We start from the raw sequence: 57,671 nt of genomic DNA on the forward strand, positions 1-57,671 counted from the left end.
GAGCAACGCCGCAGCACGCTGGTCTGCCTGATCACGGCACTCGGCATCTGGCTGACCTTCATCGGGCTCGACCTGACGCGGCTCGACAATCTCGTCACGATCGGCAGCGGCGACTACACAATCGAGCTCGCCATTGTGCTGAGGCTCGGGACGCTGGCCGTGATCCTGCGTCTGGTCTGGATCGTGCGCCACAACCGCCTGGCGCGTTCCTACCATCACCTCACCATGCTGGCGCTGGCGCTGATCGGCGTGACCTGCGCCTTCATCGCCAACATGTACAAGCTGCGCGGCCTGCCGCAGGCGGACATCGCCCAGCTCGTGATCATCGCCGCCGTGTTCCTGCCGGTCGGATTGACCTTCCTGCAAAGTCTGAGCATCGCCCTGCTGATCGCGGTGTTCACCACGATGCTCGGCTTCGTCATGCTCGAGCCGGCGCAGTTGATCGAGCATGGCCGCCTGTCGATCCTGCTGTTCTTCGCCGTCTTCGTCAGCGCGGTCGGTGCCTGGCTGCGCGAGCGGGCCGAGCGCGACCAGTTCCTGCTGCGCCGCATGCTGCATAACCGGGCGATGTCGGATGCGCTGACCGGTGTCGCCAACCGGCGCGGCTTCGAGGAGCATGTCGCGATGGCCTTGCTGCAGGCACGGCGCGACCGGGCGCCGGTCGTGTTCGCGGTGCTCGATGTCGACCATTTCAAGCGCTACAACGACCGCTACGGCCACCAGGCCGGCGACATCGCGCTGGCCTTGATCGCCCGGGCCATCGACAGCAGGCTGCGCCCGCCGATGGACATGGTCGGGCGGCTCGGCGGCGAAGAGTTCGGCCTGCTGCTCTATGACACCACGCCGGAGAAGGCGCAGGAGCGGCTGGAGCGGGTCGCGCAGGCGATCGCCGAGCTCAGGATCGAGCACGCCGCCTCGCCGACGGCGCAGCACATCACCGTCAGCATGGGGGCGGTCGGCTTCGACGGTCAGGAGACGGCCGCCGATCTCTACCGGCGTGCGGATGCAGCGCTCTATGCCGGCAAGAACTCGGGGCGAAACCGGGTCGAGCTCGGCGAGGGCAGCGAGCGTCTCGCGGGGTAGCCGCGGACGCCATCGGGCTGCTATGCGGCATCGATTGCATCGCTTCGAGAGAATCCCATGTCCGCACCTGTTTCCATCGGCCTGATCGGCGCCGGCATCATGGGAGAGCGCATGCTGCGCGCGATCCTGGCGCAGTCGCCCGAACTCGTGCGTGCCGCCGGCATCTGGGATCCGTCGGGCGAGGCGATGGCGCGGATCGCCTTCGAGTTGCCGCAGGTCACGCAGCTGTCCGATGCGGCGGCGGTGATCGCAGCGAGCGACTGCGTCTACATCGCCTCGCCGCCGGCCTCCCATCTCGGCCATGCCCGCGCCGCGCTCGCGGCCGGCAAGAGCGTATTCTGCGAGAAGCCGCTGGCGATCGACGTTGCCGACTCCAGGGCCTTCGTCGGCGAGGCCGGTGGCCGGGGCGCGGTCAATTTCCCCTTCGCCTCTTCGCCCGCCGTCTTGCAATTGCAGGATTGGGTCGCTGCTGGAGCACTTGGCAGTAATCGGCGGATTGCGATCGAGGTCGCCTTCGCGACCTGGCCGCGTTCCTGGCAGGCCGATGCGGCGGGCTGGCTCGACCGGCGCGAGCAGGGCGGTTTCACCCGCGAGGTCGTCTCGCATTTCCTCTTCCTCAGTCGCCGGCTGGGCGGGCGGCTGCACGGCCTGCAGGCGAGCGCCTCCTTCCCGGAGGCCGGCAAGTCGGAGCGCCGGATCGAGGCTCGCCTGATGGCCGGCGACATTCCGGTGACGCTCACCGGCAGCGTCGGCACGACCGAGAAGGACGATCACAACATCTGGATGCTCGAAGGCGAGGGCGGTGCGGTCCGGCTCTGCGACTGGTCACTGGCCGAGCAGCGCCAGCCGGACGGTTCCTGGCAGCGCGCTCCCGATGCGCTGACCCAGCTCGAGGCGCGGCCGGTCGCGCTGAAGCGGCAGCTCGAAGGCGTAGCGAAGCTGACCCGCGGCGAGCCGCATCAGCTGGCGACGCTGGAGGAAGCGCTGAACGTGCAGGAGATCGTTGAGGCGATTCTTGCCAGCTAGCCGCCTTCATTGAGGCGACATGGCGGGAGGTCTATGATCGGCGGGCTCAGGAGGCCTGCCGATGCGCCATGCCTTCCTCACCGACGCGCAGATCGACGCCCGCGCTCTGGCGCATCGGCGCGGGCTCGGATTCAGCGACGACGAGGCGGTCGAGGTCATGGCGTTGCTCGCCAGCCTCGAGGCGCGCTATCCGGAATTCTCCCATGAGCGCGTACCCGACGGCTCTCTCGGCGAAGCCGAGGCCCAGTGGGATTCACAAGCCAAGCGCCTGCGGATCCCGGAAGGCGTGTTCCAGGCGGCCAATCGCGGCGAGGGCAGGGCCCTGATGACGGTGGCGCACGAGGTTGGCCACGCGCTGCTCGGCCATCAGGGCAATCTGAACCGGGGGCCGGCCGGCGGACGGGCCGAGCGGGCCTCGGCGAAGCTCCGCTCGATGGAATATCAGGCGCGGCGCTATGCTGCCGCCTTCCTGATCCCCGATACGCCGGCGGTGCGGCTGCTCGACGCGACCGCGCTGAGCGAGCGCTACCGGGTCAGCATGAGCGCCGCGATCGTGCGCCATAGCGAGCTGCGATCGGGTGAAAGCGCGCGAGCCCTGCCATTGCGGCAGGCCGAGCTTGACCTCTGAGCGGCTTGCGGTTCGTCCGCCGGCGGGGCATGGCTCGGGCAACGTGACGATCATCGAGGCTGCTATGACCATCGCCGTTCCCGGCCTGCCGCCGACGCCGAAGCCCGCCGCGCGGGCGCAGGGCGTCTCACCCTTCATCGTCATGGACGTGATGAACGCCGCCGAGGCGATCGAGCGGCGCGGCGGCTCGGTCGTGCATATGGAGGTCGGGCAGCCTTCGGCGCCGACGCCGACGAGCATCCGCGCCGCTGCGGCAAGGGCGCTGGAAGACGGTCGCATCGGCTATACCCAGGCGCTCGGCATCGGCTCGCTCCGGGCTCGAATCGCACGGCATTATCGCGACACCTATGGCGTCGATGTGCCTGCCGAGCGGGTCGTGGTGACGACCGGCTCCTCCGGTGGCTTCATCCTGAGCTTCCTCGCCTGCTTCGAGCCGGGCGCGCGCATCGCGATCACCGCGCCGGGGTACCCTGCCTATCGCAACATCCTGACCGCGCTCGGGCTCGAGCCGGTCGCGATCCCGGTGGGGCCGGAGACGCGCTATGCGCTGACACCGGAGCTGATCGCGAAAGCCCATGGCGAGAAGCCGCTCGCCGGCGTGCTGACGATGAGCCCGGCCAACCCGACCGGCGTGGTGATGGCGCCGGAGGCGATCGCGGCGGTGGCGGCCGAGTGCCGGCGGCTCGGGCTCTGGTACATCTCCGACGAGATCTATCACGGCCTGACCTATGAGCGGCCGGCGACGACGGCGCTCGCCGCCGATCCGGACGCGATCATCGTCAACTCCTTCTCCAAATACTATTGCATGACCGGCTGGCGGGTCGGCTGGCTGGTGGTGCCGGAGCGGCTGGTGCGCGTGATCGAGCGGCTGCAGCAGAATTTCTCGATCTCGGTGCCGATGCTGAGTCAGGTTGCGGGCGAAGCCGCCTTCGATGCGATAGAGGAATGCGAGGCGATCAAGGCCGGCTATGCGGCGAACCGGGCGTATCTGCTGAAGGCGCTGCCCGAGATCGGGCTCGGCGACTTCCTGCCTGTCGACGGCGCCTTCTACATCTATCTCGACATCGGTCGATATTCGAATGATTCCATGAGCTTCTGCCGGGATGCTCTCGAAAACGCCGGGGTCGCGATCACGCCCGGGCTCGATTTCGACGAGGGGCGCGGGGCGCGGACGGTGCGGCTGTCGTTCGCCGGCTCGCTGGCGGAATGCGAGGAGGCGGTCGCGCGCCTGGGCCGCTGGCTGAAGGCGCGCTGAGCCGAGTGCTTGCAAAGGTCTGATTGTGGACTCAATCTGATAGGGCTCGGGGACAGGACATGGTCGCAATGCGGAACTGGCTGAGAGCCATGGCGTTGTGCGGGGCGGCGCTGCTGGTTGGCGCTGTCGGAGTCCCGCTGCCGGCCGTGGCGCAGCACGCCAAGACGGACTCGTCGACCGTGTTGACCCTGCGCGGCGATGAGACGCCCGAGGCGGTGCGCAAGCTGGTCGATGCCTTGTCAGCCGGTGGGCGCAAGGTCGAGATCAGGATAGCCGGCAAGGGCGACGCAGCTGCCGCTCCTGCGGCGCCGGCGTCTGCCGCAACTGGTGCAGCACTGCCACCATCGTCGAGCAACGTTCCGGCAGAACATGAAACCCAGGCCGAAGCCTTCTGGGATCATTTCGTCGATGGGGTGTCGCAGGGCCTTGGGGCCGTACCGCGCCTTGCCCAGATACCGGATGCCTGGCGTAGCGCCTGGGCGCAGAACCGCAATGGTTCGGCCGGCTGGTGGCTTGCAGTAGGCCTTGTACTCGCGTTTGCCGTGGCCGGACTGTTCCGGCTCGCGACCAATAGCTGGTTCACACGACGGCTGCGGCCGGAAGGACCGGAGTTCACGCCGCGCCTGATCGCCTCCTCCTGGGGGCTGCTGCAGGACCTGGCGACGCTTGGGCTCTGGCTCGTAGTGCTGCATGCGGTGCGCAGATTCTGGCTGCCGGAGCCCGACCTCGCTCACATGGTGCTGCGCACGATCGCCAACGGTCTCACCATCGGCGCCGGATATCTGATCCTCGGACGTTTCCTGCTCGCTCCCGGCGCCCCGGAACGCCGGGTCATGCCGTTGCCGCGAGCCGAGCGGGCCTTCAAATTCCTGATCTTCTTCGGCATCCTCACGCCCGTCCTGCTGACGGCAACCGTGTCGATCCAGCATGCCGCCGGCCCCGCAGCCGTCGTCGGGCTGTTCGCTCTGGCCGGCATTGTCGCGACCGTGTTCAAGGTCTGGTGGTTCATCGATGCGCGGCACGACCTCTCCGCGTTGATTCTCCATTCAGCGCATGAACCCGGGCCGGCGCGCCGCGCGATCGCGCTGACGACGGGTTGGCTCTACGCCGCACTCGCCGTGCTGATCTGGATGGTCGGCAATGCATCCTCGATGATGGAGGGGGGCGCGCGCTGGGCGGAGGCTGCCGCACTGACGCAGTTCATCATCGTGCTGGCTCCGATCCTGGCCGTCGGCGTCACCAGCCTGATGGCCTGCCGGCAGGCGCATGCAGCAGCAATGGGCGAGGTGGCGCCGCTCTCGCTCGCGGTCGGCCATGCGCTGCGTGCCGCGGCCGGCGGCGCGATCTGGGCCGGTGGGTTCTATCTGCTGGCGCGGCTCTGGGCCGGCTTCCTCTTCGGCGTCAGCTCCGACCAGTTCACCATGCTGATGCGCCAGGCCGGCGGCGTCGCCGTGCTCGCTTTCGGCGGCTGGGTTGCGATCGTCTTCCTGCGTAGCTTCTTCGACGCCTATACGCCGAAGCCTGTGGCGAGCCTGCCGGGCGACGAGGACGCCGTACCGCATGACCATGTGCCGTCGCGGCTGGCGACCGTACTGCCAGTGCTGCGTGGCGTCGTGCTCGCCGCCGTGTTCGGCCTAACCGCGTTGGTGCTGTTGTCGCGGCTCGGCGTCGATATCGGGCCGTTGCTCGCCGGCTTCGGTATTCTCGGCCTCGCTATATCCTTCGGCTCGCAGGCGCTGGTGCGCGACATCGTCTCCGGCTTCTTCTTCATGCTCGAGGACGCGTTCCGTGTCGGCGAGTATGTCGATACAGGCCGGCTGAAAGGCACGGTCGAGAAGATCTCGCTGCGCTCGATGCAGTTGCGCCACCAGAGCGGGCAGGTCCACACCGTCCCGTTCGGTCAGGTGCAGTCATTGACCAATGCCAGCCGCGACTGGGCGACGGTCAAGTTCAACGTCCGCCTCGATCACTCCGCCGACATCGAGAAAGCGCGCAAGACGATCAAGAAGATCGGGCTGGCGCTACTGGAGGACCCGGAGTTCGGGCCGCATTTCATCGCCCAGCTCAAGATGCAGGGCGTCGCCGACATCACCGACGCGGCCATCGTCATCAGGCTGAAGTTCACCGCCAAGCCGAACCATGCCTCGATGCTGCAGCGCGAGGCGCTGAAGCGGGTCTATCGCGGCCTGAACGAGGCCGATGTGCCATTTGCCTCGAACGCGGTCACGGTCAAGGAGGGAGGCAAGAATGCCGCCGCCGCGATCGCAGCTGTGCCGCCGCCGACGCCGCTCGTGCCGGCAGCGGAGTGAACGTCGGCCGCGCCGGGGGCTTCACCCGGGCTGTCGGCCGAACTCCAGCATCAGGAAGAAGCCAAAACCGAGCAGCGCCAGCAGGGCGCCCATGCCGGCGGCGAGCCGGGCAGCCGAGAGCTGCCCCACCCATTCATGGCGCCGGCCGGCGTGCTCGGCCGCGTGCTCGGCCGCGTGCTCGCGGCCATGCTTGTGGAACTGGCTGGCGTAAAGGTCGGGCGTCATCTGCGGGCCGACCGGGAGATTGCCCTCCAGCTCGTAGCGTACCGCGACGAAGAGGGTGAACAGGCCAAGCAGGCCGACACCGAGCCAGCCGAGCGCCTGCTGGGCGAGCCAGGCCAGCCCGATCAGGCCGGCGCAGGCGAACGCCCTCACGAACAGGCTCTCGCGGCTCCTCGGCGGGCGCATCGTCCCTCCCAGTCATGAAAAAGGCCGCCGCGATCGCTCGCGACGGCCTTGATTTTACTTGCGTCCGGCCAGCTTGTTCCACCAGCCGCCGCGCTTCGGCCGATCCGGATCCGGCGGCGTCAGCACGACCGCGACCGGTTCCTCGACCACGCGCAGTGCGGGCGGCGGTTCCTCCGCGACGGGCTCCGGGGCCGGAGCGGCGACAGCTTCGGGCACGACCGGCTCGGGAGCAGCTGCCAGCTCGGCCGGGGCAGCGGCGACGCCGTCCTCGGTGATCGGCACGACCTTCTTGCGCGAACGGCTGCGCTTGGGCTTCTCGGCCGGCTCGGCGGCGACGGTTTCGCTGGCCGTGTCGGCTGCCTTGGCGGCCTCGACCGGCTCGGCTTGCGCTTCCGCCTCGGCCTTCTTGCTGCGGCTGCGCCGCGCGCGCTTCGGCTTGGCATCGGCTTCCGGCTCGGCAGCAGAAGTTTCGCTCACGGTCGCGGCCGGCTCATCGACCAGCGGAGCGGCGGCCGGGGCGGTGTCGTCCGACTCGCCGACAGCGGCATCATCGCCGTCCTCGGCCTCGTCCTGATCGCCGTTTTCGTCGGCTGCGCCTTCGAGGCCCTGGCCCTGACCATCGCGCTCACCACCGCGCCGCCGACGGCGCCGGCGCCGGCGACGACGGCCGTCACGACTCTCCTGGCTTTCGCCTTCCGCAGCGTCGGCACGCGGCGCCGCTGCGGTTTCGCCCTCAGCCTCCTCAACCTCGACCTCTACCTCGACGATGTCCTCGTCCTCGGGCTCGTCGATGATCGCCTCGGCGCGCATGCTCGAGACCGGCACGACGCGGTTCTCGTTGCCGACGAACTCGCCGCGCTCGACCTCGAAATAGCGAGTGCCGAGCAGGGCCGCGTCGGCCGAGACAGTGATCGCGATGTTGAAGCGCTCCTCCAGGTCGCGCAGATGGGCGCGCTTCTGGTTGAGCACGTAGAGCGCGACCTCCGGCCGGGTGCGGACCTCGAGATTATGCGACGCGCTCTTGATCAGCGTCTCTTCGAGCGCCCGCAGGATCTGCAGCGCGATCGAGGGAGTCGAGCGGACGAGGCCGGCGCCGGCGCAATGCGGGCAGGGCACCGAAGAGCTCTCGAGCACGCCGGTGCGGATGCGCTGGCGCGACATCTCGAGCAGGCCGAAGGCCGAGATGCGGCCGACCTGGATGCGGGCCCGGTCGTTCTTCAGGCACTCCTTCAGTTTCTTCTCGACCGCGCGGTTGTTGCGGTTCTCCTCCATGTCGATGAAATCGATCACGATGAGGCCGGCAAGGTCGCGCAGGCGCAACTGGCGCGAGATTTCCTCGGCCGCTTCGAGATTGGTCTTGAGGGCGGTGTCCTCGATGTTGTGCTCGCGGGTCGAGCGCCCGGAGTTGATGTCGATCGCGACCAGCGCCTCGGTCTGGTTGATGACGATGTAGCCGCCGGACTTCAGCGTCACCGTGTTGGAGAACATCGCGTCGAGCTGGCTCTCGACGCCGAAGGCGGCGAAGAGCGGGGTCTGCTCGCGATAGGGCTTCACGCTCTTGGCATGGCTCGGCATGAGCATGCGCATGAAGTCCTTCGCCTCGCGATAGGCGCTCTCGCCGGCGACGTGAACCTCGTCGATGTCCTTGTTGTAGAGATCGCGGATCGAGCGCTTGACGAGGTTACCCTCCTCGTAGACCAGCGCGGGCGCAACCGAGCCGAGCGTCAATTCGCGCACACTCTCCCACATCCGCATCAGATATTCGTAGTCGCGCCTGATCTCCGGCTTGGTGCGCGAGGCGCCGGCGGTGCGCAGGATGATGCCCATCCCCTCCGGCACCTCCAGCTCCTGGGCGATCTCCTTCAGGCGCTTGCGGTCCTCGGCATTGGTGATCTTGCGCGAGATGCCGCCGCCCTTGCCGGTGTTCGGCATCAGCACCGAATAGCGGCCGGCGAGCGAGAGATAGGTGGTGAGGGCGGCGCCCTTGTTGCCGCGCTCTTCCTTGACGACCTGGACCAGGATGATCTGGCGGCGCTTGATCACCTCCTGGATCTTGTACTGGCGGCGCAGATTGCGCGGGCGCTCGGGCATGTCGTCGAGGGCGTCGCCGCCGCCGAGCTGCTCCGGCTCTTCCTGGGCTTCCTCGCCGCCGTTCTCCTCGTCGCCGTTCTCGTCATCCTGCGAGCGGCGGCGCGCTTCGGAGGCCTCCTCGCCATCCTCGGAGGCGGATGCCTCGGTGGTGGTCTCGAAGGTCAGCGGCGCGGAGTTCTCGGCCGCGTCCTCATTGGTGGATTCAGCGATCTGCGGCGCGAAGCTCTCGCCGAAGGCGGGCGCGCCTTCGTTGACCATGGCGGCTTCCTTGCCATTGGTCTCGACCAGGTCTTCGGGCTGGGCGGCGCCGGCCTCGACCTCGGCACTGACGGTCTCGCCGCTCTCGGCGGCGCGCTTGGGACGGTTGTCGCGGTCGCGACGGCCGCGGCGGCCACGACGCTCGCGCTTTTCCTCGTCGCGCTCTTCCTCACGCTCGGCGCGGGCTTCCTCGGCGAGCAGGGCCTGCCGGTCGGCGACCGGAATCTGGTAGTAGTCGGGGTGGATTTCGGAGAAGGCGAGGAAGCCGTGGCGGTTGCCGCCATATTCCACGAAGGCGGCCTGGAGCGACGGCTCCACCCGCGTTACCTTCGCCAGATAGATATTGCCGCGGAGCGGCTTGCGGCTGGCTGATTCGAAATCAAACTCTTCGATACGCGAGCCGCGGGACACCACGACCCGGGTCTCTTCCGGGTGGGTGGCATCGATAAGCATCTTGTTGGCCATGGGACAATTCCATTGGCGCGGCGGCCTTGGCAATCCGCCGGGCTGCGGACGTGAGTCCGCGGCCGCGGGCAGGGGCGCCGCGCGTCAACCGGTTGAAACCGGCATGTTGCAGGGAGAGGAGTTCGATCAAGGAAGGACGACGGAAGCGGGCGGCGGAGCGGGCGGACAGCCCGTCACCACCTGAGAGGTTTCGACGAAACACCGAAAGAGAAAGCGGCGTCGTTTGCCCCGACATCTGACCTTTGACCTGCAGCGCGCCGCGAAGCGCACCGCGTTTGACACGCTCGCGGACAAGAGTACCGGCGCCGATTGCTGCCTGGCGCAGGCCCGTCCGCGGACGATTCCGTTGTTGGTTGCCCCCGCGCCGGCGCGGATCATGTGACAGATCCGGTCGTTCGGCTGTTTCGCAGGGCGCCGGCGGGCTTATGACCCGGCTTGTGCGCTGCGGTAGCCTTCGCGATGCAACCATCTCCATTACAGACAGGCGATGCATTTTTGCAAGCGCGTTAACGGTGGGTGATCGGCAGGGCGCGGTTTCCGGTGCCGACCGGCCGTGGTAACGGGTTGTCAATGACTGGCGACGCTATGGTTAAGTCTTGTTAAGCGTCGAACCAGCGAATCGAGGAGCGTTCTCCTGCTTCACCGGCTTCGCCTGTCGATCACGGGCCTTGCGCACCGCACCGCCACTCCGGCGCTGCGGCTCTTGGTGCTGGCGGCTGCGCTTCTGTCATGGACCTCGCTTGCGACCGCGAATTCTCCCGGCCGTCCCGTCGCTGATCTTCCGGTCGCGACCGATGCGCGGCTGGAGGCTCAGGGCGATACCGTCCGGCTGACCATGGCGCTGTCCCGGCCCGTCGCGGCCAGCGCGACCGTCACGGCGGGGCCCGATCGGGTCATCGTCGACCTGCCGTCGATCAACTTCCAGGTCGAACAGAAGCAGGGCCGCAAGTCGGCAGGTTTCGTCTCCGGCTTCCGCTACGGCCTGTTCATGGCCGACCGGGCCCGCATCATCCTCGATCTTTCCCAGCCGGCCGCGATCGCGAACGTCACCGTCAAGCCGGTGCGCGGCGGCTTCGGCGAGCTTATCGTCGAGCTGAAGCGGACGAGTCGCGAGGAATTCGTCGCGCTCGCTCGCGAGGCGGCCGCGAAGACGCAGCTGCCGAGCATTCCGGTCGAGCGCAAGGCCGAAGGTGATTCGCGCCGCATCGTGGTGATCGACCCCGGCCATGGCGGCATTGATCCTGGCACCCAGGTCGCGGCGATCGCCGAGAAGGCGGTCGTGCTCGCCTTCGGGCTGAAGCTGAAGGAGCAGCTCGAAGCGCAGGGGCGCTACCGGGTGATCATGACCCGCTCCGACGACACCTTCATCTCGTTGAATGATCGCGTGCGCATCGCGCGCGGCGTCGAGGCCAATCTCTTCATCTCGATCCACGCCGATTCGCTGGCGCAAGCGCAGGATGTGCGCGGCGCCACCATCTATACCGGCTCCGAGCGAGCGAGCGACGCCGAGGCCGCGCGCCTGGCGGCCAAGGAGAATCAGGCCGATGCCGTCGCCGGCCTCGATTCGAGCGAGGATGTGCAGGATGTCGCCGGCATCCTGATGGATCTCGCCAAGCGTGAGACGCGCAGTTTCTCGACGATCTTCGCGCGTAACCTGGTCGAGAAGCTCGGCGGCTCGGTCAGGATGCACAAAGTGCCGTTGCGTTCCGCAGGTTTTCGCGTATTGACCGCGCCTGACGTACCGTCGGTGCTGATCGAGCTTGGCTACATGTCGAGCCCGAAGGACGCCGAACTCCTGAATTCCGAGGGCTGGCGCACGCAGGCGGCCGCGGCGGTCCAACAAGCTGTCGACCAGTATTTCGAGCGCCTGCAAACACCGGGCAAAGCTGCGCAAAGCAGGCCTTGACGGCACAACGGTCGAAGATGGCGATTTGTGGTCGCAAAGCCACGGTTCCGCCATGTCCGCCGTGATATAGAGACGAGTTCAAGATAAGCCGGGCACGGTGCGACGCCAAAGGGGGAGGGCGACGCCGCTGCCGCTAGCCGAGGTCAAAATTCTCGATGCGGTTCATATTGCGCCTTTTCGGATGGGCGTTCGCCGCCGGTACGATCCTGTTCGTCATCGGTGTCGCGGGCGCAGCCGGCGTGATCTGGCACTACTCCAAGGACCTGCCCGATTCGGCGCAGCTGCGGAATTACGAGCCGCCGGTGATGAGCCGTGTCCACGCCGGCGACGGTAGCCTGATCGCCGAGTTCGCAAGGGAACGCCGGCTCTATCTGCCGATTCAGGCGGTGCCGAAGCTGATCATCGACGCCTTCCTCTCGGCCGAGGACAAGAACTTCTACAAGCATTTCGGCGTCGACCCCGAGGGCCTCGCCCGCGCCGCGATCTCGAACTTCCGTAATCGTGGCTCCGGCCGCCGCCCGCAGGGCGCCTCGACCATCACCCAGCAGGTGGCGAAGAACTTCCTCGTCGGCTCCGAGCAGAGCATCGAGCGCAAGATCCGCGAGGCGCTGATCGCGCTGCGCATCGAGTCGACCTACTCGAAGGACAAGATTCTCGAGCTCTATCTCAACGAGATCTATCTCGGCGCGCCGGCGCCGGGGCAGGGCAGCTACGGCGTCGCCGCAGCTGCGCTGAACTATTTCGGCAAGTCTGTGCACGAGCTCAACGCGCAGGAGGCGGCCTATCTCGCCGCGCTGCCGAAGGCGCCGACCGACCTGCACCCGTTCCGCAATCGCGAGCGCGCGATCGAGCGTCGCAACTACGTGCTCGATCGCATGACCGAGAACGGCTTCCTCAAGCGGGCCGATGCCGAAGCTGCGAAGAAGCAGCCGCTCGGCGTCAATCCGCGCACGGTCTCGCCGAACCAGATCGCCGCCGGCTATTTCGCCGAGGAGATCCGGCGCGAGCTGCAGGACCGCTATGGCGAGAAAAAGCTGCTCGAAGGCGGCCTCTCGGTCCGCGCCACCGTCGATCCGAAGATGCAGCTGATGGCGCGCAAGGCACTGGTCGACGGCCTCGTGCGCTTCGACGAGGCGCGTGGCTGGCGCGGTGCGATCCAGAAGATCGACGCGGCGAGCCGCGAATGGGGGCTCGCCATGGGTGAGCTGCCGGTGCTCGGCGACGTCAAGCCCTGGCGGCTCGCCGTCGTGCTCGACGTTGCCGGCGACAGCGCCCGCGTCGGGCTGCAGCCGATCCGAGAGGCTTCCGGCCAGCTGCGGCCGGAGCGCGAGACGGCGACGCTCGGGCCGGACGGCATCCGCTGGACCCGGCGCACCCGCGTTTCGCAGGCGGTCTCGCCGGGCGACGTCGTCTATGTCGAGCCGATCGACGGCAAGCCCGGCCAGGTCCGCCTGCGCCAGATGCCGGAGGTCAACGGTGCGATCACCGTGATGGACCCGTTCTCGGGCCGCGTGCTCGCCATGGTCGGCGGCTTCTCGCACGACCAGTCCGAGTTCAACCGGTCCACACAGGCGCTGCGCCAGCCGGGCTCGTCCTTCAAGCCCTTCGTCTACGCGACCGCCCTCGACAACGGCTACACCCCGTCCAGCATCGTGCTCGACGCGCCGATCGAGGTCGACCAGGGTGGCGGCCTCGGCATGTGGACGCCGAGCAACTACGACGGCAAGTTCACCGGCCCGCGCACGCTGCGCTACGGCATCCAGTTCTCGAAGAACCTGATGACGGTGCGCCTCGCCAAGGATGTCGGCATGCCGCTGATCGCGGAATATGCCCGCCGCTTCGGCATCTATGACGACATGCTGCCGGTGCTCTCGATGTCGCTCGGCGCCGGCGAGACCACGGTCATGCGCATGACCGCAGCCTATTCGATGCTGGCGAACGGTGGCAAGCGCATCCGGCCGACGCTGATCGACCGCATCCAGGATCGCTGGGGCGCGACGATCTACAAGCACGACCAGCGCGTCTGCGAGGGCTGCGAGGCGGATAAATGGAGCGGCCAGCGCGAGCCGCGGCTGGTCGACAATCGCGAGCAGGTGCTCGATCCGCTGACCGCCTACCAGATGGTCTCGATGCTCGAAGGCGTCGTCAACGCCGGCACCGCGACGGTGGTGAAGTCGGTCGGCAAGCCGCTTGCCGGCAAGACTGGCACGACCAACGACGCCAAGGACGTCTGGTTCGTTGGCTTCTCGCCCGACCTCGCGGTCGGCGTCTATATGGGCTTCGACAAGCCGAAGTCGCTCGGCAACTCGGCGACCGCCGGCCAGTACGCTGCGCCGATCTTCCGCGACTTCATGACTGTCGCGCTGAAGGACAAGCCGGCGACGCCGTTCCGCGTGCCGCCGGGCATCAAGCTGATCCGCGTCGACCCGCGCTCGGGCATGCGCGCCGGTGGCGAGGGGGGCATCCTCGAAGCCTTCAAGCCGGGCACGGCGCCGCCGGACAGCTATTCGGTGATCGGCGCTTCCGACGGCACTGGTGGCGCGATGAGCGTGGCGCCGGCCGGCGGTCGCTCGGTCGGCTCCGGCACCGGCGGACTCTATTGACGAGAACGGAGGGCGCGGTCGTCATGGCCGCGCCGCTCCAGGCGATCCTCGAGGCCGAACTGGCACGCGGCAACCGGATTCTCGATCGCGGCGCATGGCCGCCGCATTGCGACCTCTTCGTCCTGCTCGCCCGGCCGTTCCGCAAGCGCTACCCGCTCGCCGCGGGGCTCGTCTATGAGGTGATCGGCGATCCGCATTACTGGAAAGCCGAATACCGCCACGGCCGCGAGTGCCTCGCCTGCTCCTTCTGAGGGAGGCGTTGGCGCCAGCACCATTTACACGACTGCGCTTCGTGCCTATGTCAGCGCCCCAGCCAGTCAGCCTCAAGCGACGGACCAAGACGAACGATCATGCGACCCGAGATCCAGACGCAACTCGACAACGCCAAGCAGTCGATCGGACTGCTGAGGAGGCATCTTTGACTGGGATGTCGCACAACGACGCCTGGCGGAGCTGAACGCGCTTTCCGAAGGCCCCGATTTCTGGAACGACGCCGAAGCCGCGCAGAAGCTGATGCGCGAGCGCACCCAGCTCGAGACGCAGATCGACGGCATCACCAAGCTCGAACGCGACGTCGAGGACGCGCTGACGCTGATCGAGCTCGGTGAGATGGAAGAGGATGCGGCGACCATCGCCGAGGGCGAGGCCGCGATCAAGGCGGTCGAGGCCGAGGCCGGCCGGCTGCAGGTCGAATCCTTGCTCTCCGGCGAGGCCGACATGCTCGACACCTATGTCGAGATCCATCCCGGCGCCGGTGGCACAGAGAGCCAGGACTGGGCCGAGATGCTGCTGCGCATGTATCGGCGCTGGGGCGAACGGCGGAAGTTCAAGGTCGAGACGCTGGAATATCAGGACGGCGACCAGGCCGGCATCAAATCGGCGACGCTGCAGTTCAAGGGCCACAACGCCTATGGCTGGCTGAAGACCGAATCGGGCGTGCACCGGCTGGTGCGCATCTCGCCGTTCGATTCGAACGCGCGCCGACAGACCTCTTTTGCCTCGGTCTGGGTCTACCCCGTCGTCGACGACCGCATCGTCATCGACGTCAAGGAATCCGACTGCCGCATCGACACCTACCGGGCCCAGGGCGCCGGCGGACAGCACATCAACACCACCGATTCGGCGGTGCGCATCACTCATATCCCGACCGGGATCGTGGCCGCGTGCCAGCAGGAGCGCTCGCAGCATAAGAACCGGGCCAAGGCCTGGGAGATGCTGCGCGCCCGCCTCTACGAGGTCGAGCTGAAGAAGCGCGAGGAGAAGGCCAACGCCGAGCAGGCTTCCAAGACCGATATCGGCTGGGGCCATCAGATCCGCTCCTATGTGCTGCAGCCCTATCAGCTGGTGAAGGACCTGCGCACCGGCGTCGCTTCGACCGCGCCTTCCGACGTGCTCGACGGCGAACTCGACCCGTTCATGGAGGCGTCGCTGGCCCAGCGCGTCTACGGGACCAGCGTCGAAGTCGAGGACATCGATTGAGCGAGGGAAAGCGCTCCCGCGGCCGCGAGATCCTGATCAATCTCGCGGTCTCGCTCGGCAGCGTCGTCGTCTTCCTGCTGTTCTGCGAGCTGGTGCTGTTCCGCTTCGTGCTGCCGGCGAGCGACGTGCCGCGCAACGCCTTCGTCAACGAGGTCGTGCGCTACCAGCCCGGCCAGAATGGTGTCTGGCGCGTGCGCGACGAGATCGCCGCGCCCTACAAGATCAACGCGCAGGGCTGGAACTCGCCGCTGCCGGACTATCCCGTCGAGCGCAAGCCGGGGACCAGTCGGATCGCCTTCGTGGGCGACAGCTTCGTCGAGGCGCTGCAGGTGCCGTTCGACAAGAGCTTCGCCGAAGTGGCCGGCGCCCGGCTGGCCGGCAAGGGGCCGGTCGAGATCCAGCGCTTCGGCGTCGCCGGCGCGCCGCTCAGCCAGTACCTGCAGATGGTCGAGCGCGAGGTCGAGCAGCGGCGGCCTGACCGGATCGTGGTCATGCTCGTCCATAACGATTTCGACGAGAGCTTCGTTTTCAAGCCCGGCCGCTACACCTCGAGCTTCCTCAAGCTGAAGATCGACGGGGGCAAAGTCGCCGGCGAGGTCGTGCCTGAGCCGTGGCGTGCCGGCTGGTTCGAGTTCCTGCGGCAGAGCGCGACGGCGCGCTTCCTGCTTTATCGCTGGCAGGTCCGGCCGCAGGCGCTGGTCGATGCGATCCTCGGACCTGCCAAGGCTGCGGGCGAGGGCGGCTATGCCGCCAATATCGACGTGGCGAGCGTGTTCGCGCACGAGGCCGACATTCGCGTCGCAACCGACTACCTGTTCGGCCGGCTGAAAGCGCGTGCCGATTCGATCGGATCGAAGCTGCAATTCGTCATGGATGGCGACCGCGCGGCGATCTATGCCGGCCGCAGTGACAGCCCGGCACTGAAGCTCAACCGGATCGCGGCGGAGATGGCGGCCAAGCACGGCATCGCCTTCCTCGACCTGCATCCCGTCTTCGCGGCTGATTGGGCGAAAGCCGGCAAGCGCTTCGAGTTCCAGGCCGATGCGCATTGGAACGAGCATGGCCACCAGGTGGCCGGTGCGGCGATCGCCGAGGTTCTGCAGTAGGAAGAGGCAAAGTTATCGAATCAAAACAGCCTGCTGCAGCGGAATGCTGCAGCAGGCTGTGAAGCTCTGCCTAAGCCGAGATGGCTTCAGAGCTGCCCCGCCAGCTTGTCGCCGGCACGCAGGAAACGATTCGGATCGGCAGGTTCGCCGTCGATGCGGGTCTCGTAGTGCAGGTGAGGCCCGGTGGAGCGGCCGGTGGAGCCGACGCGGCCGACCAGCGTGCCGGCCGTGACCATCTGGCCCTCGCTGACGAGGATCGCCGACATGTGGGCATAGCGGGTGGTGATGCCGCCGGCATGTTCGATCTCGACCATATTGCCGTAGCCGCCGGAATACTCGGCCGTCACGACCTTGCCCGGGCCGGTCGCGCGTATTGGTGAGCCGTGCTCGGCACGCAGGTCCATGCCGGTGTGCAGCGCGGCGCCGCGCGTGAAGGGATCGGCGCGATAGCCATAATTGGAGCTCAGTTCGAGTTCTCCTGCGAGCGGCCGGCGCAGCGGCAGTTGCTCGACGAGGCCGCGTAGGCGGAAGACGGTCGCGATGCGCGGCTGCAGCGAGCTCAGGGTCGCCTCGAACGGCCCGGCCGAGGCATCGAGGTTGACCGGGACCAAGGGGCCGCCGACGCCCTTCGGAAGCGGGGTCGCGACGGCGAGCCTGTCGGTGTCGAGGCGGGTTTCGGCAAGGGCGTTGCGCAGCGTCTTCTGGGTATCGCCGAGATTCCTGTCGATCTCGCGGAGGGCCGCGAGCTGCGTGGCTGAGCTGCGCTCGATGGATTGGTCGAGCTGGATCAGCGCTTCGGCGACACGCTTGGCCGGCGGCACGGGCTCCTCGGCCTCGCCCGATTTCCAGGGCACGGAGCGGTCGTCGGCACCACGCAGCGGCAGGGTTTCCGGTGCCGGCGTCGGCTTGCCGGAGGCGAAGGGCGCGAAGCTGGTGACGCCGGAGGCGCGGATCGGCTCCTCGGGCTTGATCATGCGCTGGCGCAGCGGGTTCTTGGCGGCTTGCGACACGCCGATGCCCGCCGATTGCAGGCTCTCGGCGACGGCGTTGACCAGGGATTGCCGCGATTCGAGTTCGGCCTGGCGCATGGCGATCTCGCCGACGCGAGCTTCGACCCCGTCCTGATCGAGCAGAGCGCGGCTGGCGAGCCGATCGACATCGGCGCGCAGCGCCGCGATTCGGTCCTCATAGGCGTATTGGCGCGAGGTCTCGCGGCTGATCAGCCGTGCGGCGAGATCGTCCTTGCGCAGAATGTACCAGCTCGTGGCGCCGCTCCAAGCGGTGGTCAACGCCAGCAGGCTGAGGCCGAGCAGCGCGGTCGAGCGGCGAACAGTAAAGCTGGAACGGGAGAGCAGGCCGGTCATGGCAAGCTCGCGGCCGGCGGACTGAACGCGGGGATCCGAGGAGGTCATACGCAAAACCGGGAGTGACGCTGCGATGAAGTGATTAGACCTCGTTAGGGTTAATCAATCGCAAATCGCAGCCGGTTTTGCCGCCTTCCGGCAGGAATGGGTCAGAGCTCGCGAGCAGCTGCAAGCACCGCCTCGGCGTGGCCTTTCACCCGGACCTTGGCCCAGACGCGGGCGATGTTTCCGGCCGCATCGATCAGGAAGGTGCTGCGCTCCACGCCCATATAGTGTCGGCCATACATCTGCTTTTCGACCCAGAGGCCGTAGGCTTCGATCGCCGTCCGTTCCTCGTCGGAGACGAGCGTCAGGCGCAGCCCATATTTCTGCCTGAACTTGTCGTGGCGCTTCACCGAATCCGGCGAGATGCCGACGACCGTCGTGCCGGCGGCGGCAAAATCGCCGAGCAACGCGTCGAAGGAGAGCGCTTCGTTGGTGCAGCTTTGCGTGTCGTCCTGCGGGTAGGCGTAGAGCACGACCTTGCGGCCGCGCAGGCTGGACAGCGTAAACGTACCGCCGCCATCTGTCGGCAAGGTGAAGTCGGGGGCGGGAATGCCTTCGTTCAACGCCATCTTCGCCTTCCTTTGGTCTCGATCACATGCAAGGGCCGGGCAAGCCGCGAACGATAAGCCGGCTCAGACACAAATCAGATTCGGCGGGATCGAATCAGCTAGCTTGCCGCTGCTGTACCGCTCCCGGAATCGGGCGCATCATGCGGGTGGCGAGGCGGGCTGGCCTGGCCGCAGATATCGTCGCATCGATCCGCACGATTCGAGCAGCAAGACAAGAAGCGATTTCGTTGACCGACAACAGCAAGATCAACGCGGCCCCCACATCCGCTGCGGCCCCCGCGGCGGAATGTCAGGAGGTGGTCGCCGTAGCCAGGCGTGCCTGGCGCGGCATCGTCACCATCGCGGTCACGGTCTGCGTTGCCGTCGTCACGCTCGGCTTCGCTGCAGCTGCATTGCTGGTCAGCGGTTTCATCCCACTCTCTGGGCTGGAGGGGCGGATCTCGACCGCCATCGAGGAGCGGCTTGGGCCGAACTGGAAGGTCGAAGCCGAGCAAGCCGAGCTCAACCGCGTTGATGGCCGCTCGCGCCTGCGGGTCCGCGAGGTCTCGTTCCGGCATGCTGGCGGGGCTTCGTTCCGAGCGCCGGAGGCCGTGCTCGGCTACGATCCAATGGCGCTGCTGCGCGGTGATTTCCGCCTGGTCTCCCTCGACCTGCGCGGGGTCAATATCCGGCTCGGCGTCAGGCAGGACGGGTCACTACTGCTGGAGCAGGATGCCCAGCCGGAACAGGCTTCGAAGACGCCCGTGGCCGGCGATCCCGTCGATTGGGATGCGTTCGCCGGGGCGATGAATGCGATCGGCGCGCTGGTCTCGAACGACGGCCTGCTCGGTTCGCTCGAAGTCGCCGGCATCGGCGGAGCGCGGGTCACGCTGATCGACCCGGCCGGGCGGCAACGCTCCGGCCTGGAAGACGTCGACATCAGGCTGGAACGCTTCGGCGGCGGGCAGGCGCGGCTGTCGATGAAGGGGCGCATCGGCCCGCGCTGGAAGGAACTTGCGATCGATCTGACAAGTGCGCCTGACGGTACGCGCAGTGCCACGGTCGACATTCAGCGCTTCGAGCCGGCCGAGGCGGTGGCCCTCGCCTTCGGCAACGCCATGGTCGCGCTGGACGGGCTGGCGCTCAGCGGCAAGATTTCCCTGACCCAGACCGGCGGCGGCGAACGCAGGATCGCCGCGGGGCTCTCCGTCGCACCCGGAGTGGTCAAGGTTCACAATGCCGGGCTCGACCCGATCGAGGTCCAGGGCGCCAAGCTCGACTTCACCAGCGACGACGGACTCAAGACGGTCAAGGTTGCGACCGTCCAGCTCCAGGCTGGCGAGACCAGGCTCGCCGGAAGCGGAGAGGCGCGCAACGAGGGGGGCATCTGGCGACTGGCGCTCGACGGTGCAGGGCAGGTGGCCGGTATCGGCAAGGATGCGGCGGTTGTCCTTTCGAGCTTGCGCACGCAGCTCGAGGTCGATCCCGGTGCCGGCGAGGTGCGGATGGGCCAGCTCTCGTTCAAGGGGCCGCTGATCAACGCCGAAGGCACCGGTATGGCGCGCCGGCGCGACGACAAGAATTCGCATCGCTTCCAGATCAGGGCGGTCGATACCGATATGCGGGCGGCGCTCGCGGTCTGGCCGGCTGTGACCTCGCCCGGACTGCATGCGGCCCTGGTCGAGATGGTGAAGAGCGGGCGGGTCGAGGAGATCGACGTCAAGCTGGTGATGTCACCGGAGGCGAACGCCCGGCTGGCGGACGGCAAGGGCATGGACGACGACGCCGTCGCCGTGACGCTGAAAGCCTCGCAGGTCAGCTTCCTGCCCAATCCCGGCCTACCGCTGCTCACCGATGCGCGGGTCGTGGGTTCGACGACAGGTCGTACCGTCGATCTCACCATTTCGCAGGCCTCGGCCGAGGTTGGCGAGGGCCGCAAGCTCGCATTGAGCGAAGGCACCTTCGCCATGACCGATACCTGGGCGGATCGGCCGCAGGCGCGAATCGGCTTCAGGTCGACGGGCTCGGCCGATGCACTCGTCGCGCTCCTCAACTTCCCATCGCTGCGCGAGTTCTCGCCGCTCAAGATCGAGTCCGGCGCGCTGCGCGGCTCGATCGACCTGGCGAATCAGCTCTCCTTGCCGCTGATCAACGATCTGCAGTTCGTCGACGTCGTGATCCGCAGCAGCGGCATGCTGTCGAACATCGCCTCCGACAGCCTGCTCGGCGGCGAGAAGCTGGAGGGCGCCAATCTGGCACTGACTTACGATCGCGGCCAGCTCTCGATCAAGGGCGAGGGCCGGATCGGTGGCGACAAGGCGCCGATCGAGCTCAGGCAGAACGCCAAGGGCCAGGGCGAGGCGACCGTTGCGCTCGTGCTCGACAATGCCGCGCTGAAGCGGCGCGGCTTCGGCCCAGAGACCGGCATCAGCGGGCCGCTCCAGGTCAAGGTCGTCAAGCCGCTCGGCAAGAGCCCGGAGGCGCCGCCGCGTGTAGAGGTCGACCTGACCAAGGCCGCGATCGACGCCGGCGTGCCGGGCGTGAGCAAGTTGGCCGGACGGGCGGGCAAGGCGACCTTCACCTATGTCGTCGACGACAACGGCCCGGACCTGGAGGACCTGACGATCGAGAGCGCGCCATTGCTGGCCAAGGGGCGCATTTCGCTGACCAAGCAGAATACCTTCGAGAGCGCCAGCTTCTCGCAATTGCGCCTGTCGCCCGGTGACAACCTGACCAAGGTCGAGATCGGCCGCGATGGTGGCGTGACCAAGCTCTCGGTACGTGGGGCGGTGCTCGATGCGCGGCCGTTCATCCGCGACCTGTTCGACACCCCGGCCGCGCCGGCCCGAGGCAGTGCGCGCAGCAATCAGAGCGCAGCTTCAGGCCCGGATTTCGACCTCGATCTCGACGTGCCGATCCTGACCGGGTTCAACAACGAGGCGCTCGGCAACTCGCAGCTCAAGCTGTCGCGCCGTGCCGGGGCCGTGCGTTCGATCGCCTATCAGGGGCGGATCGGGCGTGCCGATCTGTCGATCCGGCAGACGAAGCAGGGCGACGGTGCCTCTCCGATCGTGGTGCAATCGGAAAATGGTGGCGCCACCTTGCGCTTCCTCGACCTTTATCGCCGCGCCTATGGCGGCGATCTGGTGCTGCAGATCGGGGCCGGTGAGGGGCGCCAGCCGGGCGAACTGCTCTTGCGCAACTTCACTGTGCGTGACGAGCCGGCCCTGCGCCGTGTCGTCGGCCCACCTGGCTCGCAGCCGCCAGGCGCGCTCGACAGTACCGGTGCGCCGGCTCCGCGCATCGATGCGAGCGATGTCGCCTTCACCAAGCTGCGGGCCGAATTCGTGCGCAGCGCCAGCCGGATCGACATCAACGACGCAGTGCTGTGGGGCCAGCAGGTCGGCTTCACCATCCAGGGCAATGTCGACTATGGCCGCGACCGCGTCGACATCGGTGGCACCTTCGTGCCGGGCTATGCCTTCAACAATGCCTTCGCCCAGGTGCCGGTGGTTGGGATGATCCTCGGCGGCGGGCAATATGGCGGCTTGTTCGCGGTGAATTTCCGCGTCTCGGGCTCGGCCAGCCAGCCGACCATGACGGTGAACCCGCTCTCGGCGATCGCGCCCGGCATCCTGCGCCGCTTCGTCGACCCGCTCGGCGGCGGCCCTCTGGAACAGGCGCGACCAGGTGCACAGGTACCGACGCCCGGTACGGCAGAGCGCTAGAAAAAAAACGCCCAGCTCGCGATGCGAGCCGGGCGCCCAAATCAGCTCTCGTCTAGCAATGACGGCCGTCAGACCGGCCGCAGCAGGACGTGCTTCTTCTTGCCGAAGGAGAGCTTGACCGCGCCGTCGACCAGGTCGGCCGGCGACAGTGTCGCGCGCTCGTCCGAGACCTGGGCATCGTTGACGCGCAGGCCGCCGGCCTTGATCTGGCGGCGGGCTTCGCCGGTCGAGGGCACGAGGCCGGCGCTGACGAAGGCGTTGAGCACGCCGAGACCGGTCTTGAGCTCGGCCGCGGGCACTTCGACGCTCGGCAGGTCCTGGGCGGCCCCGCCTTCCTCGAAGGTCTTGCGGGCGGTCTCGGCGGCGGCTTCCGCGGCCTCGCGGCCGTGCAGAAGCGCGGTGGCCTCGGTCGCCAGCACCTTCTTGGCCTCGTTGATCTCCGAACCGCCGAGCGCGGCGAGCCTGGCGATCTCGGCGAGCGGCAGGCGCGTGAACACCTTGAGGAAGCGACCGACATCGGCGTCCTCGGTGTTGCGGAAATACTGCCAGAACTCATAGGGGCTGAAGAGGTCGCCATTGAGCCAGACGGCGCCGCTGGCGGTCTTGCCCATCTTGGCGCCGGACGAGGTCGTCAGCAGCGGCGTCGTCAGCGCGAAGAGCTGCTTGCCCTCCATGCGGTGCGAGAGGTCGACGCCGTTGATGATGTTGCCCCACTGGTCGGAGCCGCCCATCTGCAGGCGGCAATCATAGCGGCGGCTGAGCTCGACGAAGTCGTAGCCCTGCATGATCATGTAGTTGAATTCGAGGAAGGAGAGCGACTGCTCGCGATCGAGCCGCAGTTTCACCGAGTCGAAGGAGAGCATGCGGTTGACCGAGAAGTGCCGGCCGACATCGCGCAGGAACTCGACATAGTTGAGCTTGAGCAGCCAGTCGGCGTTGTTGACCATCAGCGCGTCAGTCGGGCCGTCGCCATAGCGCAGGATGCGCGAATAGACCTTCTTGATGCTCTCGATATTGGCGTTGATCTCCTCGATCGAGAGCAGCTTGCGCTGGTCGTCGCGGAAGGAGGGGTCGCCGACCATCGAGGTGCCGCCGCCCATCAGCGTGATCGGCCGATGCCCGGTCTCCTGGAACCAGTAGAGCATGGTGACCGAGATCAGGTTGCCGATATGCAGGCTGGTCGCGGTCGCGTCATAGCCGACATAGGCCGTCTGCGGCCCCTGCATGCAGAGCTTGTCGAGCTCCTCCGGATTCGAGATCTGGTGGATCAGGCCGCGCTCGTCGAGCGCGCGCAGGAAGTCGGATTTGAAGGCGGTCATGGCGGCTTGCGATCTGGTCTTTGTCGTTCCGCCGTCGTCTAGAGCATGTTTCGCCAAAGTGGAAACCGCTTTTGCGGCGGACACGCCCGGAGCCTCATCCGGGCGTGCGATCGAGCCACAGCCTCGCGGGATCGCTCCGGCGCGGTGGTTCCAGGCCTTCGCGTGCAAGCCCAAGGTCGCGGAGCGCGCGATCATCCAGCGTTGCAAGACGGTGCCGCATGCGAGTGGCGGCCAAATGGCGCCGCCAGAGCGTTCGCAAGCCATGCAGGAGGGACGCGTCGCCCCGCGGAGCGAGGGGCGCCGTTTGCGCAAGGCAGGTCATGATCCAATCCTCGGAAGAGCAGGCGGTCGCGCCCGCTGATGTGAGGTGAATCTGGGCCGGATAGGGCAGCACGACAAAGCGGAAGATTGTCATCTGCCATAAAGAGAGCTTATGCTTTTTTATGCCCGTGCCTCCGCCGCCGCCCAAGCTTCCGCCCCTTGCTGCGGTCCGCGTCTTCGAGGCTGCGGCGCGCCATCAGAATTTCACTCGCGCCGCCGAGGAACTCGGCATGACCCAGGCTGCCGTGAGCTATCAGATCAGGCTGCTGGAGGATCGCGTTGGAGCTGCCTTGTTCGTGCGCCAACCGCGCCAGGTCGTGCTGACGGCGATCGGTCAGCGGCTCGCAGGGCCGGTCGGCAAGGCGCTCGCTGATATCGGGACGGTGTTCCGCGACGTCTGCGAGGCAAACCAGACGGTTCTGACGATCTCTTCATTGCAGACGATGGCGATCACCTGGCTGTCGCCGCGACTGGCCCAGTTCCAGAGCGAGAACCCTCAGTTCGCCGTCCGCGTCAGGACTTCGCAGCATCTCGTCGACTTCGCCACCGAGGCCGTCGATCTCGCCGTGCGCTACGGGCCGGGCTCCTGGCCGGGCGTCGCGGCAGACAAGCTGTTCGCCTGCCACTATGCGCCGCTCTGTTCTCCCGAACTGCGTGACCGCCTGCAGCTGCGCGAGGCAGCCGATCTGCTGCGCGCGCCGTTGCTCAGCCCGGATGAGACGCCCTGGAAGGTTTGGTTCGCCGATCTCGGCCTCGACCAGCCCCGACAGGGCGGCCGGACGATGTCGCTGGAAATGCAGGCGATGAATGTCCAGGCCGCGATGCGCGGGCACGGCGTCGCAATGGCCGTGCCCGAGCTCTTCGCCTATGATATCGCGGCCGGGCGGCTCGTCTTCGCGGTGGAGCACGCCATACGCGACCAATGGGCCTACTGGATCGTCTATCCGCCGGAACGCCAGCGCGAGCGCAAGATCAGGCTGTTCCGGGACTGGATACTGGCAGAGGCGCGGGCAGCGGCGATGACGCTGCCCTTTATGGCCTCGAGTCGGGGACTGATCCACCCGTCATCGTGAGCAGGGCGGCTCAGGCCTTTTCCTGCTCGCTCTTGATGATCTCGGGGCCGACCTTGCGGTCGAGATAGACGCCGACCTGCTCCATCAACTGGTCGACGCGGCCGTCGAAGAAGTGGTTGGCGCCCTCGACCACGGCGTGCTCGATCTGGATGCCCTTCTGGGTCTTCACCTTCTCGATCACCGCCATGACCTCCTTGACCGGGGCGACGCGATCCTCCGAGCCATGCACGAACAGGCCGGAGGACGGGCAGGGGGCGAGGAAGGAGAAGTCGTAGCGGTTGGCCATCGCCGCGATCGAGAGGAAGCCCTCGATCTCCGGGCGGCGCATCAGCAACTGCATGCCGATCCAGGCGCCGAAGGAGACGCCGGAGATCCAGCAGCTCTTCGCCTCGGGGTTCAGCGCCTGCATCCAGTCGAGTGCAGCGGCGGCGTCCGAGAGCTCGCCGGCGCCATGGTCGAACTGGCCCTGGCTGCGGCCGACGCCACGGAAATTGAAGCGCAGCGCCGAGAAGCCGCGGTTCACGAAGGTGTAGAACAGGTTGTAGACGATCTGGTTGTTCATCGTCCCGCCGAATTGCGGGTGCGGATGCAGGATGATCGCCAGCGGCGCGCCGCGCTTCTTGGCGGGCTGATACCGACCCTCGATCCGGCCGGCCGGTCCGTTGAAAATCACCTCAGGCATTCTGATCCCGCCTCTTGCTGGGCGAAACCGCCGGAGAAGCGGGTAAAAAACGGCCATGCGGCCGCCGCGTACCCGTTCCACCCTTGACGGCCCCGCCGCTCGCGCCCTACATCAAGCGCTTAGAATGGTTCTAACAGCCGTGAACAAAACTGGAACATGCGAGCGAGTGCCGCTTGCGGTTCCAGTCCATCACGGCTTGGACGGGCGGCTATAGCACGGCGCAGGGGTGCGATTTCAAGCATTTCGTGCCGCGTCTTCGGGCAGGCCCTCTGGAACGGAGCATAAGCGCAGGTGTTCGCGACGACCCGCAGCTATCTCGACCACAACGCCACGACGCCGGTGCGCCCGGCCGTGGCGGAGGCGATGCTGCGGGCCTTGCAGATGCCGGGCAACCCATCTTCCGTCCATAACGAGGGCCGGGCGGCCCGCGGCGCGATCGAACAGGCGCGCGAGCGGGTGGCGGCGCTCGTTGGCGCCAAGGCGAGCAATGTCGTCTTCACCAGCGGCGGCACCGAGGCGAATGCGACGATCCTGTCGCCCGGCCTCAGCGATTGCAGCGGCGCGCGCGACTGCGTGCGGGCGCCGGTGACGCTGCTCCTGCTCAGCGCCAGCGAGCATCCTTGCGCGCGCGACGGTCATCGTTTCCCGGCCGGTCAGGCCGAGGCGATCCCGGTCGATGGCGAGGGCTTGGTCGATCTCGGCTGGCTGGGTGAGCGGCTTGCGCGCTTTGCTGAGGAGCGGCCGGATGAGCGAGCGCTGATATCGGTCCATCTCGCCAACAACGAGACGGGCGTTCTGCAGCCGATCGCCGAGATCGTCGCGATCGCCAGGCGGCATGACGCGCTCGTGCATTCCGACGCCGTCCAGGCCGCCGGAAAGATCGTGATCGATATCAATGCCTTGGGCGTCGATGCTCTGACATTGTCTGCCCACAAGATCGGTGGCCCCAAGGGCATCGGCGCGATCGTTTTCCGCACCGGAACGCTCGAACTCTCCGACAAGCCCTTGCGCGGCGGCGGCCAGGAGCGCGGCTGGCGTGCCGGCACTGAGAATCTGCCTGGCATCGTCGGTTTCGGCGTGGCGGCGCAGGAGGCGGGCAAGGCGCTCGCGACCGAGGCGGCCCGTTTGGCTGCGCTGCGAGACCAGCTGGAGGCCCGGCTGATGGCGCTGGCGCCGGACACGGCGATCTTTGGCGCCAAGGCGCCGCGCCTGCCCAACACCTCCGCCTTCGCGACGCCGGGCATCAAGGCCGAGACGGCGCTGATCATGCTCGATCTCGGCGGCGTCGCCCTGTCCTCGGGCTCGGCCTGCTCGTCGGGCAAGGTCAGGCGCTCGCACGTACTGACAGCCATGGGTGTCGACCCTGTCATGAGCGAAGGGGCCTTGCGCGCCTCGCTCGGATGGACCACCTGCGAGGCAGACATCGACCAGTTTATCGCGGCCTATGCGAAAGCCTTGGTCGCAAACCCCAACCGGAAGGTTCAGGCAGCCGCCTGAGGCCTTGCGCAAAACCAAGACTGAACCGGCGGGCCCTTGAACCCGCGACTGGAGAGTAGACATGGCAGCGGTCCAGGAGACCATTGATCAGGTCAAGTCGATCGACGTGACCGAGTACAAATACGGCTTCGTCACGGAGCTCGAGGTCGACAAGCCGGCCAAGGGCCTGACCGAGGACACGGTCCGCTACATCTCGGCCCGCAAGAACGAGCCGGAATGGATGCTCGAATGGCGGCTCGACGCCTTCCGGCGCTGGAAGACCATGACCGAGCCGACCTGGTCACGTGTCAACTATCCGCCGATCAACTACCAGGACATCTACTACTACGCCGCGCCGAAGAAGGGCGCCGATCCGAAGTCACTCGACGAGGTCGATCCGGCGATCCTGGAGACCTACAAGAAGCTCGGCATCCCGCTGCGTGAGCAGGAGATCCTGGCCGGCGTCGCGCCGGAGAACCGCGTCGCGGTCGATGCCGTGTTCGACTCGGTCTCGGTCGTCACCACCTTCAAGGATGAGCTCGCCAAGGCCGGCGTGATCTTCTGCTCGATCTCGGAGGCGATCCGCGAGCATCCCGAGCTGGTGAAGAAGTACCTCGCCAGCGTCGTGCCGGTGACCGACAACTACTTCGCCACGCTGAACAGCGCGGTCTTCACCGACGGCTCCTTCGTCTACATTCCCAAGGGCGTGCGCTGCCCGATGGAGCTGTCGACCTATTTCCGCATCAACGAGCAGAACACCGGCCAGTTCGAGCGCACGCTGATCATCGCCGACGAGGGCTCCTATGTGAGCTATCTCGAAGGCTGCACCGCGCCCAAGCGCGACGAGAACCAGCTGCATGCGGCGGTGGTCGAGCTGATCGCGCTCGACGATGCCGAGATCAAGTACTCGACGGTGCAGAACTGGTTCCCCGGCGACGCCGAGGGCAAGGGCGGCATCTACAACTTCGTGACCAAGCGCGGCGACTGCCGCGGCAAGCGCTCGAAGATCTCGTGGACGCAGGTCGAGACCGGCTCGGCGATCACCTGGAAATACCCGTCCTGCATCCTGCGCGGCGATGGATCGCGCGGCGAGTTCTACTCGATCGCGGTGTCGAACGGGGCGCAGCAGGTCGATAGCGGCACCAAGATGCTGCATCTCGGCAAGAACACGACGTCGAAGATCATCGCCAAGGGCATCGCGGCCGGCAAGTCCGACTCGACCTATCGCGGCATGGTCTCGGCCCATCGCAAGGCGACGGGCGCGCGCAACTTCACCAATTGCGACTCGCTGCTGATCGGTGACCAGTGCGGCGCCCATACCATCCCCTATATCGAGGCCAAGACCGCGACCGCGATCTTCGAGCACGAGGCGACCACGTCGAAGATCGGCGAGGACCAGATGTTCTACTGCCAGCAGCGCGGCCTCTCCGAGGAGGAGGCGGTGGCGCTGATCGTCAACGGCTTCGTCAAGGAGGTGCTGCAGCAGCTCCCGATGGAGTTCGCCGTCGAGGCGCAGAAGCTGATCACGATCTCGCTCGAGGGGAGCGTGGGGTGATTGGTTCGCACGCGCGGTCTTTGCTCGGCGCTGCAACGATGCTCGTGGCCGTGGCGGCTCTGAGCGAGCCTGCCAAGGCGTGCTCCTGCGCGGATTCGGAAGGGCTGAGAGGCGAGGCCTTGATGTCCGCCAGGCTGCAAAAGGCCAAGGACGTCGTGCGCGGCAAGTTCGTCGCCCTTACAGCCGGGCGTGATGTCGTTCGCGAAGGACGGCGGCTGGTCGTTGGAAAGCTTCAGATCGACGAGACTTTGAAAGGCGATCTTAAAGGCGAAATCGAGGTGATCACCGGGTTTGGAACGGGCGACTGCGGTTCGCCTAACGCCTTGTTGCTCTCGATCGCGTGGGATCGGCAAGTCGATCTCGAAATCAGGAAGACGACGGACAAGGATCCGCTCTACGCCGTCGACATATGTGGCTACGGCAAAGTGCTACCGGCGCCGACTGCCAAGTGACACACCGAATTCAACTTGCGGGCTTCGCCCGCCACGGAATGGAACTCTAGCCGATGCTCGAAATTCGCAATCTCACCGTCAAGATCGCCGACGAGGACAAGCAGATCCTCAACGGTCTCAACCTCACCGTGAACGCCGGCGAGGTCGCCGCGATCATGGGGCCGAACGGCTCCGGCAAGTCGACGCTGTCCTATGTCATCGCCGGCAAGGAGGACTATGAGGTCCTCGACGGCGAGATCCTGCTCAATGGCGAGAACCTCTTGGAGATGGAGGCCGACGCACGCGCCGCCGCCGGCATCTTCCTCGCTTTCCAGTATCCGCTGGAGATCCCGGGCGTCGCCACCATGACCTTCCTCAAGGCGGCGATGAACGCGCAGCGCAAGGCGCGCGGCGAGGCCGAACTGCTGACGCCCGACTTCATCAGGCAGGTCAACGGCGCCGCCGACAAGCTCGGCATCGACCGCGAGATGCTGCGCCGGCCGCTCAATGTCGGCTTCTCCGGCGGCGAGAAAAAGCGCATGGAGATCTTGCAGATGGCGCTGCTGTCGCCGTCGATGTGCATCCTCGACGAGACCGATTCCGGCCTCGACATCGACGCGCTGCGCATCGTCGCCGAGGGCGTCAACGCGCTCCGCGCCCAGAACCGCGGCTTCCTGGTCATCACCCACTATCAGCGCTTGCTCGACCATATCGTGCCCGACACGGTCCACGTGATGTCGAAGGGCAAGATTGTCAGGACGGGCGGCAAGGAGCTGGCGCTCGAGCTCGAGAAGAGCGGCTATGCCTCCTATGGCGAGGCCGCGTAATGGCGATCATCACTCCGCTCAAGACCGCGGCCGAGCAGCAGCTCGCCGAGCAGTTCGCCAGCATCAAGGCCGAGCTGCCGGGCGCCGGCGCGATGCGCAAGCTGCGCGAGGATGCCTTCGCCGGCTTCGAGGCTAAGGGCCTGCCGCATCGCCGGCTCGAATCCTGGCGCTACACCGACCTGCGCAATCTGGTGCGCGAGGCGATGCCGCTGGTGCGCCGCCCGACGCGGCCGCAGGCGATCGCCGATCGGCTGGCGCTGCAGACGATCGCCGGCCGGCGCTTCGTCACCATCGACGGCGTGTTCAGCGCCGATGATTCCGATCTCATGGGCTTGCCCGACGGCATCACGGCGCGCAGCCTCGCCGAGGCGCTGACCGAGAGCCCGGACGAGATCGCCGCGGCCTTCGCGGTGCCGGAGGTGGGGCGCGACGACAGCGCGCTGATGCTGAACGCTGCCTTTGCTCAGGACGGCGTCGTGATCGAGATCGCTGATGGCACGGAATTCGACCAGCCGATCGTGCTGCTGGCGCTCGGCACCGGTGCGAGCGAAGCCTCGATCGTCTCGCGCTCGCTGGTCAAGATCGGCGCCGGCGCCAAGGTCACCGTTGTCGAATTGCAGGAGGGCGTCGGCCTGGCGCCGGTGCAGATCAACCACGCGACCTCCTTCGTCATCGGCGAGGGCGCCGAGGTCGAGCATGTGCGCATGGTGACGCGCCAGCGCGCCGAGAGCGTGCAGGTGCAGTCGCTGCTGGTCGAGCTCGGTGGCCATGCGACCTTCGATTCCGTCGCGGTGGCGGTGAATTGCGGTGTGCTGCGGCAGCAGAGCTTCCTGCGCTATGGCGGCGAGCACAGCCGCGCTGGCCTGCGCGGCATCAACCTGCTGCGCAAGCAGGAGCATTCCGACGTCACGCTGGTGATGGACCATGCAGCGGCTCATGGCGAGAGCCGCGAGCTGTTCAAGTCCATCATCGAGGGCGAGGGCACCGGCGTCTTTCAGGGCAAGGTCATCGTCCGCCCGCATTCGCAGAAGGTCGATGGCAGCATGAAGAGCCATGCGCTGCTGCTGAACGATGGCGCGACCATGTTCAACAAGCCGGAACTGGAGATCTTCGCTGACGACGTCGTCTGCGGCCATGGCGCCACTGTGGCGCAGATCGACAGCGACCAGCTCTTCTATCTGATGGCGCGCGGGCTGCCGCGGCCGCAGGCCGAGGCGCTGGTGCTCGCAGCCTTTGTCGGCGAGGTCTCTGACATGGTCAGCGACGAGGGCGTGCGCGAGATCGTCGCCCGCGAGATCGACTGCTGGCTCGGCCAGCGCGAAGGCGCACCCAAGCTCGGAGCCGCCTGATGCCCTACGTCAACCTGCAGATCACCAAGGGCGCGACGCGCGCGCAGAAGGCCGAGATCGTCAAGGAGTTCACGCAGACGCTCGTCCGCGTGCTCGGCAAGAACCCGCAGAGCACCCATATCGTGATCCAGGAGATCGAGCGCGAGGATTGGGGGCATGCCGGCACGCTCGTCGCCGACCGGCCCGCCGAGCCTGCCGGAAAGGCCTGAGATGAACGCGATCGCGAAGCCCTACGACGTCGAGACGATCCGCAAGGACTTCGCGATCCTCTCGCGCGAGGTCTACGGCAAGCCTCTGGTCTATCTCGACAATGCCGCCTCGGCGCAGAAGCCCGAAGCGGTGATCGAGGCGATGACGCGGCTGATGCGCGAGGACTACGCCAATGTTCATCGCGGCCTGCACTATCTCGCCAATGCCTCGACCGAGGCCTATGAGGCGGCGCGCGAGAGCGCCCGCCGCTTCCTCAACGCCGCCCATATCGAGGAGGTGCTGTTCACCCGCTCCTCGACCGGGGCGCTGAACACGGTCGCGTCCTCACTCGGGCAGTGCCTCCAGATCCAGGAGGGTGACGAGATCATCCTCTCGATCCTGGAGCACCATTCCAACATCGTGCCCTGGCACTACTGGCGCGAGCGCCACGGCGCCGTGATCAAATGGGCGCCGGTCGACGAGGACGGCAACTTCCTCATCGAGGAATTCGAGAAGCTGATCACGCCGCGCACCAAGGTGGTGTCGCTGACCCACATGTCGAACGCGATCGGCACCATCGTCCCGATCGCCGAGGTCGCGAAGATCTGCCAGGCCTATCGCATCCCGCTGGTCGTCGACGGCTCGCAGGGCGCGGTGCACCTGCCGGTCGACGTGCAGGCGCTCGGCTGTGATTTCTATGCCTTCACCGGCCACAAGACCTATGGGCCGACCGGCTCGGGCATCCTCTGGGGCAAGCGCGAATGGCTGGAGAAGCTGCCGCCTTATGAAGGTGGCGGCGAGATGATCGCGACCGTCAGCGAGGATGCGATCGTCTATAACGATCCACCGCACCGCTTCGAGGCCGGCACGCCGGCGATCGTCGAGGCGGTCGGCCTCGGCGCTGCGCTCGACTACATGATGGCGCTCGGGCGCGAGAACATCGCCGCGCACGAAGCCAGGCTCAACGCCTATGCGATGGAGCGGCTCGGGCAGATGAACTCGATCCGCATCTTCGGCAAGGCGAAGGAGAAGGGCGCGATCATCGCTTTCGAGCTCGCCGGCGCGCATGCCCATGACGTCGCGACGGTGATCGACCGGGCCGGCGTCGCGGTCCGGGCCGGCACGCATTGCGCCATGCCGCTGCTCGCCCGCTATGGCGTGACCTCGACCTGCCGTGCGTCCTTCGGCCTCTACAATACGCTGGAGGAAGTCGATATATTGGTCGAAGCCCTGCGCAAGGCGGAAGAGCTGTTCTCCTGACACCCCACCTCGCGCCGAACGGAAGTTTTGCGATGACCGACACCGTTGCCGAAGACCTCAAGCCGAACGCGCCGACCATGGGCGCGAGCTCCGGCCTGCCGCCGGAGGAGATCGACCGGCTGACCGACGACATCGTCGCGGCGCTGAAGACCGTCTACGATCCCGAGATTCCGTCGGACATCTACGAGCTCGGCCTGATCTACCGCGTCGACATCGCCGATGACCGGCAGGTGACGATCGACATGACCTTGACGGCACCGGGCTGCCCGGTCGCCGGCGAGATGCCGGGCTGGGTCGAGAACGCGGTCGGCGCCGTGCCGGGCATCTCGGGTGTGACGGTCAACATGACCTTCGATCCGCCCTGGGATCAGTCGCGCATGTCGGACGAGGCCAGGGTCGCGCTCGACATGTGGTGAATTCGGCCGACAATCGCCGAAACTGAAAAGGCCGCTGCCGAGGCAGCGGCCTTTTTCGTGGTTGCCGTCGGTCAGAAGCCGAAGTTGAAGCCGGCCTTGACGATGTCGCCGGCGGTGCGGATCCTCATCGCCGCGTACTGTTCCGGTGCCAGTCCGGTATAGTCTTGCAGCAGCAGGCGCTTCTGGCCGAGCTCGTAGTGGGTATAGTCGAGCCGGATCGTCATGCCTGGCGCGATCGCGTACTCGATGCCGCCTCCCACCGCCCAGCCGCCGATGAGACCCGAGCGCGAGCCGCTGGCGGCCGAGGTGGTCTGCAGATTGTCGGGCGTGATCGAGCCCTTCTGCTCGACGAGGCCGTAGGCATAGCCGCCGCTGCCGTAGATCAGGAAATCGCCGAGCACGACGCCGGCGCGCATTCGCACCGTGCCGAGCATCGAGAGCTCGTTGCTGGCACGAGTGGTGAATTGTGTGCCCGGATTGGCGGAGGTGCTCTGGCTGCCGCCCAGCCGGGTCGCGGAGAGGTCGGCTTCGGCGCCGATCACGACCATGCCCATCTGGTAGTTGAAGCCGAACTGGGCGCCGCCGACGGCGCCGGCTCCATCGGGCGTCAGACTACGCGGGACTGCCGAGGGGGTGATCGCCCAGGGCGCGAGCGTTGGCGTCCCGGCCGTGGTGGTGGCCGTGGTATTGGTCGAGGTGGCCGTGGTCGCGTTCGTCGTCGTGGTCGTCGTTGTGACCGTGGTCGAGTCCAGATTCACGGTCGTCACCGTTGTTGCGGTCGTGGTCGCGGTGGTGGTTGTGCTCGTCGTGTTGGTCGTCGTGGTCGTCGGTGTCACCGTCGGGGTGCCAGAGGGGCCGTCGACGGTTGTGCGGCCGCTCTGCTGGCCACCACCGAGCGAGCCGCCGACATAGAAGCCCGTCCAGCGCGGCTGGCTGGGCAGGATGGCTGGCAGGGGCGGCGCGTAGATCGGCGGCGGGGGCGGAGCGGCCTGCGGCTGCCTTGGCGGCGCGCTTGGGCGGCCGGGGGAGCGCGGGGTGTAGTCGGCGTGGCGGACCCGTGGCTGAAGCGCCGGACAGACCGGACAGGCCTGCGCGACCTGGACACGGTTGCGGCTCGGCGCGCTCGCAGCCAGGCGCAGCGCCTCGTTCACATGCAGCGAGCCGGGATAGAGGCGGGCGAAGAGCTTGAAGGATTCGGCATCTCCGGCGAGCACCGTCTCGGCCCAGGCAGTCTCCTCGGTCCGCTGGGACAGGATGCGGTGCAGCCTGAATGCGCTCTGGTCGTCCGGGTTGATGTCGAGGGCGCTGCGATAGATGTCGCGACGATCCCAGGCGATGGCGGTGCGATAGGCGTCCGCAGGCGACATCGCGCGCAGCGCTGCCAGGGAGGGGCGGGTGGCGAGCGGGACGGCACCGGCAATCGCGGGCTGCGCCGGAGCGGCTCCGGCGGGGCGCGGGAAGAAGCTGACATCGGTGATCAGCGAAGAGGTGTCCCAGGGAATCTGGATGCCGCTGGTGGTGTCGTAGACGGAGAGGCGGATGCGGCGAAAGACCTGCTCGATCGGCAGGCCGGGCTCGCGCGCTTCGCGCAGGAAGGCGGTGGTGAACGGGCTGTTCGGGCCTGTGCCATCAGCGGCGGTCGAGCCGGGCGAGGTCGCAAAGGCGACGAAGGTGCCGCTGTTGGAATCGATACGGGCGAGGCCTGCCTCGTTGCGGATGCCCTCGTTCGCTCCATCGACCATCTGCAATGCCAGTCCGCGCGACAGTTCGCGTGCGGCGAAGGGATTGTTGCGGCAGGCATCGAGGATCGCGATCTTCGATCTGGCGCCGGCGGCGTCGAGCTTGCGCAGGATCTCCGAGAGCGAGAGCGACTGGTTCGGGATGTTTGCCGAGGTTTCCGGGCGGACATCCGTCGGCAGGATGTAGTTGGCGCCGTCGAGCTGCACGGCGTGACCGGCATAGTAGACGAGGGCGGTCGCCCCGACGCCGCCCTGCTTCACCTTGTCAACGAAGACGTCGAGCGCGCTGCGCAGTCCGGCGAGCGAGAGATCGGTCGCGGCCGTGACGTCGAAGCCCGCCTCCTGAAGCATGGTCCGCGTTGCATTGGCGTCGTTGAGGGCATTCGGCAGCTTGGCGATATTCTGATAGGCGCCGTTGCCCATGACGAAGGCGAAGCGCCGTTGCTGGGCCATTGTCGGCGAGGCGCTGGAGATGAGCGTTCCTGCGATGGCGGCGAGTGCCAGCAGGGCATAGGTCAGTAGCCGCAGGACAGTCCGCATGGCGCCTCCCCGGCGGCGCGGTCTGGAACCGAGCCGCAGCCGATTCGTCTCGTACCCGTAGCGAATCGAAGTTTAGCCGCGCCCGGCCGGGAGGCGAACAGGATTGTGCCGCCGAGGAGACACAGATGCGCAGCTATGCGCTTTGCCACGCCGCCAACTGCGGGGAGGGCAGGCAGGGCTCAGGGTTCGCGGGCGACGCGGAAGCCGTTGGTGTAGAAGCGCACATCGCTCTCGTATTTGAAGCGCGCGGCGGAGCGCAGATAGCGTGGGTCGTTGTTGAACGAGCCGCCGCGCAGGACGCGCTCGCGGCAGCCGGCAGGCGCATAGGCGCTGCCGTCGCGGGGAGCGGCGCGATAGTTCTCGCTCCAGCAATCGGCGACCCATTCGGCGGCGTTACCGGCCATGTCACGCAGGCCGAAACGATTCGGCGGGAACTGCCCGACCTCGCTGGCCTGACGCAGCGGCTGCGCGTTGCAGCCGACGCAATTGGCCATCTCCTTGTCGGCCGAGCCGCCCCAGGGATAGGCCGTCGTCGTGCCGGCACGGGCGGCATATTCCCATTCGGCCTCGGTCGGCAGGCGGTACTTGCCCCCGGTTTTGTAGGACAGCCAGACGACATAGGCGTTGGCGTCGTTCCAGTGGATGTCGGTGACCGGGCGCCTGCCGCGGCCTAGATTGCGGTCTCCCGGACGGTGGCTGCAGCCGCCCTCTGCGACACAGGCATCCCATTGCGCGAAGGTGACCTCGTCCGTGCCGAGATAGAACGGCCTGGCGATGCTGACGGCGTGGACCGGCTTTTCGAACTCGAACATCTCGTTCGAGCCCATCTCGAAGCTGCCGGCCGGGATCAGGGTCAGCTCCGGGCAATCGTCGCAATCGCGTACGGTCCTGGCGGGCGAGCCGGCCGCAGGAGCTGGTGCCGGTGCCGGTGGCTGCGTCGCCGCAGGCTGCGTGCGGCTGCGGTAGAACTGCTCGCGGGTCCGGGCCAGTCCGGCGAAACGGCCTTTCGGATAGGCCTCGAGATAGGCGCGATACTCGTCGGGATTCTGGCTCTTGCTGATCGTTTCCCAGAAGGAGAGCTCATAAGGGCCGAGCTGGTCGGATTGCGGGCCAGGGGGCGGCGGCGCGTTGATGATGCCTCGGTTGGTATTGAGGGCGGTCGCGACCGGTCGGCTGGTCGGCGTGACGACGAGCCCGGCCGGAGGCAGCGACGAGATCCAGACCTGCTGAGCTTTCCTGGTCGTCCGACCCACGGCATCGCGCGTGCGGGTCAGCGCCGTCGCCATATCGAGACCGGGCGTGCGGATCGCCTTCAGCCATTCCTCGATCGCCGGGTTCGCGCGGCCGGGGGTCTCGGTGGCCGTCCGCCCTGGCGCGACCGGCGCCATGACCGCGATGGCTTCGAGCGGCTCGATCGGAGCGAGGCCCTTGCCGGCGCCGAGCCCGGCCTGCCAGGGATTGTCGCGCGCCGCATCGAGCACGAGCAGCGCACTCGCGGGCCGGCTGACGATCAGCGCGTCGATGAGCTGGTCGAGATCGATCGCCTCGCGCACGACTTCGACCGGGCCGCGCGGCGCGGCATCGACCGGGACGAGGAAGTTGCGGCCGCGCGACTGCACCACGTGCCCGGCATAGAAGACGACGATCTGGGCGCCGCGTACGAGCTTGCCGCGAAAGGTCGCGATTGCCCGCTCAAGCGCAGGACGGTCGGCGTTCTCGATGCTGACGAGGTCGAACTCGCCCTGGCGCAGCACATCGGCGACGGCGCGGGCATCGGCCGCGGCGTTGGCCAGGGGAGACGTGCGGTAGGCGGCGTTGCCGACCACCAGGGCAAGGCGCGGCGGCTGGCCGTCGCTGCTCTGGGCAAGGGCCGGGGCGAGCGGCGAGAGGATGGCAAACGTGGCGACGGCGAGGCAACGATACCAGGACATGGCGTTCATCCTTCGCTGCGGCGCTCGGCCTCGCGATGCGGCGGGGCCCCACCCATGCTTCATCTGACGTAGACTGTGATCTTCTGAGACAGAACCGGCGGCCTGTGCGGCGTATGCGTGTGATCGCCGAGCAGCAGCTGCAGCGTATGCGTTCCCTTCGGCAAGGTGACGATCACCTCAGTCTGGCCGTTGCCGAGATGGATATGGTTGTAATCCGCCGGGATCGGCTGGTCCGGTGGACCGGGATCGGTGTCGATCAGCAGGTGATGGTGACCGGTGCCGGGCTTGTCGACGCCGGCCGGGGCGACGCCCATCTCCTTCAGCCCGATCCGCACGGTGAAGCGCTCGGGCACGCGCAGGCCGTCGAGCGGATAGTGGAAATAGACCAGGGCGTTGCGCGGCGAGGGCTGGCGCTGAACGCCCTGCGCCATCAATTGGGAGTGGGTCAAGGCCAGTGCGGTAAACGATGCGACCCCGACCAGGACGGAGACGAGGCGGCGCAGCGCAACGATCATCGGCGTGCCCTCCGCTTCGCGGGTGCGCCGACATAGATGGTGATGCGCTCTGACATGATCGGCGGATCGTGCGGGACGTGCTGGTCGTCGCCGAGGATGAGCTGCAGCGTATGCTCGCCTGGCGGGAGCGTGATCTTGCGCTCGGTCTGGCCGTTGCCGAAGTGGATGTGGTTGAGGTCGGCCGGGATCGCCGCGTCGAGCGGTGGGGTCGGCACATCGATCAGCAGGTGATGGTGGCCGGTGTTGGGCCGCGCCACGCCGGCCGGCGCGACGCCCATGTTGCGCAGGCCGAAGCGGATGGTCGAGGTCGCGAAGATCCGCGTGCCGTCGCGCGGATAGATGAAGTAGACCGCGGCGTCGTTGGGAGCCGGAGTTCGGCCCGAGGCGGCGCGGGCGGGCGGAGTGACGGGCGCTGCCGGGCTCGTCACCGAAGCCGCCTGTACCCGCACCCTGATCTTCTGCGACATCACCGGCGGGTCGTGCGGGACGTGCTCGTGATCGGCGAAGAGGAGCTGGAGCGTGTGCTCGCCGGGCGGCAAGGTGAGCTCGGCCTCGGTCTGGCCGCGGCCAAAATGCAGATGGTTGAAATCGCTCGGGATCTCGCGATCGAGCGGCGGCAATTCGGTATCGACCAGGAGATGGTGGTGGCCGGCATTGTCCTGCTTCGTGCCGGCAGGGGCGATCACGATGTTCTCCTGGCCGAAGCGGACCACCGAGCGTGGCGGGATCACGGCGCCATCCTGCAGGCCGACAAAGAAGACCCTGGCATTGGGCGCTGCTGCCGTGCGCGGCTTTTCCTCCGGTGCGGCCATGACGTCGACGGTGATCTTCTCCGACAGCACCGGCGGATCGTGCGGCACGTGATCCTGATCGGCGAAGAGCAGTTGCAGCGTGTGGCGACCCGGCGAAAGCAGGATTTCGGCTTCGGTCTGGCCTCCGCCGAAATGCAGATGGTTGAAATCGCTCGGGATCGGCTGCCCCAGAGGCGGCAGCTCGGTGTCGATCAGCAGATGATGATGGCCGGCATTCCGCCGCGCCGTGCCGGCCGGTACCACCTCCATGCCGCTGACGGCGAAGCGGATCATCGTCTTGCTGGCGATGCGGGCGTTGTTCTGAAGGTCGACGAAGGAGAGTTTCGCGCCGGCGGGGGCGGGGCTGCGCGCGCGAACGCGCTCCTGCCCGAAGCCCACGGATACTGATGCGGCGAAAACAGCCGTAACCCCGACAATGAGCTGAAGTCGAAGCCTCCGCATCGGCGCTCTTCCTCGCGGCGCGTAACCGCCGTAAAGTTAGCAGTGGGCCCGGAGGGGAGCAAGCAAAGCGCCTGTCACGACAGGCGGATAAATCTGGATTTTCAGGGTCACTTTCTTTAGGGTGACGTAGGGAATGGTGCCATGACTGCAGCCGTCAGAGTTTGCGCACTGATTGCTCTTCTTGCCCAGCTCGTCGCCATGCCGGCGCTGGGGCAGACCCAGGAGCGTCGCGTCGCCCTGGTGATCGGCAATTCCACCTATAAGAACGCACCCGTCCTGCCCAACACGCCCAATGATGCGCGCGACACGGCCGAAGCGTTGCGCAAGGTCGGCTTCGAGGTGGTCGACGGCGTCGATCTCGACAAGCGCGGCATGGATGCCGCGGTCTCCCGCTTCGCCCGTCTGGCGCAGGAAGCCGACGCGGTGATGTTCTACTATGCCGGCCACGGCTTCCAGTTCAACGGCGAGAACTTCCTCGTGCCGGTCGAAGCCAAGATCGATGACGAGGTCTCGGTCCAGTACGAGACGGTCAAGCTGAGCGAAGTCACGACCGCGCTGGGCTTCGCCAAGGGCGTGAAGATCATGGTGCTCGACGCTTGCCGCAACAATCCCTTCCTCGCCCAATTGTCGAAGAAGTCCACGACGCGCAGCATGTCGGTCGGCGCCGGCCTCGCGCCGATCGTGAAGGCGCAGGGCATGGTGACCGCCTATGCGACGCAGGCCAACGATGTCGCCGCCGACGGCGCCGGCCGCAACAGCCCGTTCACCGCGGCGCTGGTCCAGGAGATCAAGCAGCCCGGCCTCGAAATCGCGACCATGTTCCGCCGCGTCCAGAAGGCGGTCTACGACTCCACCGGAGGCAAGCAGACGCCGGAGCTCTCGCTCTCGCTGCTCGGCGACTTCTACCTCAACCGCGAGGAGACCGACGCCGACATCTGGAAGCGCCTGCGCGGCAGCGACAACGCAGCCGAGATCAAGGCCTTCATCCAGCGCTTCCCGACCAGCTTCTTCGCCGTCGACGCCAAGACCAGGCTCGACCTGATCGAGCGTCGGAGCCTCGAGCCGGGTGAGCGCGAGAAGCTGGAGCAGGAATTCGCCGCGCGCGAGAAGGCGCTGCTGGACCGTGTTCAGCAGGCCGAGAAGGATCGTGCCAAGGCGGCGACCGATCTCGCCGGCCGCGATGCCGGCAAGACCGATGCCGAGCGCGCCGTGCCAAAGCCCGGTGATGCAGCGACGCCGAAGGCCGCCGATCCGAGCGAGCGCGATCGCCTCGCCAAGGAGCTCGCCAAGAAGGAGCAGGAGCTCGCCGCGCTCGAGGCCGAGAAGGCCAAGCTCTCACAGGAGCGTCAGGACCGCGAGAAAGCAGTGGCGACGCGGATGAACTCCGGCGGCGTGACCGAACTGCCGAATCCGCAAAAGCCGCTGCTGCCGACGGCGCCGGGCACGCGCCCGCAGAGGCAGGAGCCGCGCGAGGTTCAGCAGCCGCGCGTCGTGCTCGACCGCAAGTCGACCGGCATCCTGACCGGCGGCGTCGAGGGAACCCCGGAGCCGCGCAGCGGCCGGCGCCGGCCGGGCGGCGGCACCTCCGACTGCACCGACGCGCTGATGCGGGCCCAGCTCGGCGATGGCGGCGGCACGCTGAAGAACTGCCGCTGACGGTTCGCCGGATCAGGTTTTCCGCTGCCGAGGGCGAGCTCGCTCCGGAGGGGATGCAACAGGGGGCTTCGATGCGTCGTTCTCCGCTCATCCGTTTTGCGCTGTTGGGATTGCTGGTGGCGCCGGCTGCAGCCCTGGCGCAGGCGCCGCCGGCTGCCCCGGTCCCGACGCCCATCCCGTTTCCGGAAGCGCTGCAGCGCGCCGCCAACGATCTGTTCGCCAAGGCGCAGGTAGAAGGAGAGCGCGTCGAACTGGTGATCGACCCGCTGATCGACGGGGTCTCCGGCGCGCAATCGACCTCGACGCGCTCGATGCAGCAGAGCCTGATCGAGCTGGTCGGCAAGTCCTATCCGCGTTTCCAGGTGCAACCTTTCACGACCGAGGCGCTGGCGCGCAATCCGGTCGTGCTGATCGGCACCTTCACGGCGGTCAACAATGCCGGGGCGGCGAATGGCTCGCGCGACGCCTATCGAATTTGCCTGGCGCTGGCCGACCTCAAGGCCAAGCGCATCGTCTCCAAGGGCGTCGCCCGGGCCAAGCCCGATGGCGTCGATGTCACGCCCACGACCTATTACCGCGACTCGCCGATGTGGACGAAGGATCCGGTGACCGAGGCCTATATCAAGACCTGCCAAGGCACGAAGCTCGGCGACCCGATCGATCCGCTCTATGCCGATCGCCTCAATGTCGCGGCGCTGATCAATGACGGCATCCTCGAATACGAGGCGAGGCACTATCGCGAGGCGCTGGCCTTCTACCGGACCGCGCGCACTCTGCCCGGCGGCGACCAGCACCGCGTCCGCATCGGCGCCTATCTCGCGAGCAGCAAGCTCGGGCGCAAGGATGATGCGGTCGAGGCGTTCGGCGACCTCGTCGACAGTGGCCTCTCCGCCAACCAGCTGATGGTCAAGCTGCTGTTTCAGCCGGGCTCGACCCAGTTCATCGCCAATCCACAGGTCACCGAACCCTATCCGATGTGGCTGAGCCAGATCGCGACACGTGCCAAGCAGAAGGGCGCCTGCCTCGAGATCGTCGGCCACACCTCGCGTACCGGCCTGCCGCAGGTGAATGAGCGGCTCTCGGTGCTGCGGGCGCAGTATGTGATGGAACTGCTGCAGGCCGGAGCGCCGGATAGCCGCAACCGCATGATCGCGACCGGGCGCGGCTTTAACGAGAACCTGATCGGGACCGGCAAGGACGACGGCAGCGACGCGCTCGACCGCCGGGTCGAGTTCAGGGTGATCGGCTGCTGACCGCATAGCTGAATACGTAACGATACGAATTGGATAGCCGAGATTCTTCGATGAACGACATGGCGACGAACCCTTACGACGCAGTCGCCTATCCCGGGCACGCCTTCTCCCAGACGCATCCGGCGCATCTGGCCACGATCGCCCATGTTCACGGCATGAAACCGGCCCCGACCGCGACGATGCGGGTGCTGGAGCTCGGTTGCGGCAGCGGCGGGAACCTGATCCCGATGGCGCTGCAATGCCCGGGCGCCGAGCTCGTCGGCATCGACCTGAGCGGACGGGCGATCGCACGCGCCAAGTCGGAGGCGGCGGAGCTCGGCCTGGCCAATCTCAGCTTCCACCATCTCGACATCATGGCGATGTCGGCGGCGCTCGGCCGCTTCGACTACATCCTCGTGCATGGGGTCTATTCCTGGGTGCCGCAGCCAGTGCGCGACCGGATCCTGGCGCTCTTCGGCGAGCTCTTGGCGCCGCAAGGCATTGCCTACGTCAGCTACAACGCCTTGCCGGGCTGCCGGATGCGTGATCTCGCCCGCGACGTCATGCTGTTCGAGACACGCGATATCGACGACCCCGTCGAGAAGGTCAGGGCGGCCAGAGCCGCGATCAAGCGCTTCGCCGAGGCAACCGATGCCGAGTCCTTTTACGGGGCGGCCCTGCGCGAGCGCATGAAGCAGATCGAGGATATTCCGGATAATGTCCTCTATCACGACGATCTCAATCCGGGCGCACGCGCTTTCGCCCTGCACGAAGTGCTCGCCGCGGCGGAGCCCCATGGTCTGCAGTTCCTCGCCGAGGCCTCCTTCCCGAACAATTTCGGCGGCGCACGTGGTCCGGCGCAACAGGTGCTGAATGAAATCCCGAAGTCGGAGCCGATCCGGCAAGAACAGTCGCTCGACCTGCTGATCGGTCGCTGCTTCCGCCAGACATTGCTCTGTCGCGCCGATGTCTCCCTGCATCGGGGCCTCTCCGGTTTCAGCTTCGCCCCTTATCATCTGGCTGCCAATGTCCAGGAGGAGGACAAGAGGGATGAGAAGCGGCCGGAAGCGGCGAGCTTTCTGTTCGCGGACGGCGTCCGTCTCGCCGTCGACTTGCCGGCCGCCAAGGCCATGTTGCGGGCACTTGGCAAGGCCTGGCCCGGCAATATCCATTACGAGGAACTGGTCGCCCTGGCGCTGCGAGAGGCCAAAGACAGCCTCGAATTCGACCGCCAGCGTGAGATCGAGCGCCTCAGCGAGGCGCTGACTGCGATCTACCGGGCCGGCCTGATCGAGCTTCGTCTGGAGCCACACGGGTTGGCGACACGGGTCAGCGAGCGGCCGGTCGCGAGCGCGCTGGCACGGCGCCAGGCTCTGACCAGCCATGAGGTGACGGATCTGCGTCATCGTGCCGTGGTGCTCGACGGGGTGGTGGTGCGCAAATTCGTCAGCCTCCTCGACGGCACACGGACGCCAGAAATGCTGCTCGACGAGATCAATGCGTTCCTGAGCGAGGCGCATGCGTCTGGCGGCGGCGACGCGACACTGCCGAGGATGGCGACGGCGGAAGAGGTCGAGACCCACCTGCGCGACGTGGCGCGGCTCGGATTGCTGGTGGGCTGAGCTTGCGGCGATCGGGCCGGCTGCGTACTGCGGAGCGCGGCAGCAGCGGTAGCGAAGGATGAGTCAGCGCTTCAAGCAATTTCAGGCCGCATTCCAGGAGGATGCCTGCCTCGAAACCATCATGCGGGCGCAGCGGGGCGGCACGACGCTGGCCTGTTCGGCCTGCGGCAAGACTGCGGCCTTCGCGCCGCGGGTGAAGCTGCGCGCCTATGCCTGCCCCCATTGCAACTTCCTGGTCTCGCCCTGCCAGGGCACGCCGCTGGAGAGCCGGCGCATCTCGCTGCAGCTCTGGTTCTTCGCGCTCAAGGCATTGACCGAGCAGGGCGCGCGCAGCGCGGCCACGACGCTGGAGCGCGAGGCGGACGTCCCGGCCCAGCAGGCGCGCCGGATGATCGCCGAACTGCAGGAGACCGCCAGCAAGGACGGCAAGCCGCCGGACTGGCTGGTGCTGGCGCAAAAGGCGGTGGCCGGCGGCGCCAGCGCCACCAGTGTCGCTGCGGGCATGCCATTCGCGGTTGCGGATGGCGGCTCGCGGCTGCGGCTCGTCTCCCTGATTGGCGGCGGCGCGCTCGTGCTGGCGATCGCCGGCGGTGTCGCCGTTGCGACGCTCAAGCCCGGTTCCACCGAGGTGACCGGCGGTTTCGAGCCGATGGAGAGCGTCGAGGCGCCGTCCCTGAAGGCGCCGACCCGGCCGTCGCTGATCCTGTCTTCGGTCGAGGGCGACCTCGAAGCGGCGCGGCAGGCGACGCAGTTCGCGCTGAACGCCGACCCGTCGCTCGCGGCGATCAGGGAGCAGATGACACCGGATACGCCCAATCAGCCGGCTATGCCGATTCCTGTGCTCCCACCCTCGAACATCATCCTGGTGCCCCCCACGGTATCGGGCAGGCCGGGCGTTCCGGCGCCGTCGCCGCGCAGCCAGCTGCCGCAGGCGCCGATCAACTATAACGGCGATCCCAACCAGGTCCTGACCTTCGGGCCGATCAAGATCCGCCGGCATCTGGTCGAGATGATCGTCAGGGCGGGGCGTATCGTCGGCGCCGACCCGACCCTGCTGATGGCGGTCGCGGACAAGGAATCCTCGTTCTCGACCGCCGTGCAGGCGAAGACCTCTTCGGCGACGGGACTCTACCAGTTCATCGAGCAGACCTGGCTCGGCGTGATCTTCGAGTTCGGCCGCAAGCACGGTCTCCATGCCGAAGCGGCGCTGATCGGCCGCAACGGCCGGCAGTTCGTCATCGCCGACGCCAATGAGCGCCAGCGCATCCTCGATCTTCGGCGCGAGCCCTATCTCTCGGCGCTATTGGCGGCTGAGATGCTGAAGCGCGACACGCTCAGGCTCGAGAAGGCGATGGGACGCCACCTCACCGGCGGCGAGATCTATCTGATCCATTTCCTCGGGCCGGATGCGGCGCAGACCTTCATCGAGACGATGGAAGAGACGCCCGGCGCCAGCGCCGCCGCACTGCTGCCGCGGCCGGCGGAAGCCAACCGGCCGATCTTCTATGCCCAGTCCGGCGGCGAGACCAAGACGCTCTCGGTCTCCGAGGTGCACAAGAAGTTCGACGAAATGATCAAGGTCAGGCTCGACCGCTACAAGGTCGTGCGCGGCGGGCCGGCGCCTGCGCCTGCGCGACAGCAGCAGAAGTAGGCGTCGAAGGCGAATACCCGCCAGGTCAGGCCAAAGCGAGCGTGGGCGCAGCGAATTTGCCGTGGAGGCGGGGCTGGCCCATGATCAAGCAATCGCAGGGGCGAGGAGACGACGATGGCCAAGAACCGGTTCGAGCAAGTCGATGAGCCGCAGCCTGATGCCATCACGCTGAGCCTCGGCCAGCGCGACGGCAAGACATTCTCCCGCATTGCCTGTCCGGCGGAGCTGGCTGCCGGCCATCTCACCAATGACTTCGTCAGCGACGAACTCGATCCGATCGAGGGCTTTCGTTCAGCCATCCGCCTCGCCAACGAGATCAAGGCGCCGATCGTGGTCGAGGACGCCGAAGGGCTCTGGCAGGAAGAGTGGGGCGAGCTCTACCGCGAGGCGTGACGGCCCGCGCCATTCTCGGGTCTGCGCTTCGCTTCGCCCGGAAATGACGGGATCGGCAGTCACTCGATCCGGAAATACTTGATGCCGATGCCGACCTTGCCGCCGGAGCGGGCGATATCCTGGCGCAGGCCAGGAAAGATGTCGCCGGCCGGGGCCGGGTACGGGCCTGAGAGCGTTGGCAGCGGCGCGGGGCTCACCAGAGCGAGCACGGTCTGCGGCCTGACCGGGGCGCCGGAGGCGGCGGTCGATTCCAGTTTCAGGCTGAAGCTCGTCTTGTTGCCCTCGCGGCGGGTGTAGTTCGCGAGGCCGTGGACCTGCCCGTCATCCCCGATGAGCAGGATGTCGAGATGTTGGCGCGGGTCGCTTTCGACCGAGCCGGAGAGTATATCGCCGCTGCGCATGGTGAAGGCGCCGATCTGCATCGCCGGGCTGCGGTCGATGCCGCGGCCGAGCTGGCGCAGGAAGTCGACCATCGGGCATTGCGCCGTGGTGACCGTACGCAGGCTGATCTGCGCCTCGTAGCCCTGCGCCTTCTTGAAGGCGGCGTCGAAGCTGACGAAGGGCTCGGCCGTGCTGCCAAAGCCTTCGACCGCGGCGCGCTTGTCGGCGATCGTCGTCGGCCACAGGAAGAAGCAGGCGCCGCCTTCATAATCCGCGATATAGCGCGCGGTCCGTTCTGCGGCAGTGCGCGGCTCGGCTTCAGGCCTGGCTGGCGGCGTCCCCGGTTCAGGCAAGGAGGGGGGCTGCCCACCGGGTTGGGTCGTCGGCTTAGGCTGTGGCTCGGGAGCAGGGGCGGGGGGCGGAGTAGGAAGGGGCCTCGGCAGAGTAGCGGGCCCGGCCGGCGGCTGCGGAGGCGGTGAGGGCTCCTCCTGGATAGTCGGCTTCGGCACAGGAACCGGTTCCGGTGGGTTAAGCTGTGGTGGCACAGTGCCCGGCCCCGGCGCGGGCGGCGGCACGTTGTCCTCTTTCAGCGACGGAGGCTGGCTGTTCGGCGACAGCTGTGGCTGGCCGCTTCGCCCGAGCATCTGCCAGCCGAGAATGCCGCCACCGGCCGCCAGCACCGCGACCGCAGCGACGCCGGCAATCAGCCCCATGGGAAGCGCGCGGCTGCTCGAACCGGCATTGCTCCTGGCTTGCCATGCCGCGACCTCTGCCATGTCGGCAGGACGGTCCTTCGGATCGGGGGCGAGCATCCGTGCGAGCAACGGCCGGATGCGCTTGTCTATGCTGGCGAGGTCCGGGACGCGGCGGCGCTTTTCCAGGATCTGCATCTGCGTGCCGCCCATGTCGAGCGGGCGGCCGCCGAGCGCCTCGGCAAGCACGAGGCCGAGGCTGTAGATGTCGGATTTGCCGGTGACCTCGGCGCCATAGAGGCCGAGCTGCTCCGGTGAGACGTAGTTGTACTTGCCGGCAAAGCCGGATCCGATGACCGTCTTTTCGGCCAGCTTCGACTTGGCGATGCCGAAATCGATGATCTTGGCGCGGGTGACCTGGCCGCCCGGCAGGATGATATTGTCAGGCGAGACGTCGCGATGGGTGATGCCGAGCAGATGGGCGGCATGCAGCCCCGACGCGATGCGCCGGCGCAGCAGGTCGACCTCTTCGATGGGGAGCGGGCCCTGCTTCAGCCGGTCGGAGAGCGACTGGCCGTCGACGAACTCCATGGCGAGATAGGTCGCCTGCGTCGCCGGGTCGACGGTGAAGACGTAATAGCGGACGATCGCCTCGTTGTAGAGGTTGTGCAGCGCTGCCGCCTCGTTGCGGAACAAGGTGATGACATTGGCGTCCTGCGCCATGTCGGAGCGGACGATCTTGATGGCGACGGCGTCCCCGGTCTGGATGGCGCGGCCCTGATAGACCTCGCCCATGCCGCCGGTCGCGATCAGGCGCTCGATCTCGTAGATGCCGTTCAGCCGCACGCCGGGCGCCAGGCCCGTGCGCGGCATGAAGACGGTGCGGTCGGGGTCGCTCATGGCCCATCGCTCCTGCGCTGGCGCATGTTCGGCACCCAACGCGTCTTCTCGGCTCCGCCGTCGTGATGATAGCGCACCACGATCACGGTGACATTGTCGCTGGCGCCGCGCTCAAGCGTCAGCGCCAACAGGGCGTCGCAGGCGGCCTGGGGATCGCCGGAAACGGCAGCGCGCAGGATCTCCTCGTCGCGGACATGATCGGTGAGCCCGTCCGAGCAGAGCACGAAGACGTCGCCGCCTTCGAGTTCGCCATGGTCGATCTCGAGCTCGGGCCGGTCGTGCACGCCGATGGCGCGGGTGATCACGTGCCGCCGCGGCCAGGTCCGGGCTTCCTCGACCGTCAGCAGACCGCGCTCGATCATGTCCTGCGCCTCGGTGTGATCGCGCGAGACCTGGGTGATCTGCCCGCCGCGGACGAGATAGATCCGGCTGTCGCCGCACCAGACACAGGCGAAGTGGTGGCCATGGGAGAGCAGTACAGCGAGCGTCGCGCCCATGGTGGCGCCGTCATGCTCCTGGATCTTGCGGCGCAGTTCCGCATTGGCCGCAATCACACCGCGTTCGAGCCGATCCAGCAATTCGGCGGCGGAGGCAGCCGGACCGATGGTGGAGAGCTTCGCCGCTACGGTCGCGCTCGCCATGGCGCCGTTCTGGTGTCCTCCCATGCCGTCGGCCACGGCCCAGAGGCCGTGCTCGGGCCTGACCACCAGATTGTCCTCGTTATGGCTGCGCACGCGCCCGGCATGGCTGACCGCGCCCGTCTCGAAACCAGAGCCGGTGCGGTGCTCGTTCATGCGGCCGACCCTGCGCCGAGGAAGGCATCGAAGCGTCCGGTCAGGAGCCCGGTGTACAGATAGGGGCTCGGCAGGCCCTGGCCGACGAGGGCGAGAGGCTCGAAATCATCGCCGCCGATGGTCCAGAGATAGCTGGCATGAGCATAGGAACGAGTGTGATCCTCGACGCGCAGTGCCGAGAGCCGTGCCGGGAAGGTGGCGGAATCGAGCGCGCTGACGATCGTGCCGTCGGAGAGCCGCACCATGTCCGCCGGCGGGGCCGCCTTGAGGTCGTCGTTCGGCAAGGCGAGCCCGCCGAGCGCATGTGCGACCGCCTCAAAGCTCGCTTCCGGCTCGAGCGAGCGCAGGAGGAAGTCCTCGGCCTGCGCGAACCAGGCGTCCTGCGGATCGAGTTCGGGCGGCGGGATCGCCGCGCCCGGGCCGGCGAGGGCGAAGACCGTCAGCGGGAAATAGCGGCCGATGCCATCGACAGAGGGCATGAAGGCTCCGGCCACCGTCGTGCCGCAGAAGGCGCTGCCGAACCAGAAGCGCCAGATCGGCGCGTTGAGGAAGGCGTCCTGCCAGCCGGCGCCGAGCTCGACCCGGCTGGCGGTGAGTCCGCCCTGGAGCCAGCGCTCATAGGCCGAGAGAAAGGCCGTCGGCGCATTGAGGGCGATGAAGTCCCGCTTGCCCGGCAGCTTCCCGAACAACCCACAGCCCATGCTTAAATCCCCGCCGGACAACGGATTTCACGCAGTGCCGGCAGCACCAGCGGGTTCTTCAGCGAGCCGACGCCGAACTGGTAGCCGACCTGGCGACCGCTGGCGGCGAGCGTGAAGACGACATTGTCGCCCTGGCGCAGCACCGAGCCGGCATCGAGCAGGCGGAAGAACGACCAGACGCCCGTGCGGTCGAACATCTTAACCTCGGTCGGCGCCGCTGGCGTTGGACTGTTGGAGAAGAAGCCGCCGCCGAAGATGCCGCCGGCATTGTTGCTGGTGCTACCGCCGAGCGTCAGCGTGATCGAGGTCTTGGGGAGGCCACCGCCCGGCCACATCACCTGCATCGGTGTGTTGACGCCCTGCTGGCTCGCCACCGTGACGCCGTTGATCTCGAGCTTGGCGCCCGAGGCGTCGGAGGACAGGGTGGTCGGCGCCACCACCATCTGGAAATTCGGCAGGTTGCCGCCGGTCGGGAAGAAGGCCTCGCGGATGTCGTTGGCGCGCTGGAACTCACGCAATGTGGTCGGCGAGAGGGCGCGGGCGACACGGCTGTCCTGGCGCCAGCTCCAGTTCTGGCCGGATTTGTCGATATAGGGGTCGAGCCGCTCCTTCATGAACTTGTCCATCGTGCCGCCGGGGGCGAGCAGACTGGCGAAGTCGTTGAGGCCGATATCGTTCGTGCTGCCCTTGGCGAAGGGGTAGCGATTGGCGAACAGATTGGAGCACCGGCCGCTGACTTCGCTGGCCAGTGCCTGGCGCAGCAGCGAAACGGTCGCGCCGGTGGCGTCGCCTTCGAAATCATTGACCGCGGCGACGATCATCGCATCGAACGGCGCCGGATAGCGCGAGGAGTTGCCGCGCAGCGAGGCGATCAATGGCACGAGCGCGGCATTGGCGGCGGCGGCCTGCGCCGGCGTGGTCGCAGCGATTGCGAGGTTCTGGTTGATCTCGGCGAAGATCTGCAGTGCCTGATCGACCGGCCGCTTGCCACCATCGCCCTCGACCAGGACATGGAAAGCCTTGAACTGCGCCTCGATATTGGCGCCGAGCGCCTCGCCGCCTCCTCCGCCGGAGAGCACGCGATCGACGCCGGGCGCGCTCAGAGGCAGGCTGGTGCCGAGGCGGCTCAGCGAATAATTGGCGCGCTGCTCCAGGGTCTTGGCGGCATGGTCCGCGACCTGGCCGGCCATCTTCTCGGCAGCTTGCGCTGCCGCCTGCCGTTTCACCGCCCGCTCCTTGGTCAATTGCGTCTCGTCGCGGATCGACTCAAGCAATTGCTTGAAAGGCGAGGTCGGCGCCGCGATCGCCGAGAGCGCGATGTATTTCGGCTTGTCGGCGTTGAGCGGTCGCAGTTTCAGCCGGCGCAGCGCCTTCTGCCAGGACGCCGTGAAGTCGCGGGCATAGAGCTTGAGCAGGTCCTGGAACAGGCTGGCATATTGCGAGGTGATCGCCGCCTGGTCGGCATTGTCGCCGAGGACCCAGCGTTCCTTCTCGATGCGCTCGCCGATATCGCCGAGCCGGTCGACGAAGGCGCTCTGGAAGCCGTCATAGGTGTAGAAATAGGGTACCCGGATCGTATCGAGATCCTCGCCCGAGACACCTTCGAAGACGAGGCGCGCATCCGAGCCGCCGCGGATCGCGGCGACCCAGTCGCGGCTGGCGTTGCGTCCCTGCGTGCGCAGGAGTTCATAGGCGCGCTCGGCGATGCTGAGCCGGCGCAATGTGCGCTGGCTGCTTTCGATCAGCAGCTGGTTGAGCTTGACCACTGGCTGGCTGCCGTCGTCGAGATCGAGCAGCGCGATGAGATGCTCCTCCAGCGCCTCGCGGCCCTTGGCATTGGCGGCGCCGGGGAAGAGGTTCTCGGCCCAGTCCTGGCGCATCCAGGCGAGCACGAGGTCGCGGTCGAGCGGGGCGCGGCCGCCGACCATCAGATAAACCTTCAGCGCCTCGTAGATGAAGCCGGGATTGTTGACGTTGGCCTCGAGCTGCTCCTCGAGCCGGAAGATGATGCGCGAACGCAGCAGCCGCTCCAGCGCCTGATGATAGCTCTCCTGCGTCGCCGATTGCAGGCGTTCGCGCTGGCTGAGGCCGAAAGTGGCGGGCAGCGGCGTCGGCTCGTCCTTGTTGGCATATCCGGCCGGCATGTGGCGCAGCTTGTGCAGCAGCGGCAGGATGCGGCTGAAATTGCGGTCGGAGAGGCTGGTCTCCTGCAGCACCGGCGCGGCGCTCGAACGATAATCGGCGAGGCCGTAATTGGTCTGGTTGATCAGGTCGCTGTTGCGGGCATAGCTCGTCCACCACATGCCGCCGAGCGCCAGCGAGGCCAGCGCGATCGCACTGAAGCCGGCGATACGCAGCAAGGTGGAGCGGCGGGCGGCGCGCAGGTCGGTCGAGACCCAGCCGGATTCGCCGATGATCACCTTCTGGATCAGGTCGGTCAGGAAGAAGCTCTTGCCGCGGCCGGAATAGGAACCGGAATCGGCGTGGGCGCTGCCGAAATTGCGCGAGAGCGCGCCGATCAGCTGGTCGATCGGCGTGCCTTCCTGGGTGCCGGAGGTGAAGTAGAAGCCACGCAGCGTCGCGCTCGACTGGTAGCGCGTCGGCTCGAAGACGCGGCCGAGGAAGTCGATGATGACAGGCTTCAGCGTCGCCATCTGGCTCGGCAGGCCGAAGAGCTTGGCGCGCGAGGTCGGGTTGTGCTCGTCCTGCAGGCGGTCGGAAAGGCGCTCGTTCAGCCGCTCGATCAGCGCGTCGAATTCGGGCGGCACGTCGCCGATCATGTTGCGGGTCTTGTCGATCGTCTGGAAGGTGTGGCCCCAGACCATGCGCCGTTGCGGCTCGGACAGCGCGGCGAAGAACTCGTTGAAGCCGGCGATCAGGTCGGCCTTGGTGAACACCGCATAGACCGGGAAGTCGACCTTGAGCCGCTCGTTGAGCTCGAGCAGGCGGGCGCGGATCGCCTCGGCATGGGCGATGACTTCCTCCTGCGAGGAGGTCAGGAGATCCTCGACACTGATCGCGACGATGACGCCGTTGATCGGCTGGCGCGGGCGGTTGGACTTGAGCAGATCGAGGAAGGCGAGCCAGCTCGTCCGCTCGGCCCTGGTGTCGGTGTCCTGCGTGGTGTAGCGGCCGGCGGTGTCGATCAGTACCGCGTCCTCGGCGAACCACCAGTCGCAATAGCGGGTGCCACCGGCGCCGGCGATCGCGGCCGGAGCCTGGCCGCCGCGGGCGAGGGGGAACTTCAGTCCGGAATTGACGAGTGCCGTGGTCTTGCCGGCGCCGGGCGGGCCGATGATGACATACCAGGGCAGGTCGTAGAGATAATCGCCGCCATCCTTGCCGCGGGTGCGCCGGAGCGTCGCGAGCGCATCGCGCATGGCGGCGGAGAGCGCCGCGCCGTCGCCGGTCTGGGCCTCCTCCTTGGCCATCGCCTCGGAGAGCGCCGCGACGGCCCTGCGCCGCTTGATCACGATCCAGGCGATCCAGCCGAGCCCGCCGAGCATCAGGAGGAGTGCTATCGGCAGCCTGACCCAGATCGATTCGAACGGACGCACCTCGCCAAAGGCGACGAAGGGGCCGCCAAACCAGATCAGCAGCGTCAGCGCGAGAGCGCCGACGAAGATGGCTGCGATCCTGAGCCACGTCGCGAGGTTCATCGTCTACAGGTCTCCTGCATCGCCGTCCGTCCTAGCTGTTGCGCTGGATCAGGATTTCGACGCGTCGATTCTTCGCCTTGCCGGCAGCTGTCGCATTGCTGGCGATCGGCACGTCGGGCCCCTTGCCGTCGGTGCTGATCCGGTTTGGCTGCTTCAGCCTGCTTTTCAGGAGGTCGCCGACTGCCACGGCGCGCGCCTTCGACAATTCGAGGTTGTTGGGGAAGCGGGCGGATCGGATCGGATCGGAGTCCGAATGGCCGACGACCTTGATCGTGCCGCCTTCCTCGTTGAGCACGGTGGAGATGCGCTCGATCAGCGGGCGGAATTCGCTGCGCACCACGGCCTGGCCGGGGTCGAACAGCGCGATGTCCATCAGGCGCACGATGATCAGGTTCGGCGTCACCTCGCAAGTGATCGGCGGCTGCACAGTGCCACAAACCTTGGGCGGCTGCGCCGGCGGCGGCAGGGGCGGCGGCGGGCGAGCTGCGACCTGGCGGATGATCTCGATATCGCCCTTGGGATGGACCGTGAGCAGCGCGCTGGCCGAGGCCTCGGCATTGCCACCGAGCAGGGCGCGGAAGATGAAATAGAGGCCGAGCACCGCGACGGCCGCGACGGCGGCGACCGACCAGACCGGAATCTTGAAGCCGGCGAGCCGGGCAGTCAGCGCCTGGCCCTGCCAGCGCGGCGACAATTCCGGATCGGGCTGCTTCACGCGCCGGAGCGTCTCGAACAGGCTGCGCTGGATCATCTGCAGATTGGCGGCGCCGCCGGCCGAGGTGCGGTGCACGCCCTCGAAGCCGAGCGCCAGGCAGGCATGCATCAGTTCGAGCAGGTCGTAATTGACTGATGGATCCTTCTTGGCGCGCTCCAGCTCCTCGAAGAAGCGCACGCCGCCGATGCGCTCGCCGAAGAAGCGCGAGAGCATGCTGTACTGCGTCCAGACATGGCGGTCCTCGCCGGGGATGTTCTGGACGATGTCGTCGGAGAAGGCGCAGATGATGTACTTGGCTGTGCGCGTCTGCTCGGCGGTGAAGCCTGCGGCGCGTACCTCATGGTCGAAGGCCTCGATCGTCTCGCCGACCTGGCCGATCATCTGGGTCGCCGGAGCGCTGGAGAGATTGGCGCGCAGGCGCCCGAGCAGGAGCAGCAGCGGGCCGGCCGCCTTGAGCAGCGGATTGGTGTTCGGCGTGAGCATCTGCTCGCGCTTGGGCAGGGCCTGCGGCACATAGCCCTGCGGTGGCTGCGGCGCGCTCGGCCGCGGTTGCGGCTGCGACATCCACTCCTCGCCGCCGGGAACGCCGGGCGAGGGAGCTGCCTGGGGGTATTGTGGCGCGCCCGAGGGCGCATAGGGCGAGCCCTGCTGCGGATGGCCGGCAGGCGGCGGGGCATAAGGCGCGTTCGGGGGCGGGTAGGGCTGTCCCTGGGGTGGGTAGCCTGGGCCTGCGTCCGCCGGGCGCGAGGACGGCGGCACGCGCCGTCCGGCCGGGTTCGGCCGGATAAAGGTCCGGTCGGAGCGGCCGAACGGGTCTGAGCCGTCGTTGCTCATCGCCTACCCTCGAGCACGGCCCAGAGCTCCATTTCGAGATCGGGCCAGTCACCGGAGAAATGCATGCCGATCGAGCTCGCCGAGCTGAACTCCGGCCAGAGCGGCGAGGTGCGGTCGAGATAGAAATAGACGTGGTCGGTCAGCGCCCGGATCTGGGGCGGCGGCGTCGGCAGGTGAACGAGATTGATGCCCGGTAGATGGGCATGGACGATCTCGTTCATCTTGGTGTTGGGGCCGATCTTGAACAGATGCGGGAACTGCGACTGGATCTCGGTCAGCGGCCGGCGCGCCGCCACCTCCAGGATCAGCGTCGCGTTGCGCATCAAGGCGCGGTCGCGGATCGTCGACATGAAGGCGTTCTGGGCGCGCTCGACGATTTCGAGCCGGATGGCACGGCGGCCGAGCTGGGCCGAGAGGAAGTCCTGGATGTCGCGCACCACCGGGGTGAAGCAGCCCTCCAGGTCGTCATGGTCATAGGCCGGGTAGTCGCGGGCGCGGCGCTCGGCGGTGGTGAAGGTGGCGAGCTCGCCGGCGATGGCGAGCAGGGTGACGAACAGGCGCTCGGGGTGGACGAAGCGCGAGCCGCGCATGTGCTTCAGCACCGGGATGTGCCGGTTGAGCATCTGCAGGATGAAATAGTCGGCGCTCTGCAGGCCGCCGCCGGCGGTCGGGTCGGCGGCGTAGCGGGCGAGCTCCTCGAGCTTGTTGTCGATCCAGCCGATGACGCGGTCCATCCAGCCGTCGACCACCGGATGGGCCGAGCAGAGCAGCACGGGCGGGGCGAATTTCTCGTCGAACAGGATGGCGCGGTCGCGCACTTCGAGAACGCGCCCGAGCGCCAGCCCGACATAGCCGGGCTTGCCGGTCTTGCGCAGTTCAAGGCCCATGCGCGGATGGGCGATGTCGATCTCCTCCTCGACGCGCAGCGAGGCGGTCGAGTCGATCAGCATCTCGGTCGCGGGAAAGAAGCGGCTGGCCGAGCCGTTCAGGCTGTCCTCGACTTCGCGGGTGTTGGAGGCGGCGAGCGGCAGCGACAGCCAGGCGATCTGGCCGGCGGCGTTCTCCGGCACCTCGATCGCCGGCGGCAAAGGCGAATTGTCCGGCATGGCGAAGGGCGTGCCGTCCGGCATCACGCCGACGGCGCGCCGAAGCCCGATGCGGCTCTGCTGTGCCAGGTCGCGGTCGATCTCGAGCACCGAGAACCCCCACGGATAAGGCGTGACGTGCCGGACGCGATTCTCCAGCAGATTCTCAAGATAGCGATCGTTCTGCTGCAGATGATGCGGCCGCAGGAACAAGCCTTCGGACCAGACGACCTTACTGTACCACGACATCCGGTTCTCGCTATCTCAAGGCCTATCCAGGACAATATACGGCTCGTTCCCGAGCGTCACCATTCGTATGGGGGACGGCAAGATTGCCTCTGCCCACCACAAGGCAGTTTTCGTTGGGCTGAGCGGATTCATTGACTTGCCCGGCCGGCCGGAGCGAAGCTCAGGGCCGAGCGATCCATGAAGGTGTCCGATGCCGACAGGTCCCGCCGCACGCATTCTCGATCCCGTGATCCATCCTCTGCCCGGCGTTCTGCAGCCAGGTCCCGGAAGCCCTAATGTGATCATCGGAGGCAAACTCGCCTGGCGTGGCGTTCCGGCCGGTGCCGCGGCGGCTATTCAGGCGGCCAAGACTGTTTCGGACACGACGATCCAGGTTGCCGAAGCCGCGACGCTTGCCGGAGCAGGGACACCTGCGGCTCCCGGCCTGAAAGCGACTGAGGAGGCGACCAAGGCGACAGCCGCCGCCAGCATGGGCTCGATGATCTCGGGTGCCGCCGGCGGCGCCGACATCCATCTGTGCGCGACGCCGCTGCCGATCCCGCCCCATGGGCCGGGCGTGGTGATCGACGGCTCGCAGACCGTGCTAGTCAATGGCTTGCCGCTTTGCCGCATGGGCGACACGATCATCGAGGCGGTTGGGCCGCCGAACAAGATCGCCATGGGCGAGCCCACGGTCATCATCGGCGGTTGAGATGGGTCGTCGTCGTTCTCCCGACCGGGCTGTCGCGGCCGAAGAGCGCTTCCGCCTGCTGCGGGTCCAGCGCTTCTCCTCGGACACCGAGAAAGCGCTCTGGCATGGACGCTCGCGCAATGCCCGTCTCGCCAAGGTTCTGGTCTACATGGCGGCGATCCGGATGCCGGGCCAGGGCGGCCTGCCGCTGACGCCCAATCCGAGCGTGACCTGCAAGGGCGCCGAGCAGCAGTTCTTCAGCGCCTCGGGCGAGAACCAGGCGGCGCATCTGCTGCCCGGGCAGATTCTGATCGACAACACCTATCCCTGGCTTTTCCTGCAGGGCGAGCCGGCGCGGTTGCTGCAGAACGAATTCGCCTATGTCGATCCGATCCACGCCAACTACAACGCGGCCGACCGGGTGGCTGAGCGCAACGGCATGGTCGACACGTTCGCCGCCGCCTGCAGGGCCGTGCTGACCAGCGCCGGCGAAGCCGAGACCGACGTCTCCAATGCCTATCATCGCGTCTGGGTGCCGGGGGCGCTGGCGGCGATCGCCGCGGCCGAAGCCGAACTGCGTTCCGAGCCGCTGCCGCCGCCGCTGGTCTACGGCACGAGTCCCGAAGACTACGGCATGATCCTCAATCTCGAGGAACGCAGCCAGGCGATGAACGATGAGGAGATCTGGGACAATTTCGAGCGGCTCAGCATGCTCGATTACTACCGCGCCGCCTTCGACGAGGCGCCGACCGAGATCGAGCCGCGTGCGATCGTTGGACTACTCTCGGGGTTGGTCCGGTAGTTTTCCGCGAACTGCCGATGCAGGCGGCTGCGAAACCTGACTTTAAGGAATTCGCGTGCAGCAGTGGCCTCCTTCAACTGGAGGTCGCTGATATGGGGCGGCGCCATATCCTGGATCGCCTGCGGGCCGTCAGCCTGCGCCATCAGGTCTATGCCGCCAGCTGCGCCTTCTTCATGGTGATCTGCCTTCTGGTCGCGGTCGCGGTCCAGTCCTTCCGGCAGCAGGCGGAATATCAGGACAAGCTCGGCCTGGCTTCGCGATCCGCCGCCTATGTCGAGCGGGTGAACGGCCTGATCTACGCGGTGGTGATGGAATCGCGCGGCATCTACATGTCGAGCGATCCGGAGACGGTGGCTCGCTATGGCGAGAATCTGCTCCGACGCAATCGCGACCTTGCCGATGTGGTCGAGGCCTGGGAGAAGACCGTCCGAAGCGACGATGCCGAGCTCTTCGCTGC

Annotated in this window: 43 protein-coding genes and 1 pseudogene (2 of these 44 cut by a window edge); 28 read left to right on the forward strand and 16 right to left on the reverse strand. The window is 67.1% G+C overall.

Translation table 11 applies throughout. The features are described 5' to 3' along the window. The 5 genes from AC07O0_RS06600 to AC07O0_RS06620 all read left to right on the forward strand — a co-directional run. Positions 1-1,083, forward strand: the 3' portion of a protein-coding gene (locus AC07O0_RS06600) for a GGDEF domain-containing protein (RefSeq protein ID WP_494621194.1). Its footprint begins 144 nt before the window's first position; 1,083 of the gene's 1,227 nt are visible here — the last part of the coding sequence; the start codon falls outside the window, past its left edge; the stop codon is at positions 1,081-1,083. A gap of 57 nt (positions 1,084-1,140) precedes the next feature. Further along, complete coding sequence (locus AC07O0_RS06605) at positions 1,141-2,109, forward strand: Gfo/Idh/MocA family protein (protein ID WP_494621196.1); 969 nt, start codon at positions 1,141-1,143, stop codon at positions 2,107-2,109. Positions 2,110-2,170: 61 nt separating this feature from the next. After that, positions 2,171-2,737, forward strand: a complete 567-nt coding sequence (locus AC07O0_RS06610) for an ImmA/IrrE family metallo-endopeptidase (RefSeq protein ID WP_494621198.1) — start codon at positions 2,171-2,173, stop codon at positions 2,735-2,737. A gap of 64 nt (positions 2,738-2,801) precedes the next feature. After that, positions 2,802-3,992: a pyridoxal phosphate-dependent aminotransferase gene (locus AC07O0_RS06615; protein WP_494621200.1), complete on the forward strand. Its 1,191-nt coding sequence runs from the start codon at positions 2,802-2,804 to the stop codon at positions 3,990-3,992. 59 nt (positions 3,993-4,051) lie between these two features. Continuing rightward, complete coding sequence (locus AC07O0_RS06620) at positions 4,052-6,301, forward strand: mechanosensitive ion channel family protein (RefSeq protein ID WP_494621202.1); 2,250 nt, start codon at positions 4,052-4,054, stop codon at positions 6,299-6,301. A gap of 21 nt (positions 6,302-6,322) precedes the next feature. Here the strand turns inward: AC07O0_RS06620 and AC07O0_RS06625 are convergent, their stop codons facing one another. Continuing rightward, on the reverse strand, positions 6,323-6,709 hold the full coding sequence (locus AC07O0_RS06625) for a hypothetical protein (RefSeq protein WP_494621204.1): 387 nt from the start codon (positions 6,707-6,709) through the stop codon (positions 6,323-6,325). Between the two features lie 54 nt (positions 6,710-6,763). After that, positions 6,764-9,523: an Rne/Rng family ribonuclease gene (locus tag AC07O0_RS06630; RefSeq protein WP_494621206.1), complete on the reverse strand. Its 2,760-nt coding sequence runs from the start codon at positions 9,521-9,523 to the stop codon at positions 6,764-6,766. A 706-nt stretch (positions 9,524-10,229) separates the two neighbouring features. On the opposite strand from AC07O0_RS06630, the gene AC07O0_RS06635 reads away from it, so the two are divergent. The 5 genes from AC07O0_RS06635 (at position 10,230) to AC07O0_RS06655 (ending at position 16,617) form a co-directional block, all read left to right on the forward strand. Continuing rightward, positions 10,230-11,429: an N-acetylmuramoyl-L-alanine amidase gene (locus tag AC07O0_RS06635; protein WP_494622359.1), complete on the forward strand. Its 1,200-nt coding sequence runs from the start codon at positions 10,230-10,232 to the stop codon at positions 11,427-11,429. A 155-nt stretch (positions 11,430-11,584) separates the two neighbouring features. After that, positions 11,585-14,032 carry a penicillin-binding protein 1A gene (locus tag AC07O0_RS06640; RefSeq protein ID WP_494621208.1) on the forward strand — a complete coding sequence of 816 codons (2,448 nt, stop codon included), beginning with the start codon at positions 11,585-11,587 and terminating at the stop codon, positions 14,030-14,032. Between the two features lie 23 nt (positions 14,033-14,055). Further along, positions 14,056-14,283, forward strand: coding sequence for a hypothetical protein (locus AC07O0_RS06645; RefSeq protein WP_494621210.1), 228 nt, complete (start codon positions 14,056-14,058; stop codon positions 14,281-14,283). A gap of 99 nt (positions 14,284-14,382) precedes the next feature. Next, positions 14,383-15,511 (forward strand): peptide chain release factor 2 gene (gene prfB, locus AC07O0_RS06650; RefSeq protein ID WP_494621212.1). Its coding sequence is split into 2 segments (ribosomal slippage): positions 14,383-14,451 and positions 14,453-15,511, totalling 1,128 coding nucleotides; the frame shifts between segments, so codons are not numbered across the junction. Continuing rightward, positions 15,508-16,617 (forward strand): SGNH/GDSL hydrolase family protein, encoded by a 1,110-nt coding sequence (locus AC07O0_RS06655; RefSeq protein WP_494621214.1) that lies wholly within the window; start codon positions 15,508-15,510, stop codon positions 16,615-16,617. Before prfB ends, AC07O0_RS06655 begins: the two co-directional genes overlap by 4 nt. 86 nt (positions 16,618-16,703) lie before the next feature. On the opposite strand, the gene AC07O0_RS06660 is transcribed toward AC07O0_RS06655, so the two are convergent. Next, positions 16,704-17,981, reverse strand: a complete 1,278-nt coding sequence (locus tag AC07O0_RS06660; protein ID WP_494621216.1) for a M23 family metallopeptidase — start codon at positions 17,979-17,981, stop codon at positions 16,704-16,706. A gap of 149 nt (positions 17,982-18,130) precedes the next feature. Further along, positions 18,131-18,595, reverse strand: coding sequence for a peroxiredoxin (locus AC07O0_RS06665; protein WP_494621218.1), 465 nt, complete (start codon positions 18,593-18,595; stop codon positions 18,131-18,133). A 227-nt stretch (positions 18,596-18,822) separates the two neighbouring features. Between AC07O0_RS06665 and AC07O0_RS06670 the strand changes: the two genes are divergently transcribed. Then, positions 18,823-22,302 (forward strand): hypothetical protein, encoded by a 3,480-nt coding sequence (locus AC07O0_RS06670; protein ID WP_494621220.1) that lies wholly within the window; start codon positions 18,823-18,825, stop codon positions 22,300-22,302. Between the two features lie 68 nt (positions 22,303-22,370). On the opposite strand, the gene tyrS is transcribed toward AC07O0_RS06670, so the two are convergent. After that, a complete protein-coding gene (tyrS, locus tag AC07O0_RS06675) occupies positions 22,371-23,621 on the reverse strand; it encodes a tyrosine--tRNA ligase (protein ID WP_494621222.1) in 1,251 nt (416 codons plus the stop codon). Between the two features lie 443 nt (positions 23,622-24,064). On the opposite strand from tyrS, the gene gcvA reads away from it, so the two are divergent. Next, positions 24,065-25,015 carry a transcriptional regulator GcvA gene (gene gcvA / locus AC07O0_RS06680; RefSeq protein ID WP_494621224.1) on the forward strand — a complete coding sequence of 317 codons (951 nt, stop codon included), beginning with the start codon at positions 24,065-24,067 and terminating at the stop codon, positions 25,013-25,015. 10 nt (positions 25,016-25,025) lie between these two features. On the opposite strand, the gene AC07O0_RS06685 is transcribed toward gcvA, so the two are convergent. Next, positions 25,026-25,697 (reverse strand): alpha/beta hydrolase, encoded by a 672-nt coding sequence (locus tag AC07O0_RS06685; RefSeq protein WP_137880940.1) that lies wholly within the window; start codon positions 25,695-25,697, stop codon positions 25,026-25,028. A gap of 291 nt (positions 25,698-25,988) precedes the next feature. Here AC07O0_RS06685 and AC07O0_RS06690 point away from each other — a divergent pair, with 291 nt between their 5' ends. The 8 genes from AC07O0_RS06690 (at position 25,989) to AC07O0_RS06725 (ending at position 33,200) form a co-directional block, all read left to right on the forward strand. Then, entirely contained in the window at positions 25,989-27,194 is a 1,206-nt protein-coding gene (locus AC07O0_RS06690; RefSeq protein ID WP_494621227.1) for a cysteine desulfurase family protein, read from the forward strand. Positions 27,195-27,255: 61 nt separating this feature from the next. Beyond that, a complete protein-coding gene (gene sufB / locus AC07O0_RS06695; RefSeq protein WP_092153685.1) occupies positions 27,256-28,728 on the forward strand; it encodes a Fe-S cluster assembly protein SufB in 1,473 nt (490 codons plus the stop codon). Further along, positions 28,725-29,180 carry a hypothetical protein gene (locus AC07O0_RS06700; protein WP_494621229.1) on the forward strand — a complete coding sequence of 152 codons (456 nt, stop codon included), beginning with the start codon at positions 28,725-28,727 and terminating at the stop codon, positions 29,178-29,180. The genes sufB and AC07O0_RS06700 overlap by 4 nt, the downstream gene beginning before the upstream one ends. 53 nt (positions 29,181-29,233) lie before the next feature. Next, on the forward strand, positions 29,234-29,986 hold the full coding sequence (gene sufC, locus AC07O0_RS06705; RefSeq protein ID WP_493685147.1) for a Fe-S cluster assembly ATPase SufC: 753 nt from the start codon (positions 29,234-29,236) through the stop codon (positions 29,984-29,986). Continuing rightward, a complete protein-coding gene (gene sufD / locus AC07O0_RS06710) occupies positions 29,986-31,335 on the forward strand; it encodes a Fe-S cluster assembly protein SufD (protein ID WP_494621232.1) in 1,350 nt (449 codons plus the stop codon). Before sufC ends, sufD begins: the two co-directional genes overlap by 1 nt. After that, a complete protein-coding gene (locus AC07O0_RS06715; protein ID WP_454027670.1) occupies positions 31,335-31,544 on the forward strand; it encodes a tautomerase family protein in 210 nt (69 codons plus the stop codon). Before sufD ends, AC07O0_RS06715 begins: the two co-directional genes overlap by 1 nt. 1 nt (position 31,545) lies before the next feature. Next, complete coding sequence (locus AC07O0_RS06720; RefSeq protein WP_494621234.1) at positions 31,546-32,784, forward strand: cysteine desulfurase; 1,239 nt, start codon at positions 31,546-31,548, stop codon at positions 32,782-32,784. Between the two features lie 77 nt (positions 32,785-32,861). Continuing rightward, the gene (locus AC07O0_RS06725) at positions 32,862-33,200 is read left to right on the forward strand and encodes an SUF system Fe-S cluster assembly protein (RefSeq protein ID WP_494622361.1); all 339 of its coding nucleotides are present in this window, start codon (positions 32,862-32,864) and stop codon (positions 33,198-33,200) included. 71 nt (positions 33,201-33,271) lie between these two features. Here the strand turns inward: AC07O0_RS06725 and AC07O0_RS06730 are convergent, their stop codons facing one another. The 4 genes from AC07O0_RS06730 to AC07O0_RS06745 form a co-directional block, all read right to left on the reverse strand. Then, a complete protein-coding gene (locus tag AC07O0_RS06730; RefSeq protein ID WP_494621236.1) occupies positions 33,272-35,479 on the reverse strand; it encodes a caspase family protein in 2,208 nt (735 codons plus the stop codon). 179 nt (positions 35,480-35,658) lie between these two features. Next, the gene (locus AC07O0_RS06735) at positions 35,659-37,410 is read right to left on the reverse strand and encodes an SUMF1/EgtB/PvdO family nonheme iron enzyme (protein ID WP_494621238.1); all 1,752 of its coding nucleotides are present in this window, start codon (positions 37,408-37,410) and stop codon (positions 35,659-35,661) included. Positions 37,411-37,469: 59 nt separating this feature from the next. Then, positions 37,470-37,925, reverse strand: a complete 456-nt coding sequence (locus AC07O0_RS06740; protein ID WP_494621240.1) for a DUF4399 domain-containing protein — start codon at positions 37,923-37,925, stop codon at positions 37,470-37,472. Next, the gene (locus AC07O0_RS06745; protein WP_494621242.1) at positions 37,922-39,115 is read right to left on the reverse strand and encodes a DUF4399 domain-containing protein; all 1,194 of its coding nucleotides are present in this window, start codon (positions 39,113-39,115) and stop codon (positions 37,922-37,924) included. The genes AC07O0_RS06740 and AC07O0_RS06745 overlap by 4 nt, the downstream gene beginning before the upstream one ends. Positions 39,116-39,319: 204 nt before the next feature. Here AC07O0_RS06745 and AC07O0_RS06750 point away from each other — a divergent pair, with 204 nt between their 5' ends. The 5 genes and pseudogenes from AC07O0_RS06750 (at position 39,320) to AC07O0_RS06770 (ending at position 45,732) form a co-directional block, all read left to right on the forward strand. After that, positions 39,320-40,834: a caspase family protein gene (locus tag AC07O0_RS06750; protein ID WP_494621244.1), complete on the forward strand. Its 1,515-nt coding sequence runs from the start codon at positions 39,320-39,322 to the stop codon at positions 40,832-40,834. A gap of 71 nt (positions 40,835-40,905) precedes the next feature. Beyond that, positions 40,906-42,087 carry an OmpA family protein gene (locus AC07O0_RS06755; protein WP_494621246.1) on the forward strand — a complete coding sequence of 394 codons (1,182 nt, stop codon included), beginning with the start codon at positions 40,906-40,908 and terminating at the stop codon, positions 42,085-42,087. A gap of 50 nt (positions 42,088-42,137) precedes the next feature. Further along, a complete protein-coding gene (locus AC07O0_RS06760; protein ID WP_494621248.1) occupies positions 42,138-43,688 on the forward strand; it encodes a methyltransferase regulatory domain-containing protein in 1,551 nt (516 codons plus the stop codon). A gap of 949 nt (positions 43,689-44,637) precedes the next feature. Next, positions 44,638-45,339: pseudogene (locus AC07O0_RS06765) on the forward strand (transglycosylase SLT domain-containing protein); the annotation flags it as partial. A gap of 114 nt (positions 45,340-45,453) precedes the next feature. After that, positions 45,454-45,732, forward strand: a complete 279-nt coding sequence (locus AC07O0_RS06770) for a hypothetical protein (RefSeq protein ID WP_494621250.1) — start codon at positions 45,454-45,456, stop codon at positions 45,730-45,732. 59 nt (positions 45,733-45,791) lie between these two features. On the opposite strand, the gene AC07O0_RS06775 is transcribed toward AC07O0_RS06770, so the two are convergent. Genes AC07O0_RS06775 through tssK form a run of 6 tightly spaced genes read right to left on the reverse strand, consistent with a single transcriptional unit; the run spans position 45,792 to position 55,742 of the window. After that, a complete protein-coding gene (locus tag AC07O0_RS06775) occupies positions 45,792-47,705 on the reverse strand; it encodes a serine/threonine-protein kinase (RefSeq protein ID WP_494621252.1) in 1,914 nt (637 codons plus the stop codon). Further along, positions 47,702-48,499 (reverse strand): PP2C family protein-serine/threonine phosphatase, encoded by a 798-nt coding sequence (locus AC07O0_RS06780; protein WP_494621254.1) that lies wholly within the window; start codon positions 48,497-48,499, stop codon positions 47,702-47,704. Before AC07O0_RS06780 ends, AC07O0_RS06775 begins: the two co-directional genes overlap by 4 nt. Then, positions 48,496-49,200 carry a type VI secretion system-associated protein TagF gene (gene tagF, locus AC07O0_RS06785; RefSeq protein WP_494621256.1) on the reverse strand — a complete coding sequence of 235 codons (705 nt, stop codon included), beginning with the start codon at positions 49,198-49,200 and terminating at the stop codon, positions 48,496-48,498. The genes AC07O0_RS06780 and tagF overlap by 4 nt, the downstream gene beginning before the upstream one ends. A gap of 2 nt (positions 49,201-49,202) precedes the next feature. Further along, complete coding sequence (tssM, locus tag AC07O0_RS06790) at positions 49,203-52,859, reverse strand: type VI secretion system membrane subunit TssM (protein WP_494621258.1); 3,657 nt, start codon at positions 52,857-52,859, stop codon at positions 49,203-49,205. A 31-nt stretch (positions 52,860-52,890) separates the two neighbouring features. Next, positions 52,891-54,408 (reverse strand): type IVB secretion system protein IcmH/DotU, encoded by a 1,518-nt coding sequence (gene icmH / locus AC07O0_RS06795; RefSeq protein WP_494621260.1) that lies wholly within the window; start codon positions 54,406-54,408, stop codon positions 52,891-52,893. Further along, positions 54,405-55,742 (reverse strand): type VI secretion system baseplate subunit TssK, encoded by a 1,338-nt coding sequence (tssK, locus tag AC07O0_RS06800; RefSeq protein WP_494621262.1) that lies wholly within the window; start codon positions 55,740-55,742, stop codon positions 54,405-54,407. The genes icmH and tssK overlap by 4 nt, the downstream gene beginning before the upstream one ends. Positions 55,743-56,019: 277 nt before the next feature. Here tssK and AC07O0_RS06805 point away from each other — a divergent pair, with 277 nt between their 5' ends. From AC07O0_RS06805 to AC07O0_RS06815, 3 genes are all read left to right on the forward strand, one after another. Beyond that, a complete protein-coding gene (locus tag AC07O0_RS06805) occupies positions 56,020-56,433 on the forward strand; it encodes a PAAR domain-containing protein (RefSeq protein ID WP_494621264.1) in 414 nt (137 codons plus the stop codon). Between the two features lies 1 nt (position 56,434). Next, entirely contained in the window at positions 56,435-57,214 is a 780-nt protein-coding gene (locus tag AC07O0_RS06810; protein ID WP_494621266.1) for a hypothetical protein, read from the forward strand. 92 nt (positions 57,215-57,306) lie between these two features. Continuing rightward, positions 57,307-57,671: the 5' end (the start) of a PAS-domain containing protein gene (locus tag AC07O0_RS06815; RefSeq protein ID WP_494621268.1), read on the forward strand. Its footprint extends 1,267 nt past the window's final position; 365 of the gene's 1,632 nt are visible here — the first part of the coding sequence; it begins with the start codon at positions 57,307-57,309; its stop codon lies off the right edge, out of view.

It is taken from the genome of Allobosea sp. GW821-FHT10B12 (assembly GCF_059415545.1).

Excerpts from the sequence above, each read along its gene's own strand:
- AC07O0_RS06620 (WP_494621202.1), top strand. The coding sequence starts at position 4,052 with ATGGTCGCAATGCGGAACTGGCTGAGAGCCATGGCGTTGTGCGGGGCG.
- AC07O0_RS06755 (WP_494621246.1), top strand. The coding sequence starts at position 40,906 with ATGCGTCGTTCTCCGCTCATCCGTTTTGCGCTGTTGGGATTGCTGGTG.
- gcvA (WP_494621224.1), top strand. The coding sequence starts at position 24,065 with ATGCCCGTGCCTCCGCCGCCGCCCAAGCTTCCGCCCCTTGCTGCGGTC.
- AC07O0_RS06725 (WP_494622361.1), top strand. The coding sequence starts at position 32,862 with ATGGGCGCGAGCTCCGGCCTGCCGCCGGAGGAGATCGACCGGCTGACC.
- AC07O0_RS06780 (WP_494621254.1), bottom strand. The coding sequence starts at position 48,499 with ATGAACGAGCACCGCACCGGCTCTGGTTTCGAGACGGGCGCGGTCAGC.
- AC07O0_RS06640 (WP_494621208.1), top strand. The coding sequence starts at position 11,585 with ATGCGGTTCATATTGCGCCTTTTCGGATGGGCGTTCGCCGCCGGTACG.
- AC07O0_RS06770 (WP_494621250.1), top strand. The coding sequence starts at position 45,454 with ATGGCCAAGAACCGGTTCGAGCAAGTCGATGAGCCGCAGCCTGATGCC.
- AC07O0_RS06730 (WP_494621236.1), bottom strand. The coding sequence starts at position 35,479 with ATGCGGACTGTCCTGCGGCTACTGACCTATGCCCTGCTGGCACTCGCC.
- tagF (WP_494621256.1), bottom strand. The coding sequence starts at position 49,200 with ATGGGCTGTGGGTTGTTCGGGAAGCTGCCGGGCAAGCGGGACTTCATC.
- tyrS (WP_494621222.1), bottom strand. The coding sequence starts at position 23,621 with ATGACCGCCTTCAAATCCGACTTCCTGCGCGCGCTCGACGAGCGCGGC.
- icmH (WP_494621260.1), bottom strand. The coding sequence starts at position 54,408 with ATGAGCAACGACGGCTCAGACCCGTTCGGCCGCTCCGACCGGACCTTT.
- sufD (WP_494621232.1), top strand. The coding sequence starts at position 29,986 with ATGGCGATCATCACTCCGCTCAAGACCGCGGCCGAGCAGCAGCTCGCC.
- AC07O0_RS06685 (WP_137880940.1), bottom strand. The coding sequence starts at position 25,697 with ATGCCTGAGGTGATTTTCAACGGACCGGCCGGCCGGATCGAGGGTCGG.
- AC07O0_RS06625 (WP_494621204.1), bottom strand. The coding sequence starts at position 6,709 with ATGCGCCCGCCGAGGAGCCGCGAGAGCCTGTTCGTGAGGGCGTTCGCC.
- sufB (WP_092153685.1), top strand. The coding sequence starts at position 27,256 with ATGGCAGCGGTCCAGGAGACCATTGATCAGGTCAAGTCGATCGACGTG.
- sufC (WP_493685147.1), top strand. The coding sequence starts at position 29,234 with ATGCTCGAAATTCGCAATCTCACCGTCAAGATCGCCGACGAGGACAAG.
- AC07O0_RS06775 (WP_494621252.1), bottom strand. The coding sequence starts at position 47,705 with ATGAGCGACCCCGACCGCACCGTCTTCATGCCGCGCACGGGCCTGGCG.
- tssK (WP_494621262.1), bottom strand. The coding sequence starts at position 55,742 with ATGTCGTGGTACAGTAAGGTCGTCTGGTCCGAAGGCTTGTTCCTGCGG.
- AC07O0_RS06740 (WP_494621240.1), bottom strand. The coding sequence starts at position 37,925 with ATGATCGTTGCGCTGCGCCGCCTCGTCTCCGTCCTGGTCGGGGTCGCA.
- AC07O0_RS06645 (WP_494621210.1), top strand. The coding sequence starts at position 14,056 with ATGGCCGCGCCGCTCCAGGCGATCCTCGAGGCCGAACTGGCACGCGGC.
- AC07O0_RS06610 (WP_494621198.1), top strand. The coding sequence starts at position 2,171 with ATGCGCCATGCCTTCCTCACCGACGCGCAGATCGACGCCCGCGCTCTG.
- AC07O0_RS06720 (WP_494621234.1), top strand. The coding sequence starts at position 31,546 with ATGAACGCGATCGCGAAGCCCTACGACGTCGAGACGATCCGCAAGGAC.
- AC07O0_RS06750 (WP_494621244.1), top strand. The coding sequence starts at position 39,320 with ATGACTGCAGCCGTCAGAGTTTGCGCACTGATTGCTCTTCTTGCCCAG.
- AC07O0_RS06810 (WP_494621266.1), top strand. The coding sequence starts at position 56,435 with ATGGGTCGTCGTCGTTCTCCCGACCGGGCTGTCGCGGCCGAAGAGCGC.
- AC07O0_RS06715 (WP_454027670.1), top strand. The coding sequence starts at position 31,335 with ATGCCCTACGTCAACCTGCAGATCACCAAGGGCGCGACGCGCGCGCAG.
- AC07O0_RS06660 (WP_494621216.1), bottom strand. The coding sequence starts at position 17,981 with ATGACCGGCCTGCTCTCCCGTTCCAGCTTTACTGTTCGCCGCTCGACC.
- AC07O0_RS06760 (WP_494621248.1), top strand. The coding sequence starts at position 42,138 with ATGAACGACATGGCGACGAACCCTTACGACGCAGTCGCCTATCCCGGG.
- AC07O0_RS06605 (WP_494621196.1), top strand. The coding sequence starts at position 1,141 with ATGTCCGCACCTGTTTCCATCGGCCTGATCGGCGCCGGCATCATGGGA.
- tssM (WP_494621258.1), bottom strand. The coding sequence starts at position 52,859 with ATGAACCTCGCGACGTGGCTCAGGATCGCAGCCATCTTCGTCGGCGCT.
- AC07O0_RS06735 (WP_494621238.1), bottom strand. The coding sequence starts at position 37,410 with ATGTCCTGGTATCGTTGCCTCGCCGTCGCCACGTTTGCCATCCTCTCG.
- AC07O0_RS06630 (WP_494621206.1), bottom strand. The coding sequence starts at position 9,523 with ATGGCCAACAAGATGCTTATCGATGCCACCCACCCGGAAGAGACCCGG.
- AC07O0_RS06665 (WP_494621218.1), bottom strand. The coding sequence starts at position 18,595 with ATGGCGTTGAACGAAGGCATTCCCGCCCCCGACTTCACCTTGCCGACA.
- AC07O0_RS06615 (WP_494621200.1), top strand. The coding sequence starts at position 2,802 with ATGACCATCGCCGTTCCCGGCCTGCCGCCGACGCCGAAGCCCGCCGCG.